This window comes from Aminobacter sp. SR38 (assembly GCF_014843375.1).
GTDB classification, from domain to species: domain Bacteria; phylum Pseudomonadota; class Alphaproteobacteria; order Rhizobiales; family Rhizobiaceae; genus Aminobacter; species Aminobacter ciceronei.
Genome location: NZ_CP062113.1, coordinates 287,182 through 344,852 on the forward strand (window position 1 = coordinate 287,182; position 57,671 = coordinate 344,852).

The following is a 57,671-nucleotide window of genomic DNA, read 5'->3' on the forward strand; positions in this document are numbered from 1 at the left end:
CGCTGTCGCGGCCTGTGGGCTGGCCGGCGGCCACGACCTGCCCGGCACCGTGATGCCGCACATCCTGCGCAGCGTGACGCTGATCGGTGTCGATTCCGTATTCGCGCCGCAGGCGAAGCGGGAGCGCGCCTGGCGCACGCTGGCCGACCATCTCGACCGCACCAAGCTTGCGGCAATGACCGAGACCCACAAGATGAGCGAACTGCCTGACCTCGCCAAACGCATCGTCGCCGGCCTGGTCCGCGGCCGCGTCGTCATCGAAATCGCCTGAGGGGAGGGGAGACCATGAGCACTGACGTCGTTATCTGGGAGAAGGACGCCGAGGATGCGTTCGTCACCCTGACGCTCAACCGCCCCGACAAGATGAACGCCATGAACCAGGAGCTCGGCGACGCGCTCGAGGCGGCGATCGCCCGGGCGGTCAAGGATCCCGAGATCCGCGCCGTCATCATCACCGGCGCCGGGCGCGCCTTCACCGCCGGCTTCGACCTCGGCGGCGAGGACTTCGAGATGGATGCGGAAGCCTGGCGCGAGGACATCGGCGCCAACATGCGCCGCATGAAGCTCATTCGCGAGGCGCCGATCCCGATCATTGCCGCCGTCAACGGCTATTGTCTAGCCGGCGGGCTGGAGCTGATGATGTGCTGCGACATGACGGTCGCCGCCGAGGACGCAATGCTGGGTGAGCCCGAAGTTCGCCATGTCTCGGCGCCACCGACGCTGATGCTGCCCTGGACGGTGCCGATGATCCATGCCCGCCACCTGATGTACACAGGCGACCTGATCGACGGCCGCGAGGCCGCGCGCATCCATCTGGTCAACAAGGTCGTCCCGCGTGACCAATTGAGGGTGGAAGCCGAAAAGCTGGCGCGCAAATGTGCGCGCATGCCGGGTGCCGCGATCAAGTTCGCCAAGGCAGCGCTCAACCACCAGCAGCAGACGGCCGGTCTCGAGAGCTCCTGGACTTACAATCGCGAAACCACCGCGATCCTGCATGCCTCGGAAGAGGGTCGCTACTGGATGCGGCTGCTCAAGGAGCATTCACTGAAGGAATTCCTCGACATCCGCGAAAAGCCGTTCCGCGATCTGGACTAGGCTTTCAAGGCGTCAGGCGCCCACGGGTGCCTGACCGCCACCTGCCTGAAGCGCCTCGAACAGGTCGGCGTGGTTGCGCAGATAGCGCGACTGGACGATTTGGCCTTTGTCCGACTGCTCGCCCTTGCTGCGATCGGCCGGCGCAGTTGCGAGATCGAAACGGGCTATCGCGGTCGAACCTGAGGGATTGGCGGCGTTCCAGGCGGCAATGCGCGCGCTGAGTTCGTTGGGACGAGCGTTGCCCGCCGGCGAGGGAAACACCAGCGCCACGAGGCGGTCACGGTTCTCGCCCGAAATGACGATGTCGTCGGCAAGCGGCGCGCATTGCGCCAGAAGGCCGGCGCGCAGCGGCCCGGTGCGCACCTTGACCCCACTCGACAGCTTGAAATCCTCGGCGAGACGGCCATCGAAGCCGAACACGGCAACGCCATCCGTGCGCTGCCGCAGCACCGCCGCATCACCGGTACGGTAGAAACCGTGCTCGTCCATCGGCAGTTCGACCTTTCGGCCCTCGATCAGATAGCAAGGTGCGATGTTGGGACCAGAGACGCGCAGCTCACTGCGGCCGTCGATGTCGACAAGCGCCACGCTGTGGCCGGGCAGGGGGTGGCCAAGCTCACCCGGACGCTCGAGCGGCGCCGGCGACAGCGTGATCGTCGAAGCCGCTTCGGTAGCGCCATAACCTGAGAGAATCTGGAAATCGCCATGGCTGTCGCGAAAGGCGGCGAGGCGGCGCCACAGTTCGGCATCGATACCTGCACCGGCAAAGAAGATGGCGCGCAGATTCCGCGTCAGGGCAAGAGCGCCGGCATCGTCGTTTTCCAGCCGGTCGAGCAGGAGCCTCAGTCCGAGCGGAACGGCGATGTGCATGGTGGGGCCGACATCGGCCATCAGCTTTGCCGTTGCCTCAATCGTCGCGGGACCGGGTGCGGCATCGACATGCATCGCGCCGCCGTTCCAGATCACTTTGAAGATGTTGTCGAGCCCGCCGAAGACGTGATGCCACGGCAGCCAGTCGACGAGCACCGGTGGCGTCTCGGCGACGAATGGCCACATCGCTGCAATGGCGGCCTGGTTGGACGAGATCATGCCACGCGTGATCGGCACGCCCTTTGGCGTACCCGTGCTGCCGGAGGTGAAGAAGATCGCCGCCCAGTCGTCGAGCGAAGCGGGCTCGTCCCCCGCGGGCGCAGCTGTTTCAGTGCCATGATGTGCGAGGTCGTCGAGCGAAATAGCGTCCATGCCCTGGATGGCCGGATGACCAGATGGCGCCGCGATCAGCCGGGGGCCGGCGTTTTCAAGAAAGGATCTGGTTGCCTGGGTTTCGACGCCGTCGCGGAAAGGGAAGGGGGGCAGGGCCGCATGGACGAAGCCGCCGGACAGGCAAGCGAGCTTGAGCACGAGTGCGTCAATGCCGGCCGGAGCCAATGTCGCCACGCAATCGCCCTTGCGCAGGCCGTAGCGGCCCGTCAGCACCTGTCGCATGGCACGGGCGCGTGCAAGTGCCTCGCCATAGCAGATCGATCGTCTGGTGCCTTCCCGTGGCTCGGACAACAACACCTTGTCAGGCTGCTCCTTCGCCCATCTGGCAAGCCGTACCAGAATATCAGACAGTTCGTCGGGCAGGGGGATCGAACTGCGGTAGACACGGCGCCCGTCGGCAAGCTGCTGTTCGACCAGCTTCTGCCCCGGCGCCACGAGCTGTCCCATCAGGCTTCCTGCCGCTGGGCGCCGTCACCCTGGCGCGCCGACAGCGCCTTTTCGTAGACACTGGACTGATAGGCAATGAGCTCCTCGAAGGCCGCCGTGGCAGCCGAGGTGTCGCGGGCGCGCAGCGCTTCCAGGATATCGGCGTGCAGCGAGACGACGCGGCCGCGTTCGCGGAAGCGGAAGGAGATCATGTTGGTTGCCGGGATCAGCGAGTCGTTGACGACCAGCATGATGAAGCGCAGCTCGTTGTTGCCGGTGGCCTGGGCAATGGCGTGGTGGAAGGCGACGTCGAGCCGGCAAAACTCCTCGTCGGAAATGTCGTCGCGCTCGAACGCCTCCAGCGTCGCCTCGATCGTTTCGAGATCTTCCGTAGTGGCGCGTTCGGCGGCGAGCTGGACGCAGGTGCGGCCGAGCAACAACCGCGCCTCGACGATCTCGTTGAGCCCGAATACGCCGAGCCCGACGAACCATGTGGTCATCTCCTGCAGCATCTGGCTGGCGGCGGTGAGCGAAGGCGCATTGACGAAGACGCCGCCATTGGGGCCGCGCTTCGAGCGCACCAGCTTCTTCGCCGCAAGTATCTTGAGCGCCTCGCGCACCGTCGGCTGCGAGACGCCGAAGCGCTGCGCGATCTCGGCTTCGGACGGCAGCCGCGCCTCGACGCTGAGCGTGCCCTGCACGATCTCCTGCTGCAGCGACGTCGCGATCTGATGTGCCAGGCTCTTGGTCGCCTGGACTGCCTGCTTGGCGTCCTCCATGCCCTTATGCTCTCCCTCGTTGGCCGCTTCTTATTATTTCAATATTACAATATCTAAATTGTTGACCGCCTGATCCAAAAATGCAAGCCTTCGATCCAACAGGGCTGCGCTTTCGACCCGCGACGCAAGCCACCATAAGAACTTCAGTGGGAACATGGGAGATAATTTCCGATGAAGCTGACCAGGCGTGAATTCGCCGTCGGTATGACGACGGCTATTGCCTCGATGACCCTGCCACGGCTTGCCGCGGCGCAATCGCCACTGGTCGTTCCGACCTATGGCGGGCTATGGGCCAAATTCTGGGAAGAGAAGCTCTTGCCCGGCCTCACGGCCGCAACAGGCATCCAGCCGCAGCTCGACGTCGGGCTCGGCAAGGATTTCGTCGCCAAGATCCGCGCCGGCGGCGGCCGGTCGCCCTATAGCATCTTCATGGGCAACGAAAACATCGCCGCCGTGCTGCGTGCCGAGGGCTTCTTCGAGCCTTTCGACCTCGCCAAGGTGCCGAATGCGGCAAAGACCTTCCCGCAATTCGTCAACAAGGACGCCAAAGGAATCCGCGCCATCGTCTCACCGATCGGACTCGCTTACCGCACCGACCTGGTGAAGACGGCGCCCACCTCCTGGCACGACCTCTGGGACAATCCCGAGTTCAAGGGCAAGACCGGGCTCTACCAAATCGGCAACACCGGTGCGGTCCTCTTCCTACGCCTGGTCGCCGAATTGTTCGGCAGCGGCCCGGACGATTTCGACACCGCATTTGCCAAGATCAAGGAACTGCTGCCCTTCACGCAGGCTTCATGGAGCGGCGAGGTGGCAACGGCACTGATCCGCGGCGACGCCATCATCGCGCCGGTCGACTGGACCGAGATCATGACGCTGCAGGACAAGGGGGCACCGGTGGCCATCGTCGCCCCCAAGGAAGGGGTGCTCGCCTTCGAGCAGTCGTTCAACCTGGTCGCGACCGGGGCCGAGAAGGACGCCGCGCACGCCTATCTGAACTACATCCTCGACGCCAAGGTCCAGCAGGACATGGCCAAGGCCTTCTACACCTCTCCGAGCAACAGCGAGTCTTCCGTCGACGACGCGATGAAGGCGCGCACGCCGATCGTCGGCCCGCGCATGGCCGAGATCAAGAGCTACGACTGGGACAGCTACGTCGACAAGGCGGCAGACATTGCCGACCGCTGGAACCGGGAGATGGCGTAAAGCCACCCCGCCATCGCATCGACGTAATGGCCGGGAGGGATGCCCCCACCTCCCGGCCGAGAACCCCGCGAGGACGCCGGATGACCGCACTGACCATCGACCGTATCAACAAGCGGTATGGAAACCTGCACATCCTGAAGGACATATCGATCCCGATCGCCCAGGGCGAGTTTGTCTCGCTGCTCGGCCCCAGCGGCTGCGGCAAGACAACGACGCTGCGCTGCATCGCCGGCTTCGAGCGGCCCGACGATGGCCGCATCCTGTTTGGCAACCGCGACGTGACACGCGCCTTGCCGGAGCAGCGCGACATCGGCATGGTGTTCCAGTCCTACGCGCTTTTTCCGCACATGACGGTGGCCGAGAATCTGAGCTTCGGGCTCGAGGTGCGCAAGGTCTCCTTGCCCGACCGCCAGCGGCGCATCGCCGACGTGCTCGCAATGGTGCGCCTCGAAGGCTACGACAAGCGCTATCCGCGCGAGCTTTCCGGCGGCCAGCAGCAGCGCGTGGCGCTTGCCCGCGCGCTGGTCATCGAGCCGTCGGTGCTTTTGCTCGACGAGCCGCTGGCCAATCTCGACGCCACCTTGCGCGACGAGATGCGCTTCTTCATTCGTGACCTGCAGCAGCGCGTCGGCATCACCAGCATCTATGTCACCCACGACCAGGCCGAGGCGATGGTGATGTCGGACAAGATCGTCGTGATGAGCGCCGGCGCGATCTCGCAGTTCGGCTCGCCGCGCGACATCTATGAGCGGCCGGCGTCGCAATCGGTTGCCGGCTTCATCGGCCGGTCGAACACCATAGCGGGCAAGATCGCCGAAGCGCTTGGCCCGGACAGCTACAAGGTCGACACGCCATGCGGCAGCATCGGCACGACGGGCCCGGCGGGGCTCGCCAAGGGGGCTGAGGTCAAGATCATGATCCGGCCGGAAAACATCGACACCCGCAGGCAAGGGACAGGGGAGACGGGTGACAATGACAACGTGCTCGCCGGATCGGTGATCAACTCGGTCTATCAGGGCAGTGCCAACCAGCTGGCCGTCAGGCTCACCAGCGGCGACCGCATGATCGTCGACGTCAATGGCCGCAACCCGCTCGACATTGGCGAGCAGGTCGCCTTGCGTTTTGCCGCACGCGACAGCTGGGTCCTCGCATCATGAGCGCGGTCGAGGCGGCACCTCGCCTGGACAGCCGGGGCAACCGTGGCAGTGCTGCCTGGATGGTGGTGCCGGCGCTGGTGCTGCTGATCGGTTTCTTCGCGCTGCCATACCTGACGATCATCACCATGAGCCTGCGCGAGGCATCGACCCGCGCCGTCTATGGCGACGGCTTCACGCTGGCGCATTACACGACGGCGCTCGGTGATTTCTACATCTGGGGCATCCTCGGACGCACCTTGCTGATCGGCGCAACCGTCACCGTCATTTCGCTGCTGCTGGGCTATCCCGTCGCCTATCATCTCGCCAAGTCGCGCTCGCGCTGGACCAGCCTGCTCTACATCTTCGTGCTGTCGCCGCTGCTGGTCGGGCTGGTCGTCAGGACCTTTGCCTGGATGATCATCCTGTCCAACAACGGCGTCGCCAACCAGGCGCTCAAGGCGACCGGCCTGCTCGACTTCCCGCTGCAGCTGATGAACAATTCGCTCGGCGTCACCATCGCGCTGACGCATGTGTTCCTGCCCTTCATCATCCTGCCTTTGCTCGGCAATTTGCAGGCGATCAGTCCCGACCTTGCCATGGCGTCGCGCTCGCTCGGCGCCTCGCGCATGCGCACCTTCTGGAAGGTGACGTTGCCGCTCAGCATGCCCGGCATCCAGGCCGGCACGATCCTGGTGTTCGTGCTGTCGATCAGCGCCTATGTCACGCCCGCCATGCTCGGCGGTACCGGCGGCCGCACCATGTCGGTGCTGGTGGTGCAATATCTTGTCGACAACTTCCGCTGGCCGGCGGGTGCGGCACTGGCCATCATCATGGCGGCGGTGGCGGTCATCTTCGTCGGGCTCTATCTCAGGCTCACGGCGCGCGCGATGCGGAGACTGCCATGACAGGTTCGTCGAACGGCGTCGAAAAGACCATCTGGGACCGCCTGTTCACCGCGCTGGTCACGGCGATCTACATCTTCCTGATGTTCCCGATCGTTCTGGTCGTGCTGTTGTCGTTCAATTCGGGCGAGTTCCTGGCGTTCCCGCTCGAGGGCTTTTCGCTGCGCTGGTTCGAGGCGCTGTTTTCCAACAAGCGCTTCCTCGATGCCACGCTCTACTCGATCCAGATCGCCGCGACATCGACGGTCGTCAATGGCGTGATCGGCACACTGGCGGCGATCTACGTTGCCCGCCACGCAACGATGGCCCGCGACTACATCCGCTTGATCATGACCGCACCGCTGCTGGTGCCGGAGATTCTGACGGCGATCGCGCTGCTGTTCTATTTCTACGAAATCCGGATCGGCACCGACTATTCGATCGGCATCCAGATCGGCCACATCGTCGTCACCTTCCCCTATGTCTTCCTCAACGTGTCGTCGGCGCTGTTCAACTTCGACCGTTCGCAGGAAGAGGCGGCGCGCAGCCTCGGTGCCGGCGGCTGGATGACCTTCCGGCGCGTGACGCTGCCGGCGATCAAGCCTGGCATCATCACCGGCTGCCTGTTTGCCTTCGTCATCTCCTTCGACATCTTCAACATTTCGCTTTTGCTGAAGTCGCTCGGCAAGAACACGCTGCCGCTCGAACTGTTCGACTACCTGCGCTTCAACTTCGATCCGACCGCAGCGGCCATCGCCTCGCTCAGCATCTTCATGACCTTTGCCGCGATCCTGATCATCGACCGCACGGTCGGGCTGCGTTCGCTTCGGTTCTGATCGTGGCGGGTGAAGCACGAAGCGATATCGAGGGCCCGTTCTGCCGCCGCGATTTCTGTGACAGGGCCGGTGCTGCTCGCTTGACAATTCAGCGGCCATAAAAATACATTTCAATATCAGAATTGGTTCTGACGTGAACGCCGACGGCAAGAAGCACGCTCCATCGAGGGGAGGGCGGTCACGGGGACGAAGCCAGGGGCAGCCGCCGCCGGCCATCTCAGCATCATGAGGAGGAACAAAGTGCATCATTTTTCGCTTCTGCGCGGCGCAACGTTGGCCGCAACGGCTGCAACCGCCCTGGTGACTTTTGCCGGCGCGCTGACTGCCGCCGAACTGCCGAAATCGGCCGAGGTAAAGGACACCGGCAAGCTGATCATTGCCAACACCCTCGAATACGCGCCGTTCGAATTCATCGACGAAAACGGCAAGCAGGTCGGCATCAACATCGAGCTGGCCCAGGAAACCGCCAAGCTGCTCGGCGCCGAGCTTGAAGTCACCCGCATTCCCTTCCCCTCGATGGTGCCGGGCCTCGCCGCCGGCCGCTTCAAGGTCGCGTGGGAAACCTTCGCCGCCACCGACGAGCGCCTGAAGCAGGTCGACTTCGTGATGTTCATCAAGTCAGGCATCGTTGCGTCTACGACCGCCGACAAAGCCTCGCAGTTCCAGGGCGAGAACAATCTCTGCGGCAAGCGGATCGGCGTCATCGGCGGCGCGGTGTCGGACTTCATCGCCGACCGCCTGAGCGCCGAGTGCAAGGAAAAAGGCCTGCCGGAGATTGCCAAGAGCATCTTCCCGGAGGGTAAGGACATCATCCAGGCCGCGCTCTCCGATCGTATCGATGCCCGCCTCGACGACGCCACCGCATCGGGCTATTTCGAGGTGACCAGCAAGGGGCAGATGGTGGTCGTTCCGGGTCTCTACGACGTCGCACCGCTCGGCATCGCCATCCCCAAGGGTGACAAGGAAACGGCCGACATGCTGGCCGCCGGCGTCAACGAGCTGATCAAGAACGGCACCTACAAGACGATCATGGCCAAGTACGGCATGACCAGCGCCATGATCGACGAAGCCTATATCGTCGACAGCGCCGACAAGATCCGCAAGTAATACGAAAGGCCGGCGAGGGACATGGAACCTTCGCCGGCCATCAGCACTGCTGGGAGGGCGGCTGAATGGACCGGGCCGAAACGCAAACGCCGCCGCCGGAGGCGCTGACAGTCGTGCCGCTGCGCCACTATGGCCTGTGGGTCGGCACAGCGATCACGCTGGCTATCCTCGGACTGATCCTCAAGGCGCTGGCCACCAATCCCGCCTTCGACTGGCCGACAGTCGGAAAGTACCTGTTCCACCCCTCGATCATGCGCGGCCTCGGCCAGACTCTGGTGCTGACCGTCACCATCATGGTGCTGGCGATCGTCATCGGCACCATCGTCGCCATCATGCGGCTGTCGCCGAGCCGTATCCTGAACGCCTTTGCCAGCGCCTACATCTGGTTCTTCCGCGGCGCACCGGCGCTGATCCAGCTGATCTTCTGGTTCAACCTGGCACTGGTGGTGCGCGAGTTCTCGCTGACGCTGCCCTTCATCGGCACGCTGTTCACGGTCAAGACCAACGATTTCATGACACCTTTCGTGGCGGCCGTCATCGCGCTGTCGCTGCATGAAGCCGGCTACATGGCCGAGATCGTGCGCGCCGGCATCAACTCGGTGGCTTCAGGCCAGACCGAGGCTGCCGGCAGTCTCGGCATGAACCACCGGCTGATCCTGCGCCGCATCACGCTGCCCCAGGCAATGCGCTTCATCGTGCCGCCGACCGGCAACGAAACGATCAACCTTCTGAAGACGACATCGCTGGTCACCATCATCGCCGTCAACGATTTGCTCTATGCCGCGCAGAGCATCTATGCGCGCACCTTCGAGACCATCCCGCTGCTGATCGTCGTGGCTTTCTGGTATCTGTTCGTCGTCACCATCCTGTCGATCTGCCAGCACTACATCGAGCAATATTACGGCAGAAGCGACCTGCAGCAGGGCGCGTCCTTCGGCGACACGCTGAAACGCGCCTTCAGGTTCGGACGGGTGGCACAGCCAGCATGACATCGAAAGCAGAAAACCAGGCCCGCTTCGGCGTTCCCGACAATTCGATGGTGTTCGCACGCGGCGTGCGCAAGTCCTTCGGCGCAGTCGAAGTGCTGAAAGGCATCGACCTCAACGTGCCGACCGGCTCTGTCGCCTGTGTCATCGGACCGTCGGGTTCGGGCAAGAGCACCTTCCTGCGCTGCATCAACCATCTCGAAGAGGTCAGCGGCGGCGTGCTCCTGGTCGACGGCGAATTCGTCGGCTACGACCTGCGCCACGGCAAGCTCTACGAGGTCAACAACAAGCTTTTGTGCCAACGCCGTGCCGACATCGGCATGGTATTCCAGTCCTTCAACCTGTTCTCGCACATGACCGCACTGGAGAATTTGATCGAAGCGCCGATCATGGTGAAGGGCATGTCCAAGGCCGAAGCCAAGGACAAGGCCCATGCGCTGCTCGAGCGCGTCGGGCTATCGGCCAAGGCAGACGCCTATCCGCGCCAGCTTTCCGGCGGACAGCAGCAGCGCGTCGCGATCGCGCGAGCATTGGCGATGAACCCAAAGGTGTTGCTGTTCGACGAGCCGACCTCGGCGCTCGATCCGGAGCTCGTCGGCGAGGTGCTGGTGGTCATGCGCGACCTGGCCGAGAGCGGCATGACCATGGTCGTCGTCACCCACGAGATCGGCTTCGCCCGCGAGGTCGGCGACCAGCTGATCTTCATGGATCGCGGCGTTGTCGAGGAGCGCGGCGAACCGCGCGAAATGATCGCCAACCCGCAATCGCCGCGCACGCGCGAGTTCCTGTCCCACGTGCTGTAAGGCGACGGGCTGACCAAATAGGTGGCGGTGCTGATACGCTTGGCGCATGGCGCCCGATGCTGACAAGAAGCGGCTCAGAAGGCCGCCTTTTTTTGTTTTCGTGGCACAGCCGGCTAAAAGACTGCCAAGTATTTAAGCAGCGAAATGATACCGATAATGATCACAATTATCTGCGCAATCTGCCGCATCTTGGCGTCGATCGGCAGGCGCTGAACCAGATAAAGCACAAGTATGATCACCAGGAACGTGATCAGGATACCGATGAGCACGGATGAAGCCATGTGGTTCTCCTATGGGAACTGGTTGGAATGGGGCCGGCTGGTGGCGCTGTGATCGTTCAATACCAGCGGCCACCCTGATCGTTTGAGCCTTTCGCGATCGCAAAGCCGATTATGAACCCGACCAAACCTGCCAAACCAATCACGGCACCGGTCGTTGCCGGATTCTCGCGGGCGACCTCGGAGACAGATTGGGCCTGCGAGCGAAGCTGCCGGGCCGCTCGCGACGTCCGCGTCGACGCCCCCTCAATTGCACCGTGCGCCGTGTCGCGTGCTTCCGCGACAAGGTCCAGGCTGCGTTCGGTAAGGGATCTGTTGATTTTGGCGATCTCCTTGCGCAGTTCGGAGATCTGCTTTTCGACCGACTTTTGGATGCCGTCGATACCAGGAGCTTCGGTTTTGGGGGTGTCAGCCATGATTTTTCCTTCTGCAACCAGATGGCAACGGTGCAGACAGGAATTTGTTCCGTGGCCGGTCGACCACAACGGGTCGCGCCGACGCCCCTCCAAAAGAGAGCCGTGCAACGGCTCTCCCAGCTTCGTCGTGAAAAATCAGACGCCCGTGACGAGCCGCCGCAGCGAAGCCTGGTAGACGAGCGAGGTCCAGCTGTTGCTCGACGCGAGGTGGCAATAGACCAGCCCGAGCGCGCCCGATCTGCGCAAATCGAGAAAGGCTTCATCGGAGAGCTTGTTGAATGCCGGCTCGTCGATGACCTGGAAATCGGTGACGTTGAGCACTTCACCGCCTTCGAGCGTGACCGTGCTCTGGCGCGGCGCAAACAGGCCGTGCGCGTCGATCTTTTCCACCATCGCGCGGGTGGCATTGAAATCGATCTGGAACTGGTTGCAGAAGGCGAGCGCCTGCTTGCTTGCCTCGCTGGCTTCCGCCGCATTGAAGAACGGCGCGACCTTGCCGGCGCTGGAGGATGCCTCGGTGACGCGCTCGCTGGCGCGGTCGACGCACAGGGTCAGCCGGCCGGTGCCGGTTCCGGAGTCGTCGGCGAGGATGAAGGGGTAGCGGCGGACATAGGCCGGGATGTAATGCGGCTCGAACCACTTGCCGCTGGCCTCGACGAAGAGGTTCTCGTTCTGGCGCAGCCCGGTGATGATGACGGGCGCCTTGGTGGCCCCGATAAAGACGATCGGATAGGAACGCATCGCCGCCGGCATTTCGGATGCCACCACCGGGATGGCATGCGCCTCGCGGGCGAAGGAAAAATCACTGCGCGCCGTCAGGCCGAGCGAGCCATGCCGTGCCGGGTTGAGCGCCTCGGGCCTGGAATAGAACAGCGGCAGGCCGGCGGCCGCGGCCTCTTCCACCGCTTTGGCTTCGGTCGTCGATTCAGTCATGGTCGAGTCCTTCCGGCGGCTCGGATCGCGTGGCGACTGCGCGATCGTCTTGATATGTGCTTCATTGAGTTGGCAATGTCGTGAAACTGTACTGCGACTATGGACAGGACACTGGCAAGCAGCAAGATTGGGTGCTTCTCGGATTGTACACTAGTGGGCGGAACAGATGATTTCGGCTTCGGATTTTGAAAGCTCTGTCGGGCAGACCTTCACCGTCGACGCCGGCGGCACGCAGTTGCGGCTCGAATTGCATGCGGTGCGCCCACTGTCCTCGAGCGCGCGCCCGGGCGGAGGCTTTTCGCTGCAGTTCAAGGGGCCGCGCAATGCTGCCCTGCAGCAGGCAACGTACCGCTTTGTCGGCGCCGATTTCGCCGACGACATCTTCATCGTGCCAGTGTCGGCCGACGCGACTGCCGTGTTCTACGAGGCCGTGTTCAACTGAACGCGTCATGACGGCTGCGAGCCGGGCGGAAACGCCGCCATCAGGTCGTAGACGCCCTTGTCTTCGACGACGGTGAAGCCCAGCCTGAGATAGAGCCGCTTCGCCGGATTGTTCTTTTCGACGTGGATCGAGGCGCGCTTGCCCGCCGCGAAAGCCTCGTCGAGCGCGTCGCCCAGCACGGCGGTGCCGTAGCCCTGGCCGCAGGCCTCGGGCACGAAAGCGACATCGACGATACGATGCTCATCCTGCCAGCGCGCGACATAGAGCCTGCCGATGGGACGGCCCGCGTGATCGATGACGAGCCGCTCGGCACCGGGATAATGCTTGATGTAGTGGTAGTGTTGAGCGGCAAACTGCTGTGCCAGGAACGATTGTTTCTGGCCCTCCGACCATCCCGTCGGCTCGAGCTCCTGCCATCGCGACGAGGCATACAGCGCCGACAGGAACGGCAGGTCCTGATCGCCAGCCGGCCGGAAACTCAGCCTGGCCTGGCGAGAACGACGCCAGGACGACAGACTTCCCGCCGAGACGGTCTCGGCCTTACCCCTCAGAATTGCAGTCATCAGACCGGCGGCGTCAGGTCACGCACCACCGAGAAGCGGCGGATGCCGCCGTCGGCCAGTTGATCCCAGTCGAGGTCCCATTCCGTGCTGTCAAACGCTGTCTGGCGCTTGGCCCACAGGCCGCCTCCGGCCGGAGATCTCGTCGCATGGCTGAACAGCATCAGCCGGCCATCCGCGTTGTAGTCGAGCTTGAATTCGACATTGCTGTCGGAACTGGAAAAATCGCGCCAGCCGGTCCAGTTCTGCGTGCGCGCGCTGTTCTGCGCATTGAACTGATGGACGAAACTGCGGTCGCTGCCGACAAGGACTATGTCGTTGTCGCCCTGGATGCCGCTGGCGAGCGTGTAGATGGGCGTGCGCGAGAAGCCCGGTGTCGCCCATGGCGTCCACGTATCCGATCCCGCCGGCTGCTGCCTGGTGTGGACCACCTGGCCATTGCTGGTCAGGCCGAAGAAATTGAGTCCGCCGCCGGGCCCCAGCACCGGTGACATTCCCACAAACGTGCCTGTCGTCGGCGTGTTCATCATCACCCAGGGCGTCCACTGGCCGACAGCGGTCGTGCGCGCCACCGATTGCTGGCAGCGGTAGAGATTGAGGCCCGAATTGATGCCGAAAAGGACGATGCGGCCATCGCCCTGACGCTTGGCTGATATGGCAACGACGCTGCCCGGTATCTGCTGCCAGTCGCTCCACGGCTTGTCAGGTGGTGCCAGCTCCTGGACGGTTATGGTGATCGGCTTGTCGGTGCCGGGCGGCGTGACGGTGACCGTCTTCTCCACGACCTTGGGCGGGTTCTCCCGTATCCACCAGATCTGGCCATTGGCGGTGACGACAAAGATCTCAATCAGACCGTCGGCATCCCGTGCCATCGACATGCTCTGATAGCCCGTTGCGCCCGGCACCGCGCCGATGTTGACCGGCGGGTTCCATTTTTCGATCGGCCCAACCTGGTTGGCGTCTTCGGTGATGAAGACGAGTTGCGGGCCGCCGGACGGCTGTGCCACCACTGCGACCCGGCCATCGCGCGTCAAGCCTGTCGCCATGATGGCGTAGGTGCCCGGCGCGACAGGCGACCAAGCCTTGGCCCAGGGGCCATTGGGACCGTTCTGCGCCTTCTGCACGAGCTCACTGTTGCCATCGATGGCGATGACCATCAGCCGTGACAGCTCGAAAAACTTCACGCCAGGCGGCAGGTGGCGCAAGGCCGGTCCACTCGACCGTTTCGCGCGCACGGCCAAGGCTTTGACGGGCGTTGTTGCTTTCGCCGTCGAGGCAGACGCCTTGGCAAGGGCCGTTTTCTTCGTGGCCGAAGCAAGCGCGGCTTTCGCCTTCGATGCGGGCGCCGACTTGGCCGCCGCCTTCTTCGCTACCGGCGTCGACGTTGCCTTTGCGGTTGGTGCCTTGGCTGCAACAGGCTTCTTGGCGGTTGCGTTCTTGCCGGCGCTATCACGCGCCGTCGACTTTGGAGCTGCTTTCTTGGCCATGATGTTGGTCCTGCGTGGCTCGAAATTCATTAGCCTCTGGGCGGGAAGACGCCCTGCAGCGCGATACAGAAATAGCAGGTGAGATAGGGCTGCAGATTGTTGTGTGCTGCGTCGCCACCGGCGGGTGCGAGAGCATTGGCATTCATGCTTGTCAGATTGGCTGAGACATTGGTCTGGTAAAGCTTGCCGCCAACCGAGGTGGCCACGGTAATGTCTGCCGTCAGCGAACCTTGCGTGCCATCCTCGTTTGTCGCCATCAAAGTATGCGAATGCGTCGGGATCTCGGATTCGAGCAGGGTCACCGTCTCTTCCCCGCCTGTTTCGCCGAGATCGTGCAGCGACAGCCCCGGTCCCTGGCCGGGGTGCATCGGCGTTCGTCCCTGCAGATCGGGCAGGGCGAAATTGGACTTGCCATTGCCGCCATAGGTCGTGCCAAGCAGCGAGAACAGGGCGGTGTTCTGCGACAGCGGCAACAACTGGCCGTCGCACCACGCCCACCCCCTGGGCGCGAAGTTGAAGGGAAAAATACGGATTTCGGCGACGAAGGGGTCGGCCATTGCTTCCTCTCAGGTCGGCGACGGGAAAATTCCAAAAAGCGAGATGATGAAATTGATGCAGAGATAGGGCTGGAAGTTGGTGTGCGGCTGGCTGCCGCCGACCGACCCCACCGCGGCTTGCGCCATAGCTACAGTCACCGTCTCCGGAGCGTAGGGTGTGATCACAGTCGAGCTGGCCAGGACGTTACCCTCGGGTGCCGGCTGAGCGCCATTGACTGTCGAGCCGAGCAAGGGATGGGAGTGCGCGGGTATCTGGCCGATGGTCAGCGTGATCTCCTCGGCGCCGCCGGTCTCGGCCAGGATAAATCCATTGCCCTGGTGCAGCGGCACCCGGCCGCGCAGATCGGGCAGCGCGAACGTGCTCTCACCGTCGCCGCCATAGGTCGTACCGATGAGGTTGAACAGCGTCTCGTTCTCGGAGATCGGCAGCAGCTGACCTTCGCAGAACATCCATCCCGCCGGCGCGAAATTGCCGGCAAACATGCGAACCTCGCCAACATAGGGCTGTGCCATGGCTTTGCCTCCTCAGGTCGGCGAAGGGAAGATGCCCTGGAGGGCGATACAGAAGCTGAGCGTCAGGAACGGCTGCATGTTGAGATGCGCCTGGCTGCCGCCGACGTTGCTGATGCTGCCGGCTTTCAAAGCCACCAAACTCTGCGCGCTCGCCGAGTAGGTGTTGCCCGGGTCCTTGGCAAACACCGTGCCGTTGGTGTTCTGCGGCCGCGGATTGACGGCGTCACCTTGCGAACTGGACCCGCTGAGAACATGGGTGTGAGTGGGTATTTCGGAAATCGACAGCGTATGCGCCGGCTCACCACCACGTTCACCCAGCGTATGGTTGGAGCCGACATGGATCGGCAGCCGACCGCGATAGTCCGGCAGGGCAAAATTCACCCGGCCATCGCCGCCGAACGTCGTGCCCAGAAGAGAAAACAATCCCTGGTTCTGGTTTATGGGAAGAAGTTGTCCATTGCACAATGCCCAGCCTCTGGGCGCAAACGCAAAGGACATGATGCGAATTTCCGATAGAAATGGTTCCGCCATGATCGCCCCTCAACCCATTTCAACCTAGAATCAAGAATTAGAACTGTCTACTGAAACAACTATCCTATCAACTACTGAAATTATATTTCAAGACAGCTTAGGCACTATTCACCCAATCCGGACCATCCGAGCAAGAGATGAATGCCGGTCAAGGCAGCGGTGGTGGCGCCGCCCCGAAGGTGATTGTCCCTCCAATGCTAAGATCCGCCAGGGTAAGCCCGTTCAGCGTTGCGAGATCAGCCGCGCTGAGCTGAACCAGATTGAACGTTCCACCAGCCAGCTGGCGAAGCCGGATCTCGGTCCCGTCGCCGGCTTGGCCAGCGACATTGGCAAACGTGTTGCCATGAATGGTCGCGTTCATGATGCCCGGGGCCGTGCTGTTGTTCTGCTGGATGGTGATGCCGCGACTGTTGTCTACATCGGAAATAATGTTGTTCCGGACCGTGACGTTCTGGGTGCGGGTAAACGCCTGGGTAGCGATGCCCTGGTTGACATTGATCGCCGCGAAATTGGCAAGTTCGCGCACTGTGTTATTTTCGATCAATACCGTAACCGCATTTGCAGTTGTGGTACTGCCCTCGTTCTGGACACGAATACCGAAGCCGAGATCGGCACCCGATCCTGTGACACCTGCCGTGCCGATGATGTTGTTGCGGAAGGTTCCGGTGACCGCTCCTGTGCTCGACGCACCAACAAAAAGATTGAGACCATGTGCACGATTGCCGGTGGCGGTGACGCCATTGATGTCGAAATCGAGATTGCCGCCATTTGCCGACGACACGCTCACGGCGACGTTGTTGTTGGTGAACGTGCCACCATTGACGTTGACCGTCATCAGTCCGCTGCTGCCGGAATGATCGGCATGAATAGCAGTCGCGGTAATGGTGACAGGGGGGATAGCGGCATTCCAATTGCCCGTGAAAGTGCCGCCATTGGTATTGAGCGTCATGTTGGCGCTGCCAACCGCCAGGAAGTTGACCAGGTTGCCATGCGGAGAGACACCGTTGCCGTTGATAGGCAACCCGTCGCTGGATATCGTGTTGTTGGTCAGGCGGAAATCGCTAAGTGTGCCCGCGGTATTCGTGATCTGTACTTCAAACTCATTGTTGTTGCTGATCAGCGAGTCGATAATCCCGGTAGCGTTCGCGCCACCAAATGCGGTGCCGGTCAACTCGTAGACATTGATGCCGGATTCGTCGGTCCCAGCGTCGTTGCCGTTGCCGCTGATGTTGAACCGCTCGATCAGCAGCCCGTTGATCGTGGAACCACCGATGCCGCTGCCAAGGTTGTTGGTGATGTTCATCCGGGCGAGCCGCACCTGCGCGGTATTGTTCAGGCTGATGCCGTCTCCGCTCGAATTCTGGACGATACCGCCTGAGCCGTTGTTGCTGCCGCCGCCGTCGCCGGTCACCGTCAAGCCGCCAAGAGCACCCGTGGTGTTGAGCACGATGCCGTTGGCGGCACCGTTGGACGAAATGCTGCGGAAGGTCAGGTCATTTGCGCCGATGGTCGTGCTGGTGACGGTGAGCGCCGTGCCGGTCGTCGAGGCGATCGTGTTGTTCGAGCCCTGGACGCTGATCGTGCCGCCGCCCGTGGCGCTGAAACCGGCGCCTGACGTCGTGGAGATGGCCAACCCGCCACCGGTGAAATTGATGGTCGTGCCGGTGTTGCTGGCGAGGCTGACTGCCGTGTTTGCGCCCGTCGTCAGGGTCTTGGTCGAACCTGAGAAGTTGATCGTGCCACCGCTGTTGCCGGTGACCGAGATGCCATTGGCCACACCGCCCGTCGCGCTAAGGCTGCCGGACAGGGTCAGCGTGCCGCCGGTGCGGCCGGCGATGCTGACGACGTTGCCGGCCGTCGTCTTGGCGATGGTGCCGGCATAGTCGACATTGGCAGATCCGCCGCCGACGAGGAACGCCACTCCCCCAGCTCCGGACAGCGTGCCCGTGCCCAGATTGACCGTGCCGGTGACGTTGGTCAGGCCGACATTGTTGGTGCCGCCGGTCGAGGTGACCGTGGTAAAGGTGGCGGTGGCGGCGACGCCGCTGAGCGACACGGCCTGCGCCGAGGTGGCGGTGATCGTGCCGGTGGTGACATTGACCGTGCCGCCATTGCTGACCGAGAAGCCGGTCGTGCCGCTGGAGACGACGTCGAGGTTGGCGAAGGTCACCGTGGAGGCCTGGCCATTGTTGTTGATGGCAACGGCAGTGCCGGTCATGGCGGTCGTGGTGCCGAGGTCGACGGTTCCGGTGAAGCTCACCGCGCTTGCCGCCGTGGCGCCCGAGACGCTGATGCCGCTTGCCGCGCCATTTGCCACGACCGAGCCAGCGAAGCTGAAGCTGCCGCCGGTGCGGTTGGCGATCGTCACCGCCGTGCCCGAGCTGTTGGCGATGGAGCTTGCGGCATCGAAGCTGATCGCGGCATTGCCGCCGGTTATGGCAAGGGCGTTGGCGCCGCCGATGTCGACGTCGGTGGCGGTGATCGTGCCGGCCGGGCCGGAGACGCCGCCGAAGGAGATGCCGCCGGTACCAGCGCCGGTGATCGAGATGTTGCCGAGCGTCGTCGTGCCGCTGGCGTTGCGGATGTCGAGCGCGATGCCTGTCGCGCCGCTACTTGTCACATTTGTGATGGTGGTGTTCGAGGCGTTGAGGATCGCGTCGGACCCGTTGTCCGAGAACACGACGTTGTTGATCGTCGTGCTGGACGAAGGCGTGATCTCGATACCAGCGGTCAGGAAGTTCCTGATCGTCATGTTCGAGATCGTGGTGCCGGAAGCACCAGCGCCGTTGTCCTTGATGCCGCGGAAGGCTCCCGACGGGCTGCCGTCGAGGATGAAGCCGTCGATGAAGTTGCCGCTGGCGCCCAGCGTTATGACATTGCTGCCGGCGCTGCTGGTCAGCGTCGCGGCACCGCTGCCGACCGCCGCGATGGAGATCGTGTTGCTGGCGAGCTGGATCGTGCTCGGCACCGTCATCGCGAGGTTGATCGCGCCATTGCCGAAGCCGCGCACCTGCGTGCCGGCAGCCAAGTTGAGCGTGTTGTCGGCGTTGGTGCCGGCAGCCGTGATGACGCTACCGTTGTTGATCAGGACGATGATGTCGTTAACGCCCGCGACCGCCTCGGCCTCTGCCAGCGTCATCGGGTTGGCGCCGTCGATGCCCGACCCGTTGCCGCCGCCGATGGCGCCGTCCGAATCCACGAAATAGACCTTGCCGATGCCGAAGCCGAGGCCAGGGCTCGCCTGGAAGTCGACGTCCTGGAAGTTGTAGCTGCCGGCGACCGGCGCGCTGCTGGCGTCGATCGCCACATTGGCGCCGATCGTCGACAGCTTGTCGGTGGCAGACTCGCCGTCGCCATAGGTGAAGGCAAGGTTGGTCGAGCTGTTGAGGTAGATACCGGTATTGACGCCTGCAATGCTCGAGCTGTTGCCGCCGACGACGGCATCGCCGAGCCGCACGGTCTGGCCGCCTATGGCACCGCGCAGGTCGACGCCGATCGAGGTGCCCGCCGCGCCCGAATTGGTCACGTCGAAGTCGTTGGCCGTGACAGCGGCGTTGATGGTGGCGCCATTGAGGTCGAAGGCAACCGCCGAGCCGTTCAGGCCGATGTCCAGGTCGTTGAAGGAGACCGCAGCCCCCAGCGTGCCGGAGATGTCGACACCACGGACGGTGATGCCCTGGAGGTTGACGGTGCCCAGCGCGATGGCGCCACCGCCGCTCGAACCTACATTGTTCAGCACAATGCCCGTGGCCGCGCCGTTCGCCGAAACCGTCGCAAAATTCAGGCCTGCCGCGCCGACGGTGGCGCCGTCGAGGCGCAGAGCCGTGCCAGTCGTCGTGGTGATCGTGTTTGCGTTGACGCCGGTGCCGACACTGATGGTGCCGCCGCCGCTGGCGCTGAAGCCGCTGCCGCTGGTGGCACTGATCGCCAGCCCGCCATTGCTGAAATTGATCGTCGCGCCGGTGTTGTTGGTCAGGTTGACGGCGTTCGCGATGCCAGAGGTCAGGGTCTTCGTCGCGCCCGAGAAGTCGATGGTACCGCCGGTGTTGGCATTTACGACGATGCCAGCCGCATTCAGATTGCCCGACAGCGTAACCGTGCCCGACGTGACGCCCTGGACATTGGCCGCCAGACCGCTCGTCGAGGCGATCGCCGAATTGATGTCGACGGCAACTGCACCGGCGCCGCCGGTGACGGCAACGCCCGTGCCGGAGCCGGTGTTAACAGTGTTGCCGGCGCCGGAGACGGTGACGCTCGCGGTGCCGCCGGTGCCGTTGACACTGATGCCGGTGCCCGTCGTGGTGTCGATGTCGAGGCCGCCATTGATGAAGCTGACCGCCGTCGGCGAGAACACACGCACGGCGTTGAAGGTGCCAGTGTTGAGGGTCTTCTGCGTGCCGGAGAAGACGACGCTGCCGCCGCTGCCGCCATTGACCTCGACGCCGCGCAGCGCCTGGGTGATGTTGCCTGAGAGGGTGACGGTTCCACCCGAACGACCGGTGATCGACGCACCGAGACCGACGCTGGAGATAGAGGCGGCGCTGCTGATCGTGCCGTTGCCGCCGACCGCCAGGAACGCGGTGCCGGTCGAGGTCGTGGTGGCCAAGCTGCTCGACGCATGCTGGATCGAGAAGGCGAGGTTGCCTGTCGTGTCGCTGAGATCGACAGCGTTCAGGCCGGTCGTCACGTTCAACGGGCCGATGAAATCGACGGTCAGACTGGCGCCCGTGTTCCTGATGTAGACACCGTTGTCGTCGTTGCCGCCGGTGATGGTGGTGGTTCCGGCGAAGGTGTAAGTGCCCGTGCTGGCCCCACCGATGCTGATGCCGAAGGCGGTTCCGACCGTGGCGGCATCCGGTGACAGGGTCACCGTCCCGCCGAAGCGGACGGCGCCGGAGCCGGCATTGATGTCAATGCCGCCACCGCTGAGATAGCCGCTGGCGCTGACATTGTTGAACTCGGCCGCGCCGGCAGCACCGTTGCTGAAGTTGGCGCCGTTGATGACCAGCGCACGCCCATTCGTCGTGGCGATGTTTCTGGTCGCAGCACCCGACAGCACGACATTGCCGTAGGCGGCATTGAAGCCGACCCCAGCATTGTTCTGGATGTCGAGACCACCGGCGAAAGTCAGCGTATCGGTACTGCCGGCGGAGCGCTGCCACTTGACGCCGCCCTGGCCGGCATTGGTGATCCCGACGGTCCCGGCGAAGGTCACCGAAACGCCGTTGGTGACGTTGTCGAGCTGGATCGCGTTGACTGTGGTATTGGCGATGGTGACCGGACCGTTGAACTGGATCGTCGGCGAGGCGATCAGGTTAAGCAGCTTGATGCCATTCTGGCCGCCGGTCACATTGATCGAACCGAACTGTGCCGAGCCCGCAGCACCATTGGTGAGCGCAACATTCGAGACGTCCAGTGCCGGACCATTGACATTGAACGCGTTGCTGGCGCTGGCGAAGAACAGCTCGCCGCCAGTGGCTGCCGCGCTGTTGGCGGAGATGCCGCCGACACCGTTCGTGCCGGTGAGGCTGGTGGCGCCGGAGAAGCCAATCTTGTTGGTGCTGTTGACCAGCAGATACGCGCCGTTGAAGAAGCTGCCGGCCGTTCCGCCGCCCGCGATGTCGACCGTCGCCGTGCCGAAATCAAGCGTGCTTCCGGAACCGTCGAGAGCGTTGGCGTAGATGCCGAGTGCGACATTGCCGCCAAAGAGCACGTTCGATGCCTGCTGGACGGCAATGTTCGTCGTGTCGAACTTCAGATTGCCGGAGATCGTATCGTCCAGCAAAAGACCAAAGCCGCCAACACGGTTGGCCGCAGTGCCGGCGACGAAGGCACCGCCATCGACCTGGTCGATGCCGGCGGTCGCCGCGTTGGCGTCAAAGACCACGCCCCCAAGAATGAAGCCGCCGACTTCGCCATTGTTGCCCAGCAGCGTGACGTCGGAGAAGGCACTGACCTTCAGGACTCCCGCCCCCACCGCACCATCGACGACGCCGATGTTGCCGCCGGTCGCCGACAGGATCAGGTCCGACAGCGCGATCTCGCCATTGGCAACACCGTCGGTCAGCGACAGCGCGCCACCACCGCCACCAGCGATCATGGCGCGGCTGAGCATCAACTTGGTGATGTCGCTGCCCTGGATGCCGATGCCTGAGGCACCGGTGGTGGCGATAATGACGTTGTCGATGCTCGCCGTGCCGGTGAAGCTGATCGTGTTGCCGTTGGCGGTGGTCAACGTCGGCAGCACGGTGTCGATGCCGCTGGGTGCATCGATGATCGTCGACGAGCTGATGCCGCTGAAGCTGAAGGCATTGCCAAGGCCACCGCCGACGGCGCCGAGCGGCGCCGTGTCGATGGATTCGCCTGCCTTAAGTCCGATCAACACCTGGCCATCGGCCAGGTTGAAGGTGTTGTTGCCGGCACCGACCTGCTGCGCCAGCATCATGTCGATGAAGTCGCTGGTGCCGTTTACCGACGTGTCGATGAAGACGATGACGTCGGCGCCCGAGGCTTCCGCGCCCTCGATAGATCCCGGATTTGCTGCCGTGCCGTTGCCGGTGCCGTTCTGGTCGACGTAATAGACCGTCGGCCCTTGCGCCTCCGAGATATCGCCGACGAAACCGCCATTGGCGCCGTCGACGTCCTTGAAATTGTAAGTTCCGGCGACGGGGAAGGCGCCAGTCGAGGCCATGATGTCGACGGCCTTCACCGTCGACAGCTTGTCGACTGTCCCCTCGCCATCGCCATAAATGAAGTTGACGGCCGTCGTGCTGGTGAATTGAAAGCCGATCGCCGGTCCGTTCCCGCTGCCGCCGATGGTGGCAGCGGTCGTGTTGCCGGGCGCGCCCGCGTCGCCGAGCTGGATGGTACCCGTGCCGGTGGTGTTGGACAAATCCACTGCCGTCGTGCCGAGCGAACTGTCGCTGGTCAGGTCGAAGTCAGTGGCGGTGAAGGTCCCGTTCATCACCGCATTGGCGAAGCTGATGCCGGTAGCACCATTGCCGGACATGGCGATGCCGAGGCTGGCGAAGGACACCGTACCCGCATTGGTCCCGGACACGCTGACACCGGTCTGGCCCAGCCCTACATTGGTCACACTGGTAGCGCCGAATGCAACGGTGCCGGTGTTGTTGCCGAGACCGATGCCGGTCGCGGCGTCACTGACCGTGACGGAACCGAAAGTGGCGCTGCCGGCGACATTGGTCACCAGCAAGCCGGTCCCGGTTGTGTTGGAAATCGACAGCGGCGCGCTGGCGTTGAAGGTCGCGCCGGCGCCGAGCCCGGCAATCGTCACCGTTCCGCCGCCGCTCGCGGTCAGCGCCGAACCGGTGAAGCTGATCGTGCCGCCGGTCGGCGCAGTCGTCGCGCCGATGGTCAACAGGTTGCCGAAGCTGGTCGAGGTGACAGGACCGGTGAACGCAACCGAGCCGCCTGTGATGCCGTCGATCTTGACGGCATTGCCCCCCAGGACGGCCGAGCTCGAGATCGATGCTCCGATGGTGATCACAGCGCTGCCGCCCGAAACGACGACGCCGTCGCCGGAGCCGCCATTGGTGATGGTACCGCCGATCGAGATCGTACCGGTGTTGTTGGTCAGGCTGACGTCGGCGCCGGCGACATTGGACGTGACCAGGTTGTTGACGTTGATGGTGGCGGCACTGCCCTGGACGGCGAAGCCCGGACCCGTTCCGCCAACCATTGCGATGGTGGTCGTACCACCAAAGGTATAGGTGCCGCTCTGAACATTTGTCAGCCGGATGGCATCGCCCATGGCACGGCTGATGTTGACGGTACCGAAGGTGACGTTGCCGCCGCTGGTGTTCTCGATGAGGATGCCGGTCGGCACTGTGCCACCGGAGCCGTCGACGGTCACGCTGGCGAAACTGATTCCGCCAGTGCCAATCGTCAGGCCGGTGCCGCCGAGCTGGATGCCGCGTTCCGTCACGCCGGCGCCGGTGCTGATGGTGTTGCCGGCCGCCGTCACCGACACCGTGCCGCCATCGATGGCCCTGAAACCGAAGCCGCCATCCGTGGTCAGGCTGAGGGCACCAGTGAAATTGATCGTGCCGCCGGCATTGCTGGTGAGGTCGATGGCATTGGCCACGCCGGTACTGGCGGTGATTGCACCTCCGAATGTCGCGCTGCCTCCGGTCATGGAGCTGACGCGCACAGCGCTTGCCGCGCTGCTGTGGTTGATGGTGCCGTCATAGGTCAGGTCGGGCGTCGAGCTATCGATGTTGAACGCCATGCCCGCACTGTTGGCAATCGAGCTCGCCGCGTCGAAGCTCATCGTGCCGGTGGAGCCGCCGGCGATGTTGATGCCGGTGAATGCGCCCGAAATGTCGAGATTGGCGAAGGTCGCCGTGCCGCTGTAATTGTTGAACGACAGCGCGGTGCCACTGACGCTGCCGATCGTATTGGCGCCGGTGACGGTAACGGTGGCAGCCGTGTTGGCCAGCAGGATGCCGGTCTGGGCGGACTGGATGGCAAGATTCTGCACGCCGATCGCGCCGGCAGCACCGGTCAGGTCGAGTCCGGTAACAGCGCTGGCGATCGTGACGCCGGCAACATTGAGGCCCGAGATGCTCGTCCCGTCGATGGCAGCACCCGAGCCGCCATTGCTGACAGTGAGGTTCTGGACGAGGTTGCCATTGGCGAGGTTGATGGCGCTGCCGGCAGCGTTGTTGAGAACCGCGCCACCATGGCCGAAGGGATCCACCTGGGTCGCGCCGGTGACGACATTGGCGCCGGTGACGTTGGCAGGCGGCGCTCCCAGGTCGACCGTCGCGCCATTGGCAAAGGACACCACCGACTGGCCGTTGGCAAGCGTGAAGCCATCGGCGTCAGTGTTGATGAGATCGAGTGCCGAAGACTTGACGAAGACAAAGATCGTGTTGGCGTCAGTGGTCAGGTCGTCGGCGGCGGCGGCGTTGATGAGGTCGTTGACGCTCGAACCGGTGCCCGAACCGGTGTTGGACGATCCGACGAAAATCAGATTGGCCGTGTCGAACAGTTGCGGACCGACCAGAGCGGTCGTGCCAAAGGCATAGGTGCCACTGCCGGCCAGAAGCCCGCGCATATCGAGCGAGGCGACAGAGCCGGTGATCGAGCCGCCGCCAAACGAGAAAGTGATGTTCGCAGTCGCGCCGATCGCCCCATTGGGGCCCATCTGGACACCGGTGCCGACGCCCGAAATAACGCCGCTGCCGATCGTGACGGTGCCGCCCGAGGTGCCGGAGAGGTCGATACCCGTCGAGGTGCCGCCGGTTCCGGCAATGTCGAGCGTCGTTGCCGTGAAGGTCGAGCTGCTGCCCGACAGGTCGAGCCCTGTTCCGGTAGCCGAGACGCCGGTAACGTCGATGTTCTGGAAACTGATCGTTCCGTTGACGCCCTGGACGTCGATGCCATTGGCGCTTGGCTGGCTGATCGCCACGTCGGCGAAGCTGACTGCGCCCGAGTTGCCGTCGAGCAGGATGCCGCTTCCGCCGGCATTGCTGATCGTGACTGCGCCCGCGAAGCCGACCGTCGCCGAGCTGCTGACGATCGAGATACCGTGGCTGGTGGTGTTGGAAATCGTCGTCGTGCCGGAAACGGCGAAGCTTCCGGAAACGCCGTTGAGGTTGATGCCGGTCGCGCCACCGGTCTGGCTCAGGCTGCTCAGCGTGACATCGAGGCCGAGGCCTGTGGCGTCGAAACCGGAAGATGCGTTGCCGGAGATGGTTCCGCCGTCGATCGTCAGCAGACCCGCCGACGAGCCGGTGGCAACGACGCCGCTGGAGCCGTTGCCCGTCGCGTTGAGCGTGTCGAAACTGTAGCTGCCGGAGCCACTGCCGATCAGCAGTCCACTACCCGTATTGCCGGTAAGCGTGGTCGTGCCGGTAAAGGCGTAGGTGCCACCACCCTGGAGCGAGAGACCGGCACCGCCATTGCCCGACGACGTCAGGTTGGAACCCGTGACACTGCTGGCACCCGCGAGCAGTACACCATTGAGGCCGGCACCCGAAATCGTCAGCCCCGTCAGTGCGACGTTGGTGACGTTGTTGCCATAGATGCCGTTGCCGCCGCCTGCATTGGACAAGTTGAAGTCGAGCAGCGACGTGTTGTTGGCCAATGTGACCGTGTCGCCGCCACCGGTGTTTGTCAGCATCGCGGCGCCGCCGGCGTCCGATATGGTGGTGCTGTGCTGGACGTTGGCGCCGGTCACGTTGATCGGCACGCCGCCGAGCGAGAACTGTCGTCCGTTGCCGAAGGAAGCAAGCGTCTGGCCGGCACTGAGCGAGAAGCCGTCGGCGTCGTTGATGTCCGTGCCACGATTGACCAGCACGAAGATCGCCGTGCCGTCGGTGTTGGCATCGGCGGTGGCGATCGAGGCCAGGTCCAGCAGCGACGAGCCTGTGCCCGAACCGGTGGCCGAGGCGCCGACGAAGATCAGATTCTGGGCGTCGAAGAGCTGCGGCCCTACGAAGGTCGTCGATCCAAAGGCATAGCTACCGAGCGTCTGGTTGAGGCCGCGCGCGTCGAGCGACGCAGTGACGCCCGAGATCGAGCCGCCGCCGAATGTGAACTGGGCATTTGCAGAATTGACCAGCGAGCCGGAGATGCCGAGGCGGACGCCGGTGCCGACATTGGCAATGACGCCGCCATTGGTGATGACGATCGTCGAGCCGCCGACGGTCTGGGCCAGATCGATGCCGATCGATCCGGCGCCGGTACCTGTGATGTCGACCGACTGGGCGGTGAAATTCGTCTTGCTGCCGGAGAAATCGAGACCGGTGCCGAGGCCCAGACCCGAAATGACGATGTTGCCGGTAACGACAGTGGCATTGACGCCGGCAAAGGAGATGCCGTCGCCTCCCGGATTGGTGATGCTGATGTCGCCGAAACGGATCGACGCCGGCGAATTGACGATGTCGATCGCCGGGCCAGACGTGTTCGAGATCGTCGTCTGGCCGGTGACGGTGAAGCTGCCGGCGAGGTTGTCGAGCACCACGCCCGACGTGCCGCCGATATGGCTGATCGAATTCAGGGTCACATGGGCCGTGATCGGGTCGATGAAGACGGCGATGCCGCCATTGCCCGAAACGGTGCCGCCTGTGGTTGTGAAGCTGCCCGCAACGGAGGTGCCGGCGACGTAGATGCCGGCGTCCGCATTGTCCTGCGCATTCAGGATGGCGAAGCTGTAGGTGCCCTGGCCTGATATATCCAGGCCATCGTCGCCATTGTCCTGCAGCAGCGTGGTGCCGGTGAAATTGTAGGTGCCGTTGCCTACGATGTGCAGGCCATCGAGGCCATTGCCGGTCGAGGTGAAGTTGGAACCCTTGATGCCGGTCGACGTGCCGGTGAAGTTGGCGCCATGGCCGCCGGCGCCGCTCACGGTCACGCTGGTCAGGGTGGCGCCGTTGACGTTGTTGCCGAAGATGCCGTCGGCACCGCCTGTGATGGTGATGCCCCGGAGCGTGTTGCCGTTGCCGAGCGTAATGACGTTGTTGCCGGCGTTTGTGCCGGCAATAGTGCCGTTGCTGCCGCCGAGATTGTAGGAACCGGTGCCGCCGCCGAACAGCTGGGCGGTGACGCTCTCACCACCGCCGATGACCGTCTGGCCGTTGGCCAGTGTCACGCCCGCCGTCAGCAGGTTGCCGCTGCCGCCAAGCACGACGACAAAACCGTTGGCGCCCGCATCAGTGACGGCGTCATCCAGGGTCGTCGGATCGCCTAACGTACCGAGGCCGAGCGTGTTGGCGCCGTCGGCGAAGAAGAATTTGCCGAACGCCGTGCCCGTGGCGGCGTTTATCGCCACCCGCGTCGACGAGCCGACGAGCTTTTCGCCACCCTCGATACGGACACCGATGTCACCGCGGACGCGCTCGTTGACCCGCTTGCGCAAGCCTTCGCTGACCGCATGGACCGGCTCCGGTCCCTCGGCGTCACCCTGGGCCTCGCCCCCCGGATTGAACGGGATCGTCAGCCTGACGCTGCCGGCGAACTGCGTATCGTCGCGATTGTCGTTGCGCACCTCGCCGGCGAAGGCGAGGGACGCGCCGCTGCCGAAGACGTCGCCGATCTGATATTCGAAGCCGGCCTTGCCGCCGGTGATGCTATCGTCATCGCCGTCGGGGTCGCCGAAATGGTAGGCGCCGATGGAGAGCCGAAGCGCATGGTTCTCGGGCAGCTCGACCGGCACCTGCGCGCCGATCTCACCCTCGATGCCCCATGCGGCATAATTGCGCCGGTCGATGACCGATATCTGCTCGAGCAGTTGGTTGCCGACCATCGACAGACTGGAGCTGGTCGATTGTTCTGCCCGGTCTCCGCTGATCGGCAGGAAGACGTTCACATGCGCGTCGAAATTGGTCGTGATCGCTTCGAGACCCAGCGTGGCGCCGGTGAACTGGTGTCCGTCCTGTCGCTGGGTGTTGATGTAGGCATAGCCGCCAAGCATCAGGTCCGGATTGACGATCCGGCGGATGCCGATGCCGAAGTCCTGGCCAAAACCGTCCTCGAAGTCGTGCTTGGCCCTGACATCGAGGAACAGGACCGATTCGGCTGTCTGCTTGAGCGGAACGAAACCTTCGAGCGCCGCGGTGGCGCCGTCATTGTTGGCGCCGATGATGGCGCGCACTTGCGGCTGCCACAGCCCGCCTTCCTCGGCAAAGGCCGCCATGCCCGACAAGGCCAACGCGATCGTTGAAAGGGCGGACGTCCGCAACAAGCCCCGAGCGCTGCGCGACAGCCTATACTCGACCGAAACTTGCGTCGCGGTCGCGGGTGATACATTAGATACTGCTTGTCTTGCGTTTCCGGGCAGGAACAAACGCGAATGCATAGATCATCCATCCAAGGGGGGCGTTCTTGGTTGCTGCGATTGATCTGCCAATGCCCGGCACTTGCAAGAGGAGTCTTTGCTACCAACGCGTGTACACACACAAAAAACAAAGATGTTGCCGTCAAGCAACACCTAATATGCTTGTTTGCGCATAAGTTTCGCGCAGTTCACCAAGTCGATTTCCCAGAAAAGGCAAGCAATATGCGCTCCACGTTCACGCGAACAACAAAGCCAGGTCGCATCATCAACATGATGGCCGCCGCAATCGGACTGTTGTTTGCCGGCAGCGCGTTTGCGCAGGAAGCCAATCCAGTCGAAGCCAAGCCGGCCGACGCCAACCCCTGGGCGGTCAACTGCGCCAGCGGTGCGACGATCAACGAACTACAATGCCAGGTGTCGCAGAACCTGACCGAGTCGAAGACAGGTCAACGCGTGTTGACGGTCACTATTCGCAAGGAAAACGACAAAGGCGGCCTGGCCATGCTGCTTGCGCTGCCGCACGGCCTGTTCCTGCCCTCCGGCGCGTCCTACCAGATCGACCAGGGTGAGAAGGTGACCGTCGCGATTCAGACGAGCGACCAGAACGGCGCCTATGCCGCGGCACCGCTGACGCCGGAATTGATCACGGCAATGAAGGCAGGCACCAATCTGAACGTCGGCATGGAATCGGTCACGCGCAAGGCGGTGGCGATCCCGGTGTCGCTGGCGGGCTTCACCGCCGCGATCGACAAGCTGCAGGCCATCAAGTAGCGCGAGCAAGGACGGGGCGGTTCACCCCGCCCTGTCTTTCAACCAGGCCTGCGATCACTCCTGATCGTCATTTGTCTGCGCGTGGTCACGGCGACCGGCCATGATCTCGCGCTTGCCGACATGGTTCGGCGCGCCGACGAGGCCTTCCTTTTCCATGCGCTCGACCAAAGATGCGGCACGGTTGTAGCCGATGCCGAGGCGGCGCTGGATATAGGAAGTCGAGCACTTCTTGTCGCGCTGCACCACCTTCACCGCCTCGTCATACATTGCATCGCCGTCCTCGGCAGCGACCGAGCCCTTGTCGAAGACCGGGCTGTCATCGACGTCCGGCACCTCGTCCTCCTCGTCGGCGGTGACGGTCTCGAGATACTCGGGACGTCCCTGTGCCTTGAGGTGATTGACGACATGCTCGACCTCGGCGTCCGAGACGAACGGGCCGTGGACGCGGGCGATGCGGCCGCCTCCGGCCATGTGCAACATATCGCCCTGGCCGAGCAGTTGTTCGGCGCCTTGCTCACCAAGGATGGTGCGGCTGTCGATCTTGGACGTCACCTGGAACGAGATGCGGGTCGGGAAGTTGGCCTTGATGGTGCCGGTGATGACGTCGACCGAGGGTCGCTGGGTTGCCATGATCAGATGTATGCCGGCGGCACGTGCCATCTGCGCCAGGCGCTGGATCGCACCTTCGATCTCCTTGCCGGCGACCATCATCAGGTCGGCCATCTCGTCGACGATGACGACGATATAGGGCATCGGGGCAAGGTCGATTTCCTGCTCCTCGAACAGCGGCACGCCGGTGCCCTTCTCGAAGCCGGTCTGCACCTGCATCACCACCGTTTCGCCCTTGTCGCGGGCGATCGCGGCACGCTCGTTGTAGCCGTCGATGTTACGCACGCCGAGCCGCGCCATCTTGCGGTAGCGGTCCTCCATCTCGCGCACCGCCCATTTCAGCGCGGTGACCGCCTTCTTCGGGTCAGTGACGACAGGCGTCAGAAGATGCGGGATGCCGTCATAGATCGATAGTTCCAGCATCTTCGGATCGACCATGATCAGGCGGCACTCTTCCGGCTTCAGCCGGTAGAGCAGCGACAGGATCATGGTGTTGATGGCGACCGACTTGCCCGAGCCGGTGGTGCCGGCGACGAGCAGATGGGGCATCTTGGCGAGTTCGGCGATGACCGGCTCGCCACCGATCGTCTTGCCCAGGCAGAGCGCCAGCTTGCACGCAGTGTTGCGAAAGCCGTCCGACTCGATCAGCTCGCGGAAATAGACCGTCTCGCGCGTCTCATTGGGCAGTTCGATGCCGATGACGTTGCGGCCGGGAATGACCGCGACACGGGCCGAGATCGCCGACATCGAGCGGGCGATATCATCGGCGAGACCGATGACTCGGGAGGATTTGACGCCCGGCGCCGGCTCGAATTCATAGAGCGTCACAACAGGGCCCGGGCGAACATGGATGATCTCGCCACGCACGCCAAAGTCCTCGAGAACGCTTTCCAGCAGGTCGGCGTTCTGCTCCAGCCGCTCCTGCGACATGTAGAAGCCCTGGCCTGCCGGCGGCAGCTGCAACAACTCCTCTGAGGGCAATTCGTAGGCATCGCCGGTGGTCGCCGGCACGATCTTGCCCATCAGAGGCAATGGCGACACCGCGCGAAGGGGAGCCGTCGGCTCGGCGATGGTGACTGGTTCTGGCGTGGCAGCGACGACCGACGCGAGCTCAGCGCGTTCGGCAATCGTGGGAGCTTCGATCTTCACCTCATTGGAGTTGGCAGGTGCTGCAGGCGCTGTGTTGACCTGTTGGGTCGGAATGCACTCGATGACCCTGAACAGCGCCGTGATTTCGGCTGCGGCAATCTCGGCCTGCCTGGCGACAACAGGTACCGGCGCAACTCGCACCGGCACCGGCGCGGGGCGGGCGGTAGCAACCGCGGCTACCGGTGACGGACCGTCCGATGTGCTCGGCGCCATCAGCTCGAAAAATGCGTGATCGGAAAGATAGGACCACCGAGCCTTCTTGGGCTGGGCCGCCGCATATTCACCGGCGCCGGCCAGCTTGGCTGCGGCTTGCACTGGCGGGTTGGCGGAGTTCACTGCTGCAACGGGCTGTCGTACGGGCGAGGGCGCCTGTGGAACCGGCGCGGCAATCCTGCTTGCGATTTGCGCCTGCAAGGCCTCGATGACCTGGGCCCCCGTCGTCACGGTCGCCGGTCTTGCCGGAACTGCGACAGGTGCGACAACTGCCGCGCGCTCGGCCGTCAGCGGCTGGAGGCCGGCGGCGTTCGCCTGGGCTTCATTGTGGGCGGCCTCCGCCGCTTCATATGCCTGGCGCTTGGCGGCATCGTAATCCGGCGTGCGGGTGAAGCGCACATTGGGCGCGAGGAAGAAATAATCCTGCCAGCCGGGGCCATCGGCCGGCGAAGCCACATGCGTTCCGTCTGCCTTGCTTTCCGGGCGATTCTGGCCGTCATTGTGCGAGACTTGGTTCGAAAAATTCACTCGAGGCAAACGCGTGCTTCCCATGCTCAAGACTCGCTGATGAAACGTCCCCCGAGCAATAGGAAGCCAGTGGTTAACAGTTCCTTCCAGCTTCCTGCTTTGTGATCTGGAAGCGGCAATTCGCGACCACAGCATCACGCCATGCTGTGATTGTTAGATGAGTGTACGGCAATCACTGACACCAATGGATGGTTGTGGAGTTCGCACGCCGAGTGTTTGCAAGCCCTTGTTCCGCTGTGCTAACTTTACGTCATGCGGTAAGGAGATGCGGACTTGTACCGCTTTTGGAATTGGTTTGCGTATCCAAAGTCTGGGGGCAAGAGAGGCGGAGGGCCTGCGTCCTCGAACCTATCAACGGCCCGCGATGCCCGCCTTTCAGGTTTCCTCGCCAACACCACCGATCTCGTATCGTTTTATGACCACGAATTCCGGCTGACCGACTGCTCGGCCCGACTGAAAAGCATTCGCGGAAACGCCATGACCCCGGGCGCGGTGGCGTGGGAGATCTATCCGAACTTTGGCGAAAACGAGCTTCGCGCGGCAATGCAGCTCGCCGCGCGCGATGGCTCGTCGACGCGAATCAAGCTCAAGGCGCTGTCGGGCCAGCCGGCGGGAGTGGTTTTCTGTTTCGGAATGGCCGACGGCGTCGGCATCATCGAGACAGCGGAAACCGGTCATGACGGCCGCGCTGCCACCGAGGAAGCCGATCGCGTCAAACTTCTGCAGCATCAGGCGACACATGATGCGCTGACCGGATTGCAGAACCGCCGCCGCTTCAGCGAGCGCCTGGACGAGGTTCTGGCGGAAAGCGGCGATTCCCGGGACAAGTCGGCGCTGCTGCAGATTGATCTCGACGACTTCAAGTCGGTCAACGACACGCTTGGCCATGGCACTGGCGACACCTTGCTGCAGCTGGCGGCAAATCGAATCCGCGGCGCGCTCCAGGACGGCGATGCGGCCTACAGATATGCCGGCGACGAGTTCGCGGTGATCCAGGCCAACAAGCAGCAGCCCATGGCGGCCGAACGGCTGGCTCAGGCGATCGTCGATTCCTTCAAGGCGCCCTTCGTCATCAACGACATCCCGCTGTTTGTCGGCGCGAGTGTCGGTATCGCCTTCGGCCCGCAGCACGGCGCCGAGAGCGAGGAGCTCATGAAGGCGGCCGACATCGCCCTCTACGCCGCCAAGCGCGACGGCCGTGGCTGTGCCCGCACTTTCAATCGCTCGATGATGCTGCTTCTGGAGCAACGGGAGAACCTTAGGCGAAGCCTGCGTATGGCCCTGGAACGGCAGGAACTCTATCTCGAATATCAGCCGCTCATCCGCCCGCCATCGACGGTAGTCGGGTTCGAGGCGCTGCTGCGATGGCACCATCCCGAGGTTGGCCTCATCCCGCCCAACGTCTTCATTCCGATCGCCGAGGCCGATGGCCTGATGGACGACATCGGCCGTTGGGTGCTCGAGAAGGCCTGCCGCCAGGCAATGACCTGGCCATCGTCCATGAACGTCGCGGTCAACCTGTCGCCGGCGCAGTTCCTGAGTGGCTCGCTCACGGACACCGTGGCGCACATCATCGACAAGGTCGGCATCCGCGCCGACCGCATCGAGCTCGAAATCACCGAAACGGTGCTGCTGGAGCAGACAGTCGACAACCTCGACACGCTGAACACGCTGAACGTCCTGGGGATCCGGATTTCCCTCGACGACTTCGGCACGCACTACTCGTCGCTGAGCTATCTCAAGAATTTCCCGTTCGACACGCTGAAGATCGACCAGTATTTCATCAAGGACCTGGTAGCCGACCGCAAGAGCCAGGCCATCGTCCGGTCCGTCATGAGCCTGGCACACGGCCTGGGTATCAGCGTCACCGCGGAAGGGGTCGAAACGGCCGGCCAGGCAAACTGGCTGATCGAAGAGGGCTGCGATTGCTTGCAGGGCAACTTCCTGGGGCGGCCGATGGGGGCGGACGCGACGGGTGAGTTTGCGGACCGCCCGCCGGCGGAACAGAAGGCGCCGCAAGAACAAGACCGATCATGACGACAGGCAACACCCTGCAAGCTTGCCTCGACGGGGCAAGCGAAGAAGGCCATACATACGCATAGTGTGACGGCGCACCGACTTCGGGCCGGACACCGCAGATAAGCCGAGCAACCCTGTTGCACGGCCAGAACGGTAAGAGGGTGACATGCCTACGAAAGATGCGAATGCGGAACCAAGTTTTCGCACGATGATCCAGGTCGACATGGAGATCGCATCTTTCCTTTCGAATTGGGCGCATTGCGACTACATTTCGAGTTACCTTGCGCGTACTATCAGCCATAACAGACCAGACTCCGTTCTTTTCTCCAATCTCTTTTCGTCCGCACTGAATGAATTGCTGGAGGTCACTTTCAGGACGCGTCATTCTGGGGGAGCACTCGAGTGCAGGCTGTCTCGCTTGGGCGAGACCGACCGAATCGAGTTGACGTTTGCCTGCAGCCGGGAAGAGCACACCTTCCTGGAGGCTGCCATTGCGCGGGTCCAGGGTGCCGACCGGCAGGCACGTTACCTGAGTTCGCTTTCAGGCGATGTCGCGCCTAGCCGCGACATGATGCTTCTCGAACTGACCGTCAACTACAACGCCACGCTTCGGCTTGAAGAGGTTGATGGCGATACGGTCACAATCGTTGTCGACCTCCCGCTCGGGGGCCTGGCAAATTGACTGCGCACCCTGCCCCTTCCAGTATTTCAGGGCGCTTCAAGGCGCATTTCGACCTGAACAACCAGGAATTCTCGCTTGCCGGGTCGGTACGCCCGCAAACGATTGACGAGCTGGCGCCCAGCCTGGGCCTGCTGAAAGAATCCATCGAAAGCGTCCGCGGCGTGCTTTACATCAACGTCAGACGCCTCGCGCAGATGAACAACACTGCGTTCCATGCCTTTTCACGCGTCATCATCGACGCCTGCCGGGTCAGGCCGGACCTGAGATTTGTCGTCATTACCTCCAGCGTCGTCGGCTGGACGACGCGCAAATTCGGCCGTCTCAGCAAGATCGAGCCGGGTATCACCGTCGAGGAATATGACAGCGAGTTCTACCCCGGCCAGAGCTTCCTGGAAGAGGGTGGGTTCATTCCCATCCTGCGGACCCAGACCAAGATGACCTGGCGTCACGAACGCTCTATCTTGCCGCGTCACGGCATGCGGCCGGGCATCGTCATGGCCGACATCTGCTGCGGCATCGGTGATTTCGCGGTGCTGGTGCAGAAGGAGTTCGAACCGTCGCGGATCGTCGCCCTCGATCACTCCAAGTCGAGCCTGGCCTACGCCCGCAACGTCGCCAGCGAGTTCGACATCACCGGCATCGAATACACCTATGGCGATGCCTCCGAGATGCTGCTCGATGACGACCAGTTCGATCTCGTCACCTGCCGGCACTCGCTGCAGATCTTCAATCGTCCGGCGCAAATCCTCAAGGAGCTGTTCCGGATCTGCAAGCCGGGTGGCCGGGTCTACATCACCAATGAGAAGAACTCGCACTGCCTGGGCGAACCACGCGGCGAAAGCATCCGCTGGACCTACAACGAGGTAGCCAAACTGTTCGAACATTTCGACATGGACGTCGAGCTCGGGCCCAAGAGCCGGCGCTATCTGGCCGATGCTGGCTTCGACGACATCCGCGTCGAACAGTTCATGGTCACCAATCTCGACGGCGATCCGAAGGACTTTGCCGACATGATCGCGGCATGGGAAGACGTCTATGCCGGCGACATGGCCGTCAAGCGCGGCGATTCCAGCGAGTTCATCAAGCAGTTCAGGCAAGGGTTCAAGGACCACATCTCGGCCGCCCTCCACCCGAAGGGGTATGCCGGTTGGCCAATCTGGGCTGCCTCAGGGCAGAAGCCACTATGAGCACGGACATGCAGGACACCCCTCGTTTCGGACTGCATTCCTTCCGCGCGAAGTTCGTGCTGGTGGTGGGCGGAGCAGTGCTGTTCGACCTGCTGATGAGCGGTGGCCTGGCGCTGTGGAACGTGCAGCGGCTGTCCCAGGACGCGACCTCCGAGGTCGGCGCCGGCCTGACGACGGCAAACCAGGAGTATATCCGCTCCTATGCCGAGTCGACGGCGTCGCGGGTCGACCTGTTGCTCGACCGGGTCCATGCCGACGTCAAGACGCTTGCCGGCGTCATACAAGGGCAGATCGACGACCCTGACCGGCAGAAGCAGGTCGGCGCCACGCTGGCAAACCAGGCCGCAGCCTCGGTGAATGTGGTCTATGACACCAAGGGACAGTGGGCGCAGAACCTGCCAGGCGCACCTTCGGTGGTCAGCGTCTGGGGTTACCTGCTTGGCCCCGACCACAAGCCGCTGCCGGCGGTCCAGGATGAGATTGAAAACAGCGCGGTGCTCGACCTCGTCGCGCCGAGCCTGCTGACCAGCGGTTCGTCAAAGCTGCAGATGTATTACATTGGCCCAAAGGAGCGCCCGATCTTCAGGACGGCGCCTTATACGGACCAGGCCCAGACCTTCGATCGCCTCTATCCCGGCCACAACAATTCGGAATTCTGGGAGTTCTTTTTCCCCGGCATCTATGGCTCGTGGCAGAAATGGGCGCTCGATCCGGCGTCGCGTTTCATCCCTGACAACGACATCACCCAGACCGCGCCCTATACCGACGCGATCACCGGCAAGCTGATCGTCAGCTTTTTCCATCCGCTGTGGACGCGCGACCGCACGGGCGTGGCAGGTGCCGCCGGCGCCGATATCACCCTCGACCAGCTCGCCGAGATCGTAGAGAACGTCAAGATCGCCGAAACGGGTTTCGGCTTCCTCACGATGCCGAACGGCAATGTGGTCGCCATCAACGCGAAGAGCGAAGCGACGATCGGGCTGGTTTCCTCAAATGAAAAGGGCACGGACGGGGTTACCGGCCTCGAGCGCTCTCTGCGTGCCAGCACCCAACCAGCGATCGCAACCCTCGACCTCGACAGCAGCAATGACGGTGCGATTCAGCATGTCCTCTTGCAGAAGGACGGGGAGGACGTCCCTTACATCGTTGTCCTGAAGGGGCTGAAGCCGACAAACCTATGGACCACCGGGCCTATCGAAAAACAGGCGATGTCGGTCGGCATCGTCGTGCCCGAGCGCGAGATCTATGCTGCGCTGTTTGCAGCGCAGGACAGCATTTCGAAGGCGACCAACCGGATTCTGCTTTATCAGCTCCTGGCCATCATCGTTTCACTGATGATCGTGTTTGCCGCAGTGTTTGGCTTGTCCAAGCGCATCACGGCAGGCCTCAGCGCGCTTGCAGCTGGCGCCAGGAGGCTGCAGGCAAAGGATTATTCCGTCCGCGTCAACATCCCGTCGAAGGATGAGGTGGGCGAGGTCGGTGTGGCCTTCAACCGCATGGCCGAGCAGATCAGCTTCCACACAGAGAACCTCGAGCAGCTGGTTGACGCGCGCACCAGGGATCTCGAAGACGCCAATGTCGAAATCTCGACGCTCAACGAAAAGCTGCGCAGCGAAAATGTGCGGCTCGGCGCCGAACTCGACGTCGCGCGCCAGATCCAGATGATGGTGCTGCCCAAGCCACGCGAACTGGCGCTGATCCCGGGCATCGAGATCGCGGCCTATATGCGGCCGGCAGACGAGGTCGGCGGCGACTATTACGACGTCCTACAGGATGGGCACCGCCTGAAGATCGGCATTGGCGACGTCACTGGACACGGCCTCGAGAGTGGCGTGCTGATGCTGATGGTGCAGTCGGTGGCACGCGCGCTGCAGGAGACCGGCGAGGACAATCCTCGCCAGTTCCTCGACCGCTTGAACCGCGCCATCTTCAAGAACCTGGAGCGCACCAACTCCGACAAGCACCTGTCACTGGCCTTCCTCGACTATGAAGACGAGCGCCTGGTTCTGTCGGGTCAGCATGAAGAGGTGCTTGTCGTCCGCGACGGCGGCAAGGTCGAACGGATCGACACGCTCGACCTGGGCTTGCCGGTTGGCCTCGAACGGGACATCTCGCCGTTTGTCGCCACTCGCAACATCCCGTTCAGCAGCGGCGACGTCATCATTCTTCACACCGACGGCGTGACCGAGGCTGAAGGAACGGGCGGCAAACTGTTCGGCCTCGACCGGCTCAGCGAAAGTGCACGATCACGCTACGGTAGCAGCGCGGAAGAGATCAAGAGCGGAATTGTCGACGACCTGATGGCGTATATCGGCACACGGAAGATACACGACGACATTACACTCGTCGTCATGAGGCACAGGTGAGCACATGACAACTATGTATGGACCGGCCGACATTGCGATGGGCATGCGGGACAACATCAGCCGCGTCAGGTTGTTTGACGGGCCGCTGGACCTGAAATGGCACCACTGCGCAACGACTTCGGACTTCATCGCTGATCTTTTCGCGCTGCCCTTCCACGCGTCGCGAAACGACTACAAGGAAGTGCGCCACAGCATCGGATATCTGGTCAACGAGCTGATCGAGAATGCCGTGAAGTTTCGCGAGCCGGGCGAGATCATCGTCGAAGCATCGATGGACTCAAACAATTTCAAGGTGAAGGTTTCCAACGTCGTGGCAGACAAGACCGCGATAACGTTTCAGAAGCTTCTCTCCCAGATTACCATAGGAGATCCGGGAGACCTTTTGATCCAGCAGATCGAGGCGAATGCAGCTGATCCCGATGCTACCGGCTCGGGGCTTGGATTGCTGACGCTGATGAGCGACTATGGCGCCCGACTGGCATGGATTTTCAGCCCGGTTGAGTCCAGCAACCGAGTGCACGTCGAGACCTATGCCACGATCCCGATCTCGCAGGCTCACTAGGAAAGAATGAAGGCGCACATGGAAGTAAGAACCGATGACTATCGCGTCTGGACCGAAAACAGCGATGTCTATTTCGACGGCTCCATGCGGCTTGCCGGCTCCGAAGCCTATGCGCCGGTGCTGGCTGTCATGACCGCCATTCTGGCTGAAAAGCCTGAGACGATGACACTCAACTTGACCGACCTCGAGTTTCTCAACTCATCCGGCATCAACCTTTTGGCCAAGTTCACCATCGAGGTGCGCAAACACCCAGATGTGCAACTCGTCGTGCGCGGCAGCTCCGAGATCCCATGGCAGTCGAAGTCGCTGCCGAACCTGAAGAAGCTGCATCCGGCGCTGGTCCTGCAGATCGATTGAACGAACACCATCCAGCCTCCGCAACGCCGGACAGCAGAAAAAGCCGCGGCATCGATGCCGCGGCTTTTTCGTTTCGACTGACGTCATCCGATCAGTTGACCGCTGCAATATTGCCCAGACGAATGAACAGGGTTTCGCCCGAAGAGTCGTCGACGCCGTCATTGTCGGTGACGACAAAGGCCTCACCCGACGTATCGATGGCAAAACCTTCGACCTTGTCGACGACGTAGCCGTTGGTCGCGGCCTTGAGATCCGGCACCAGGTCGCGCACCAGCGTCTTCGCCACCACCGGCAGCTCACCGCCGAGCTTGGCCGGCTTGAAGCCATCGAGCGCGACCGAATAGAGACGCTTGTTGACAGCTTCCTGGCCGATCAGATTGTCGCGTTCGACGATGAACAGCTTGCCGTCATGGGCGGTGATTTCCGACAGGCCGACCCAGCCCTTCTCGGTCTTGTCGAGGGGATAGCGGACCGCCGACCATTCCTTGTCCTTGGGCTTGTAGGCCAGGAGCTTGACCTGGCCCTTGGGGTCGTCTGCCCATTCGCGCTGGATCGCCATGACCAGGGTCAGGTCGTCGCCTTCGCCAAGCGTGGTGATGCCTTCGAGGCCGAAGCGGGTCTCGTGCGCCAGCAGCTCGGCCGGGAACGCTATCTCTTCCTTGATCTCACCCTTGGCGTTGACGTTGAAGATGGCGTGCGGGGTCAGCTTGTCGGTACGGCCTTCGGAAGCGAGCCAGAAGCCGCCCTTGCCATCCGGTGCCAGGCCTTCGAGATCAAGCTTCTGCGCCGGCTTGCCGTCACGCGTGACGACGGTCGTTGCGGTGATCAGGGCAGGGGTCTTGGTCGTGTCGACTGTGAAGATCGCCGGCGCCGAGCGGTAGACCGAATCCGACACCGCATAGAGCTTGCCGGCTTCCTTTGGATCGGCGGCGAGGCCGGAGAGAGCGCCCCAGCCGAGCGGGGTGCCGTCCTCCTTGAGAGCGGCCACGATTTGCGGATAATTGGCGGCGCCTTCGCCGAGCTCATAAACCATGACATGCGAACGGACGAGGCCGTCCTCGACGAGATCAGTCTCGTTGGCGGTGACCAGCAGGTTGCGCTGCGGGATGGCGACGAGGCCCTCGGGGCCGACACCCGAGGGCAGGAGTTGGACGAATTCCGGCGTCTCGCCGGTGTCCTTGTAGACGCCGACCAGCGACGCCCGCTCGGCGGCAACGAAGATGTACTTCTCACCGCCGAACTGAGCGAACTCCAGGCCTTCCGGCTCGATACCCTTCTTGTTGCGGCCGTCGGGATAGTGGCCGGCAGCAGCTGCCTGGTATTCGAAGGATGGACCGGACTCGTAGAGCACTTCGCCTGACTTGGAGAAGATGGTGAAGCCGCGCGCACCGCCCTTGTAGTCGCCTTCATTGGCAACGACGAGACGATCATTGTCGAGCCACTTCACCGCATCGGGTTCGCGCACAGCGTTCTCGACCTTGCCGGTGAAGCTGAGCGCCCCATCCTTCTTGGTATCGACGTTTTCGAACGTCACTTCGCCTGCCGAAAAATGCGAGACGACCTTGCCCGAGGCTGCATCCACGATGGCGATGTGGTTGTTTTCCTGCAGCGTGACGGCGATCTCTCCAGCTTCGTTGAAGGCGACGAATTCCGGCTCCGGATCTTCCGGCGCAACCGCTGCGATACCGGTCAGGTCGACCGTCCTGATCGACGCACAGGCGGCGGTACCGTCCTTCAACGAGACGATCTTCAGATTGCCGGCCGGCAGCTGCGGCAGCGCACCTTCGTTCAGCTCTTCGTCGCGCTCGTTTTCGATCGCAATGGCGAGGAACTTGCCATCCTTGCTCAGCGCCACCGAGTCCGGCTGGCCGCCAAGATCGCAGGAGGCGTCGATTGCCTTGGAGGCGAGGTCGATAACGGTCAGGTTGCCCGAAGGCTCCTGCTTGGTCTTCGATGTGTTGACGCCGGCGAAGACCTTGCCGCCCAGGACCGTGACGGAAGTCGGCTCGCCTTCGATCTTGACGATACCGGCAGCCTTCGGCGCCTTGGCGTCGGTGATGTCGATGAAGCCGACCGCGCCGAGCGGGCTGTCGGAATAGACCAGCGTCATGCCGTCTTCGGTCGCGGCGATGATCTCCGACGAGGTCAGGGTCGCGGCGTCGACGCCAGCCGGCAGATTGGTTGCGACCGGGAAGGTGGCGATCCGGTTGAACGCCTGGTCGGCATAAGCGGGGATGGCTGCGGACGCCGCCAGCGCGGACGTCAAAAGCAGGAGCTTGCGTGACATGGGAAACCTCTTTGCCTGAACGGAATTGCGGTCCTCGTTTGGGGCAATGAGATTTCAGCGCGATGACAACAGCATGATGGTTTCATGACAGGTGCGACGAGCGCCGAACGATGGGGAGGGGGTATTGCATTGCCGCGAAAGACCTCCCGGGCGACGAGCGCCGCCCGGGAGTCTTTGCAGGTCAGGATGGGGTCGACCACTGGCCGCCCTTGTAGAGGCGGGTGGCGGTGTTGGTCGAGGTGAGGTCGATCTCGGTGGACATGGAGCGAGCCGAACTGAACATCGTCGAGGTGGCGATGTCCTGCTGGAACCACACCATCACGGTGTCGATCGGGGTCAGCGTCACCGAGCCCTGAACCATGCCGCTGGGCGCCACGTAGAGCGGCGTCGTCTGCTGGACGCCGTTCAGCGTCGAGATCTGGCTCAGCGCCGGGTGGATCAGGCCGAACTGGTTCTGCATAGAGACACCGGTGACTGGACCGCCGGTCGCCGGCGGCTGCAGGATACCGTTCGTGTCGAGCAGGCATTGCTGGCCGAGGCCGAGCGCCCGCTGGTTGGTTGTCGCCGTGACCGTCACCGTGTCGGCGAAGACATTGGTGCCGAACAGCGAGAATTGAGGCGTCCACGAGAAGGCAGTGCTGTAGACATATTTGGTCAGCGACTGCCAGACGACGTTGTAGCTGCCGCCGTCGCTGCCGGAGGCGACCTTCTTGGCAAAGCACATGGCGTAGTTGTTGGTCTTGAGCGTGGCCAGGTCATCGAGATCGACAAGGATTGTCACTGCCTTGGACACCGCGTCCAGGGCCGCGTAGAAGCTCGCCAGGCTCTGCCGTGCGACATCCCGTTCGTAGGTCTCCACCTCGTCGGCCGCCGCCGCGCTGAAGGTCGCGTTCTTGCCGTTGACCGCAGTGCAATTGCACAGGTCGCCGGTCACCGACTGGCCTTGCCTGATGTCGTAGGTGTTTCCGCTGGTGACGGACCCTGACGACAAGGTAACCGTGAACGGCTCGTCGGTGCTGACGGTGCCGTCACCATTGGCGATCTTCGTCCATGTATTCCCGACCTTCTTGTAGATGTGTAGCTTCGCCATTTTGGCCTCCTGGAACTATGGTTGACAAAAATCAGACACAACAGAAATCGCCGCGAAGCGCGCTCCCACGAAACTCTTGGAACTCCAAGAATATTTCGTAGTATTTTAAGTAACCTTCCGCCACGCCGCTAAATATAATCTGTCGCAATTTCGGAGACCCGTCCTCCGGCTGGCGTCCCAAAAACATGTCTGTCTGTCCCAGCAAGCTCTGCTGGCTCTCCACCGCGAGGCGCCTGTGGGTAGGTCACCCAGCCATCAACTCTTTGAGCCAATGCTCCAGCTGATTACCGCCCGGTGCGGGAGAGGCGACCGCGAGCCATTCAGCATCGCCGCGCTTGCTGGCAGCGCGTGCAGCACGGGGCGAACTGCCGAAGGCGTCGTGGAAGATCCGGCTGAAATGAGCCTCATTCCTGAAGCCGAGATCGTAGGCGATGTCGCCGATACGCCTATGGCGAAGGGCCGGGCTGCAGATGTCGAGCAGCGCGCGGCGAAGGCGGCGGCGGCTGATGTAGTGCCTGACGCCGCCAGATGTCTCGAACAACCGATAGAGTTGGCTGCGCGAAATGAGGAACGCTGAGGCCACTTCTTCGGGCGCCAGTTCCGGCCGATGCAACCGCGCTTCGATGTAACCTCGGATGGACCGCATGAGACCGCCGTGAGACGTCGTCGTGGGCGCCGGATACGAGACGGCGCCGATGCCCAGGCATGTGTCGGCCAGGTTCGCCGTCACCCGAGCGAGCGCCACCGCCTCGTGGAGCCATAGCCGTGGCGCCGTCTGGCACAAGGTCATGATGTGCTGCCCAAGCAGACCGCCAACCGGGGTGTCCCGCAACAGAATGCGGCCATGCTGTCTGTCCAGTTCGCCGGTGGTCGGCGACAGGAGCGATCGCGGCAACACAAGGCTTACGCTTTCGCTGGCATAGGCGACGAAATCGAGCGGGCTTGCCAGGTCGACGATCCCGACATCGAGATGGTTCAGTCGCCTGTTCTCGCCGGCGCGCCTGAGATGGCCGCCGCCCTGGCTGCAGACATGGATGAAAAGATGATCCAAGTCATCGCGCAGGGTCCAGGCATCGGATCGCGAGTAGCGCACGGCATCGCTCTTTCCGTGCAGAACCAGCGCCAATCCTAGGTGGTAAACGGTCAGCGAGGCGAAAAAACCATGCTCTCGCCGATGAAACGGCCGCGTCACCCTGAACAGCGACGCCAGAAGCTGTTGCCAAGATTTAAAGCTATCAGAGTCCGTATCACCTGAGACTGAATAATTGAGAGTCTGTACTTTTGAGCCATTCGTACCGATCTGTTGCATCTCGGGAAAGATACTTGACACGACCACACCGCACCCCCATGCGACCTACGGAGGTGATCAATTATCAAACTATCCTCTATTCATGAAGTTGCTTTTACGATGCACATAAATTTAAGTATATATATACAATATATCTCGGCGAGCTCGGTCATGGCAGCAAGACCAGACGCAGGCCATGTCGCCTGGCGATATCGAGATCAGCCGCGGTCCAGGCATCAGCTCCACCGGATCAGGGACTGCGGACGCGGCGCCGCTCCACAACCGAAGCGCAACGCCAAGCTTCACGGCAGTGTAGGCGTGGGCACGCTGTTCTATGCCATCAGGGCCGGTCTTAACCGGGCGAACCTCCGCGCCCCGAAGCAGCTTGGCGAAGAGGGATCGACGTGCATTGGCCCAAGCATCAATGCCACTGGATCGGCAGAAATGGTTTGACAACAACCGACAAAAGCCTAGCCTCTAAAATATGGAATATATTCCATTACATTGGAAGTCTGGGAGGACTGGCATTATGACGATGAGACTGGCTGTTGTTTCTGCGTTGGCCGCGCTTTCAACTGCATCTGCGGCTTATGCGGAGCCAACCAAAGGTGGCATCATCAATGTCGCGACGGTTGGAGAGCCACCAACGCTCGACGCGATGGTTACGTCGACAGATCTCGTCGGCATGATCAGCCAGCACATCTTCGAGACGCTCTTTACCTTCGACAAGAACTGGAATGTCGCGCCGCTGCTGGCGGAGAGCTTGCCCGAGGTGAGCGACGATGGGACCGTGTACACCATCAAGCTGCGCCAGGGCGTCGTCTTCCACGACGACACCCAGTTCGACGCCGCAGACGTCGTCGCTTCCCTGGACCGCTGGATGAAGCTCGCAGGCCGGGGTAAGCAGATCGCTCCGACCGTCAAGCAGATCGAGGCTGTCGATCAGTCGACAATTCGTATCACCCTGACCAAGCCCTATTCAGCACTGCCGGCTCTGCTTGCATTCAACAATTCCGCCGCGATCATGCTGCCCAGCGAAAAGCAGACAGACCCGATGGTCGAGGTCATCGGCACCGGCCCCTATCAGCTCAAGGAGCGCAAGCCGGATCAATACATCCAGCTGACGCGCTTTGACAAATACAAGCCGCGCGCCGAGGAAGGCTCCGGTTATGCTGGTGCGAGGATCGCTTATCTCGACGAGATCAGGTTCGTTCCGGCACCGGACGCCTCCACCCGTCTCGAAGGGGCCATTGCGGGGCAATTTGCATATACGGACTCGCTGCCCGTCGAACAAATGGGCCGGCTCGCCGACAGCAAGTCAGAGGCGGTTCTGTTGCAGAACTCCGGTTGGCTGATGATGCGCATGAATGCCAAGCAAGGCGTTCTTGCTGACGTAAAGGTGAGAAAGGCCGTGCAGGCGGCCCTCAGCGAAAGCGATATGCTCGCTGCCGCCTTTGGCGACCCGAAATTCTTTGCTGTCGAGGGCGCAATGTATCCGGAGGGATACCAATGGCATAGCAACGTCGGTGTTGAGGGCAACTATGATGTCGGCGATGCCGATGCAGCAAAGAAGCTGCTCACCGACGCCGGGCTGACGACGCCGACGCCGCTGCGGATTCTGACCAGCCGCCAGTACGAGTTTCATTACAAGATGGCGCTGGTCGCTGCAGAATACCTGAAGCTCGCTGGTTTCGACGTGAAAATGGAGGTCGTCGATTGGGCGACACTGACCCAGCGCATCCTGAATCCTGAATTGTGGGACATCTTCATCACGCACAGCCCGTTCTTGGCTGAGCCGGCGCTGATCAATATCTTTTCTCCAACGGCGGTCGGCTGGTGGAGCACGCCAGAAATTGCGGATGCGATGACGGCGCTGACAGGCACCGCCGATCCGGCGAAGCGCGTTGCTGCTTTTGGCACCGTGCAGTCGCTGATCATGGAGCAAGCACCAATAATCAAGGTTGGAAATTTTAGCGCACTTTCGGCCAAGGCGCCCGGATTGAAGGGTTTCTGGCCGTCTCCTTGGGCCTCGTTCTGGAACGTGTCGCTGGAGAAGTAAGGGACCGCCTGTCCCCGTTCCTCACGGGGACAGGCTTCTTGTCGCGGAATATTAGCGGAACATCAAATGTCTGTTTCTCAGCGTTCGGGATCGCTCGGATCAACCGAAGTCGCATTGCTTGATGCATGTATCTCCGAGGCAGCATCGCCCGACGGCCCCGGCGTCGCCGTAGCTGTTCTGCACAAGGGCCGCCCTGTCTATCAACGGGCGAGGGGGCTTGCCAGCCTGGCCCATCGACTGCCGCTGACGGACCGCTCGGTTGTGCGAATAGCGTCCCAAAGCAAGCAGTTCACCGTGCTGATGATCCTCATGCTGGAGAGTGAGGGCAAGCTTTCGCTCGAAGACGACATACGAGATCACTTTCCATGGCTGCCCGATTGGGGCAGCCGGGTGACGCTTGGCCATCTGGCATCGAACACCAGCGGCATTCGCGACATCCTGGATTCGATGATCATGGCTGGTATTCCAATCACCGCGCCGTCCTCCAGGTCGGCGGCGAAGGCGATCGTCGCATGGCAACTGGGGCTCAATTTTGAACCCGAGATGGACCTCCTCTACAGCAATTCGAACTTTCTCCTGCTGTCCGAACTGATCGAGAAGGTAACGGGCAAGAGTTTCAACGAAGCACTTGAGCACTACATCACCGGTCCCCTCGGGATGACTGATACGCAACTGATGGTGAGAGATGACGAAATCCGTCCCCGTCTGGCGGATCATCACCGGCGAGGCCCACAGGGCCAGTGGCTCAAATCCGCATGGGGCATTGCAATCGGCGGGGAAGGCGGCCTGGTGTCGACCCTGGCGGACATGATCATCTGGCAGCAAAACCTGCGCGAGCCAAAGGTCGGCACAGCCGAGATGATCGAGCGCATGGGAAAGCCCTATGTAACGATCAACGGCGTCGCGTCGCCCTATGGACTAGGCCTCGTCAACACATGCCACAAGGGCGCTCCGCTCGTCGGCCATGGCGGCTGGATCGCCGGCTCGCGTTCGGAATCGTTCCGCAACACCTCGGAGGACATCTCCATCATCGTCTTGTCCAATCACGATGATTTTTCATCGTTTGGGCTCGCGCGCGACATGCTCGACATCGTGCTTGGCCGCAGCCCTGGCGGCCTGCTCTCGCCGGAAGGCATTGCATCCCTCGAGACCCGTTACGGGTTCTGGCGATCCGACGATGGCGGCCGCGTCTTTGGTCTCGAGGAGTCGGGCGGACTGCCGGCGATCGTCGGCAGCATGGGCGTCTCGGCACTGGAGGAACCGGAAGTGGGCCGATTCCATGCCCGTGGTTCGCTGCCGGCATTTGTCTTTTGGTTGGAAGCGGACGGATCCATACGAACCGAAACGTTCGGCCGTTCAAGGTGCTATCGACGGGTGGAAGCACCAAGGCAAATCGGGAGCGACCCGTCTGGCACGTACAGCAGCACAGAAAGCGGTTTGACCGCAAGCATCGACAATGTTGACGGCCGCTGGAGCATGCGTGTGACATCGCCTTTTGGCACGGCACGGCTTTCGCTCGATGCATGCGATGCGGACATGTATCTCGCTCGCCCGAGCGAAACCGACATCCACGACCAATGGCGTATCGCGCCCTGGGTGCTGCCGTGGCTCTACAGTGTTCGCATCAGGAGCGACGCGATCGTGCTCAACAGCGATCGCGGTCGTGACGTGGTGCTCACCAGGCTGCCCTAGACACGCGCCGGACGCCTCGCAATGGCAGGCGGCGTGGCCGAATGTCCGTCAGCGGCCACCACCCTGTGTGAGTTCTCGTCGAAGCGCGACTTCGCAGCGGCTCAGGTTAGCCTGACGTTCTCGGCGCCGTCATCATCTTTTGCCGGAACACTTCAGCGGGCGTCTTGAAGCCGAGGCATTTGCGCGGCGTCGTGTTGAGTTGGTGGCAGATGCCCTTCAGGTCGCTGTCGTTGACCGACAGTGGATCGAGATCTCGCGGCAGCCATTTTCGGGCCCTGCGATTGGTGTTTTCGACCGACCCTTTCTGCCACGGTGACTGTGGGTCGCAGAACCAGGTTTGCACGCCGAGCCCGGCCTGGAGATACGGCCAGTCGGTGAATTCGGTGCCGCGATCAAAGGTGATCGAACGCCGCGCGCCATGGGGAAGGGCGCTCAACGTATCGATCAGCCCGTCCATGATTGGCTTCGACTGCCGGTCGTTGTTGCGCAGGAACACCGTAAATCGGCTGACCCGTTCAACCAATGATGTGATGTTGGCCTTGCCGAACTTCTTGCGGAACTGCAGCAGGTCGCACTCCCAGTGGCCAAGCTGCTTGCGCTCCCGGACGATGTCCGGGCGGTGCAGAATGCTGAGTTCTGGGCTGAATCTTCGGCCGTGACGTCGCCGCACATGGCGTGGCCGGCGCCGCGCCCGACGCTCGGGCAGATAATGCCAAAGCTTCATCTCCTGGCCGTCGCTCGAATAGGCAAAGCGGTAGATCGTCTCGTGGCAGACCCGCGTCGGGCTTCTCTCGAGGTGCAGCCGGCCGGCGATCTGCTCTGGCGACCAGCCATGCTTGATCCGCTCGATGATCGCCGATCGCAGGCGCGGGAAACGCACCAGCTTGCGATATCGGCTACGGCGCTCCTTGGCCTTGCTGTCGGCAGCGACACAGAAGTAGCCGGTCAGATCCGGCATCTCCGCGTCCTCGAAGACATTCCTGCGCAGCTCACGGAAAATCGTCGAACGATGTCGGCCGAGTTTCTCGGCGATCACATCGACACTGACCCCGGCTTGACGCCAGCGGGCGATCTTGCGCCGCTCATCGAGATCAATCTGCGAGTAGGTGCGTTTCATCTGCGGTTCCTTGCGTGCGATAACCCATTGGTATCGCTGCAAAGTCGCACTTCAAGGTAGAACCCACCCTGGCAACAGCAATTGCCGCGTAATCTATCTTATGGAACTTGCCAGACGACATTGCGACAGGTAACTACTTGCGCCTCACTCGGGAAGCCCCGCCTTGCAGAAACCGTCGACGAAATGCGCAAGCGTGGCGGCGTCGCGGAACGGCTCAGTCGCGGCCCAGTGGCGGGTGGTGTAGTCGGGGTTGCCGACAAGAAACAGTTCGGCTTCCGCACGTGCCTCGTCGAGCCTGCCCAGTTGGGCCAAGCTTGCCGCCAGGAAACGGCGCGAGCTCGTGCGATAGGTCTCGTCCTTCAGCAGCGTCTCGGCGGCAGCCTCGTAGTCCCGGGCCGCATACTGCGCCTGGCCAAGCACCAGATAGTACCAGCTTGCCGGAAATGGGTTGAGCCGGAACGCCTTACGGATGTGAGCGAGGCCATCTTCGATCCGTCCTGCAAGGATCGCGATGTCGGAGAGTGCAGCCCAGGTGTCGGCTTCGTTCGGGTCGAGCTCGATCGCCCTGGCGAACTCCGCATCGGCCTCGGCGAAGCTTTTGTCGTAGGCCAGCAGATATGCCAGCACCCAGCAGCAGCCGGCGTCGCCGGGATCGAGCGCCACAGCCTTGCGCGCAAGGTTAAGCGCGATCTTGCGGGCGGCTTCCGCCGGTCCGCCGCTGTGCACCCATCCCATCCAATGGTTCATGGCGAGCCAGCGATGGGCCTCGGCGTAACCGGGATCGAGCGAGATCGCGCGCGACAACATCAGATGCGCTTCACGCGCCGCTTGCGGTGAATCGTCCATCAGCTTGCGTGCCCGGACGCACAGATCATAGGCCTCGAGGTTTTTGGGCCGGACGCGCGGTGGCGGGGTGCGCAACCGGCCAAGCAACGCCTCGACGATCTTGCCCGTGACCTCGTCCTGCACGGCAAAGATATCTTCCAGGCTGCGGTCGAAGCGCTCCGCCCAGAGATGATCGCCGCTCACCGCATCGACCAGTTGGACGTTGATGCGCACCCGCCCGGCAGCGCGCCGGGCACTGCCCTCGAGCAGGTAGCGCACACCCAGCTCGCTTGCGATCGTGCGCACATCCATCGCCCTCCCCTTGTAGGCAAAGGACGAGTTGCGCGCGATGACGAACAGGCCTGGAACCCTGGACAGGTCAGTGATCAGGTCTTCGGTCAGGCCGTCCGCGAAAGCCCCCTGCTCTGAACCGTCGCCGACATTGACGAAAGGCAACACGGCAATCGACGGCCTGTCGGGCAGCGGCAAGGGTTTTCGCCGGGCTTCGCCAAGCTGCTCGACCCTGCCCAGGAAGCGGTAGCCGACGCGCGGGACCGTGGAGATCCATTCGCCGCCGTCGGCCTTAGGACCGAGCATTTTCCTGAGCTGCGCGATCTGGACGGTGAGATTGCCCTCCTCGACCGTGGTACCGGGCCAGGCCGCATCCATCAACTCGGCCTTGCCGAGGATGGCGCGCGACCGCCCGACCAGCGCCGCAAGCAGCTTCATCCCGCGATGGCTGACGGCTACGGGATCGTCGTTCCGGAGCAGCGTTCCGGCATCCGGATCAAGCAAGAACGGACCAAAGGCGAAACGCACTCCCTTCATGCAGCGCATCTATAGCCGGTTTGGAAGTTTTTGGAACTATTTGGCGGGACTTAAGGACGACGCCGTTCGTCTTCTGCAGAAATCATCCTCATCCGGGTCGAAGCTCCAGCACCAGACGGAGGGTGGCATGAACGATATTTGCATGGACACATCTGCCTCCCCTCGGGAGAGATGGGCGGCCCTGCCAGGCACCATAGCCAACTGGCGCTGGCGGATACGCTTCCGCTGGGAACTCGAGCAGAAATTGAAATCCGATTCCCACTTGATCGACGATATCGGCCTGACGGCACCACAGGTCGAGGCTGAGATCGCCAAGCACTTCTGGCAGGCGTGAAGAAGACCGATGACACCTGACCGCCAATACCCCGCACGCCTGCAGACGAGCCGAGAGTGCCTTGCCCTGTTTCGAGGCCTGCATGACGACCGATAGCGCGACATCGGGGCGAGAGGTCCCATGGGAAGCGATGGCCGGTGTCATCGCCACCGTCACGGTGTTTGCGGTGGCACAGGGGCTGACCTATCCACTGCTCAGTTTCATCCTCGAACGCCAAGGAACAGAGCCGAGCCTGATCGGCCTGTCGGCGGCGATGACGCCGCTGGGCTTCATCGTCTCTTCGCCGGTCATACCCGCGCTGACGCAGCGTATCGGCGCGGGACGGCTTGCGATCCTGTGCTCGATGCTGGCGGCAACGACGCTGATGGCGATCGCCTTGATGCAGGACGTCTGGGCCTGGATGCCGCTGCGCTTCCTGCTCGGCTTCTTCGCCAATCCGCTTTACGTGATCAGCGAAACCTGGCTGCTGGCGATCACGCCGGCATCGCGCCGTGGGCGCATCATGGGCCTCTACTCGTCGATCGTCTCAGGCGGCTTCGCCATCGGCCCGCTATCCCTGGGCTTCGTCGGCACCGATGGCTGGCCGCCATTCATAGTCGGCATCGTGGCATTCCTTGTCTGCGGCACAATCGTGCTTTTTGTCATACAACGCATGCCAAAGATGGCGCATAACGGAGACGCAGCTTCGATCGGCGGCTTCGTCGCGCTTGCGCCGCTGTTGTTGTTTGCGGTTTTCGCCGCCGCAGCCTTCGAGCAGACATTGATCTCCCTGTTTGCGGTTTATGGCGCAGCACTTGGCAGCGCCGAGGGCAGGATCGCTTCGCTGATCACCTGCTTCATCGCAGGAAACGCCCTGCTGCAGATATTGCTCGGACGGCTGGCCGAGCAGTTTGGCGCGGCGCGGACCATGCTGCTCTGTGCGCTGGGGTCCCTGGCCGGCTGCCTGCTTTTGCCGCTGGTCTTCGACGCGTGGCTGACCTGGCCGATGCTGTTTCTATGGGGCGGCGCATCGTTCGGGATCTACACCATGGCGCTGATCCAGCTCGGCGAACGCTTCGCCGGCCAGGCCCTGATCGCCGGCAATGCAGGCTTCGCACTGGCCTGGGGCGTTGGCGGCATCGCGGGCTCGCCCGCGACCGGCCTCAGCATGCAACTGATCGGACATCAGGGCCTGCCATTGGCACTGGGCCTGATGAGCGGTGCGTTGGCGCTGTTTCTGCTGTTGGCGCGACGGAGACTGTGACCTCGGTTCGAACCACACTCGCCTCGATGTCGACCTATTGCGCCCTCAGAAAACCCTCGGCAAGGCGCGTCTCGCCAAACCAGTTGATGCGGTTGATGGTGATGTAGCCGGCGTCGATGGTGCTGTTCTCATCACCCTCGACTGTTGTTTTTTCACGGCCGCGGGGCACCACGAGCACGGTGCGGTCGCCATCCTGTTCGACGACCTCGGAGCGGCGGGCGATCTTGTCGCGACCGATGCTTGGCTGGCGGATATCGGCCGGCAGCGACGACGGCAGGTTGATGCTGAGCCAATGGCCCTCCAGCACCCAATCAGCCCGCCTGCGCCAGAGATCGGCAATCAGGCCACCGAGCCAGGCATCGTCGCCGGCACGGATTTCCGGCGACTTGACCTGCGAGAAGCCGATCGCCGGCACGCCCCAGAAGCTCGCCTCGCGGGCAATGCCAAGCGTACCGGAGTAGGCGAGATCCTCGGCGACGTTGCGGCCGTCATTGATGCCGCCGAGCACGAGGTCGGGCCTGCCGTCGCCGGCAAGCAGCCAGGTCATGGCGGTCACGACGCAGTCTGCCGGGCGACCCGAGCACGTGTACCAGCGCTCGGCGGTACGACGCATGGTGAGCGGCTCGGCCATGGTCAGCGAGGCCCCCGCGGCGGTGTGTTTGCGTTCAGGCGCCACGACCCAGACATCGTCGCTGATGGTCTCTGCAGCTGCCGCCAGGTGGGCAAGGCCCGGCGAAGCGATGCCGTCGTCGTTGCAGATCAGGATTCTCATGGCGGACCTCAGGCAGCGAGAGTGTAGCTGTCGCCGGTGCGCAGGCCTGTGCGCAGCGACGGCATGTGGGGCGCAAGCTCGGCGAGCATGCCCGGCAGGCAAGAATGGCCGAAAGCTGTCGGGCGTCCAGCGCCTTCCCAGATGGCCAGGCTTCCCGACAATGTCGGGTGCGTCGGCATGCGTATCCAGTTGGCGCGACCCGCAGCATGCAGCACCTCGCCCGGCGAACCGGCCGGCAGGTGGCCAGAGAGCAGGATGGGATAGCCGGCAGCGTCCGCCAGCGGCAGAAGCATCGCCGACGGCCCGGCCTTGCCCATGCCGTCGTCGGCGAGCAACGGGCAGGCCGGCAAGGCATCGCAGTCATGCCAGTCAATGGCTTTGGCCAGACGCTGCCGTAACTGGGGGACCATCGTCGGATGAAGAGCCGTCCTCGCCTCGATCTGGACGGCGAGCGATGCCCGCATGCTGGCATGGATGGCAAAGGGGCCATCGAGAATGGCCATCAGCTCCAGCGAGCGGCCGGAAAGCGGCGTCGGCAGCAGGCAGCCGCCGGACCGGGCCGCGACCCATTCGGCGATGGCTTGCGCACGTGCCGTACCGCTTACCGGATCGGCGCCATAGGACGCATCGAACACAAGAAGGTCGCAACGCGGCATCGAATCCATGACGAACACGCTGCTGTCAGGCACGACGTCGGCGGAATAGACGACCTTGCGGCTGCCGTCATCGACGGCGAACCAGACACCGCCGACGACATGGCCGGAGCGGCCCGTCGCTATCGTCAGCCCGCCGATGATCAGGCTGTCGCCGGGCTCAAAAAGTTCTATCCGTTCCTCGGGAAGCGGAAAGCGCTTGAAATCATCCGGCTCGGCATAGGCATCGAGCGTTGCGGAAGCTTCCTCCCGCGTCTCGGCCGTCATCAAGATACGGCCACGATAGCCTTGCGCCAGCAACCAGCTCAGCGCCCCGACATGGTCCTCGTGGGCGTGGGAAATCAGCACTGCATCAATGTCGCCGACATCACCAGGAAGCACCGGATAGTATTCCGCGCCGGAAGCGCCGACTTTGATGCCGGCGTCGAGCAGGATGCGTCGGTCGCCGCCTGTCACGGCGACACTGGTGCGTCCCTTCTCACCGAAACCACCGCAGAGGTCGATGCGCATGCTCATGCCGAGGCACCGCCCGGGATGAGCCAGCCGGAGGCGATGCGGACGCGCGCCTTGGCGCCGGCCTCGAAGGGATTGGGATCGGGTTGTTCGAAGTGCAGCACGACCGAAGGATCGGCATCGGGGGCGAATTCGATGCGTGCCACGCCGCCCTTGTAGACAGCGCGCCTGACCGTGCCGTCGATGCCCGGCTCGTCTGGGGCGGCCGCCGAGATTTCAGGCGCCCGGCAGCAAATTTTGGCTTCGGCGCGTCGCGTCTCGTCAGGACGGCAGCGGACCACGACCTCCTGGCCGAGCACATCGACCTTGACATGGCCGCCTTCGGCCGGAATCAGCACCTTGGTCGGGATAACGATGCCCTCTGATATGAATGACGCGACCATCTCGTTGGCCGGCTCACGATAGAGATCGCGAGGAGCCGCGAGCTGGGCCAGGCGGCCATTGTCCATGACGGCGATGCGGTCGGCCAGCGCCATGGCTTCGGCCTGGTCGTGGGTAATGTAGACGATCGTCGTGCCGGTACGCTTGTGGAAGGCGGCGAACTCGTCCTCCATGGCCGCGCGCAGGTGGACGTCGAGATTGGCCAGCGGCTCGTCGAACAGCACCAGCGACGGTGCCGCCACCAGGCAGCGGGCGAGCGCGACGCGCTGGCGCTGGCCACCCGATAGATTGGCGGGGCGGCGGTCGCCAAAACCCTTGAGGTCGACGAGCGCCATGGCATCCTCGACCCGGCGCTTGCGCGTTTCGGCATCGACCTTGGCGACCTTCAGCGAATAGCCGATGTTTTCGGCAACAGTCATGTGCGGCCACAAAGCGTAATTCTGGAAGACGATGCCGACCCGCCGCTTTTCCGGCGGAACACAGCCTTGCGCGGTCGAGACGATTTCGCGGCCGATGCGGATGTCGCCCGATGTGACGTTCTCGAAACCCGCGACGAGCCGCAGAAGCGTGGTCTTGCCGCAACCCGACGGCCCGAGAACAGCGAGGAACTCGCCGTCCCTGACGTCGATGGAGACATCCTTGACGGCGTCGAAATCACCGAAGGTCTTGGTAACGCCGTTGATGGTCAGTCCCGCCATGGGAGCACTCCGCTGGGTAGGTGGGCGGCAAGCAGATTTGCCAGCAGCATAAGGACGAAGGTAATCGCCACCGTGATCGCCGAAATCGCCGACGCGTAGTTGGAATCGCCGCCTTGCTCGAAAGAGAACATCAGCACACCGATAGTCTCGGAACCTGATGACCACAGCAGCGCCGAGACGGTCAGCTCGCTGAGTGCGGTCATGAAGATGAGCAGACCGCCGGCAAGGGCCGCCGGTGCGACGAGCGGGAAGATGATGGTGCGCATGCGGGTGAACAGGCTGGCACCTGCGACCCGCGCCGCCTCCTCGAGCGCACGGTCGATCTGGTGGTAGCCGGAGATCGTCGGCCTGAGCGCCAGGACCAGGAAGCGTGCGAGATAGGCGTAAAGGATGATCCAGACGGTGTTGTAGATCTGGATGCCGGTGAACGGAATCGGCTTGAGGAACATCAGCAAGGACGCAATCGCCAGCACCACGCCCGGCAGGGCATAGGGTAACTCGACTGCGAGGTTCAGATACTTGACCCACTTCTTGCCGCTCCAGGCAACGAGATAGGCGACCGGGATGGCGACCAGCACGGCGAAGGCGGCTGCGGAGAGAGACAGTGCGAAGCTGTTGAGGAAAGCGCGCCTGGCGGCGCCATATTCGAACAGCACGAAGCGATAATTGTCGAGCGTGGCGGTGGCAGCGGTGAGCGGGATACCATAGCCGGGCACCAGCGACGAAAGCAGCAGGCCGAACAGCGGCAGCACCAGGATCAGCACGATCAGGCACCACATCACGACCTGCACCGGCACCCGCCACTTGCCAAGCTCGTAGGGTTCGGCAGCAAGCGAAGTCGAGCTGATGCGGTAGTCGCGGCGCCGGCTCATCACTTCCTGGGCGAGGATGCCCGCCATGGCGATGAGACCGATCAACACCGACAGGAAGGCGGCGTCGCCGAGCGCGGCCGGGCCGCCGCCGGCGAGGCGCTGGTAGATCAGCGTCGGCAGCACCAGATAGTTTGCCGGGATGCCGAGGAAGGCGGGGATGCCGAAATTGCCGACGCAGGAGACGAAGGCAAGTGCAGCGGCGGCAACGACCGACGGCGTCATCAGCGGCAGCACGATGGTGCGCAGCACTGTGAACCAGCCGGCGCCGCTGGCGCGGGCAGCCTCGACCAGCTCGCGCGGCAGCTTGCGCAGACCGGCGCGCACGAGCAGGAAGACCAGCGGGCCATACTGCACGCCGAGCAGCAGGATAATGCCCTCCGGCGAATAGAGCGGATTGCGGCTGCCGAGCGGGGGCGCGATGCCGAGCATCTTGAGCAGCGGGCTGGCCGGGCCGAACAATTGCAGCCAGGCGAGTGCCGTCACCTGCGGGGCGATCATCAGCGGCATGACGTAGCAGAGCACGAAGGCGCTGCGTCCCCGCACGTCGGTGAGGGTGACGAGCAGCGCGACGGAGGTGCCCAGGATCACGGCGAGAGCTGTGCCGAAGAAGCCAACCACGAGCGTGTTGCCGGTGGCGACCCAGGTCGTCGCATTGGTCAGTCCGGCGCTGATCGCTGCGGTGGACAGCGTCCCGCCGGGAGCAAAGATCTCCTGGATCAGGCGCAGCATCGGCAGGATGGACAGCAGCACGATGAGTGCGGCAACCACCACCGTCATGGCCCATTCCTGGCCGCGACCTTGTTTCAGCCTGACAGACATTTTCGGGTTCCGGAAAGCAGGGCGGCAGTCGCTAACAAGGATGCCGCGCGATACTGGCACATCGGCCAGTTCAAATCTGGAGAAAGGACCCGGAAGGCCGATCGGCCTTCCGGGTCGGACGATCAGCCGCCGAACAGGCCGGAGAACTTCGCCTTGTCGGCTTCGATCTTCTCGACGATCGCCTTGACGTCGAAGTTCATGACCTTGACCTCGACGCCTTCGGGCAGCCAGGCGGGCCGGCCGACGGAAGGCTTGGCCGGGAGGTAGCCCTGCTCGAGTGCCAGCTTCTGGCCATCGTCGGACAGGATGAAGTCGACGAACTGCTTGGCGCCCGCGACGTTCTTTGCCGTCGAAAGAATGGCCACCGGCTCAGTGACGGCAGGTACGCCCTCGGACGGGAAAACGAACTCGACCGGCGAGCCCTTGGCCTTGGCATTCATCGCCATGAAGTCGACCAAGATGCCATAGGGCTTCTCGCCGCTGGCCACGGACTTCAGCACGGCACCGTTGCCGCGAACCGAGATCGTGTTGTTGGCCTTCAGCTTGTCGAAATAGTCCCAGCCATAGTCGGCATTGCCGGTAAAGCCGGAGAGCAGGTAGGCGGCGGCGCCGGAATAGAGCGGGCTCGGCATAACGAGGCCGTCGGCGTAAGCCGGCTTGGCAAGATCGGCCCAATGCTCGGGCTTCTCGGCAGCTGCGGTGTTGTAGGCAATGCCGGTC

43 protein-coding genes (2 of these 43 only partly in view) are annotated in these 57,671 nt (G+C 62.8%); 21 read left to right on the forward strand and 22 right to left on the reverse strand.

The features are described 5' to 3' along the window. Window positions 1-271 carry the final stretch of an MDR family oxidoreductase gene (locus IG197_RS29275; RefSeq protein WP_067968371.1) on the forward strand. It extends 722 nt beyond the left edge of the window, so only the last 271 of its 993 coding nucleotides appear in the window; the start codon falls outside the window, past its left edge; the stop codon is at window positions 269-271. Between the two features lie 14 nt (window positions 272-285). Next, a complete protein-coding gene (locus tag IG197_RS29280) occupies window positions 286-1,095 on the forward strand; it encodes an enoyl-CoA hydratase/isomerase family protein (RefSeq protein ID WP_192320056.1) in 810 nt (269 codons plus the stop codon). Between the two features lie 12 nt (window positions 1,096-1,107). Here the strand turns inward: IG197_RS29280 and IG197_RS29285 are convergent, their stop codons facing one another. Next, complete coding sequence (locus IG197_RS29285; RefSeq protein ID WP_192320058.1) at window positions 1,108-2,805, reverse strand: AMP-binding protein; 1,698 nt, start codon at window positions 2,803-2,805, stop codon at window positions 1,108-1,110. Further along, on the reverse strand, window positions 2,805-3,563 hold the full coding sequence (locus IG197_RS29290) for a FadR/GntR family transcriptional regulator (protein ID WP_192320060.1): 759 nt from the start codon (window positions 3,561-3,563) through the stop codon (window positions 2,805-2,807). Before IG197_RS29290 ends, IG197_RS29285 begins: the two co-directional genes overlap by 1 nt. Window positions 3,564-3,734: 171 nt before the next feature. On the opposite strand from IG197_RS29290, the gene IG197_RS29295 reads away from it, so the two are divergent. The 7 genes from IG197_RS29295 (at window position 3,735) to IG197_RS29325 (ending at window position 10,518) form a co-directional block, all read left to right on the forward strand. Continuing rightward, window positions 3,735-4,769, forward strand: a complete 1,035-nt coding sequence (locus IG197_RS29295) for an ABC transporter substrate-binding protein (RefSeq protein WP_083948853.1) — start codon at window positions 3,735-3,737, stop codon at window positions 4,767-4,769. Between the two features lie 80 nt (window positions 4,770-4,849). After that, window positions 4,850-5,926, forward strand: coding sequence for an ABC transporter ATP-binding protein (locus IG197_RS29300; protein ID WP_067968361.1), 1,077 nt, complete (start codon window positions 4,850-4,852; stop codon window positions 5,924-5,926). Then, a complete protein-coding gene (locus tag IG197_RS29305; RefSeq protein WP_192320062.1) occupies window positions 5,923-6,810 on the forward strand; it encodes an ABC transporter permease in 888 nt (295 codons plus the stop codon). The genes IG197_RS29300 and IG197_RS29305 overlap by 4 nt, the downstream gene beginning before the upstream one ends. Then, window positions 6,807-7,622 carry an ABC transporter permease gene (locus IG197_RS29310; RefSeq protein WP_192320064.1) on the forward strand — a complete coding sequence of 272 codons (816 nt, stop codon included), beginning with the start codon at window positions 6,807-6,809 and terminating at the stop codon, window positions 7,620-7,622. Before IG197_RS29305 ends, IG197_RS29310 begins: the two co-directional genes overlap by 4 nt. Before the next feature lie 225 nt (window positions 7,623-7,847). Continuing rightward, window positions 7,848-8,729 carry an ABC transporter substrate-binding protein gene (locus IG197_RS29315; protein WP_192320066.1) on the forward strand — a complete coding sequence of 294 codons (882 nt, stop codon included), beginning with the start codon at window positions 7,848-7,850 and terminating at the stop codon, window positions 8,727-8,729. 65 nt (window positions 8,730-8,794) lie between these two features. Next, a complete protein-coding gene (locus IG197_RS29320) occupies window positions 8,795-9,718 on the forward strand; it encodes an amino acid ABC transporter permease (RefSeq protein WP_067968357.1) in 924 nt (307 codons plus the stop codon). Further along, the gene (locus IG197_RS29325; protein WP_067968354.1) at window positions 9,715-10,518 is read left to right on the forward strand and encodes an amino acid ABC transporter ATP-binding protein; all 804 of its coding nucleotides are present in this window, start codon (window positions 9,715-9,717) and stop codon (window positions 10,516-10,518) included. Before IG197_RS29320 ends, IG197_RS29325 begins: the two co-directional genes overlap by 4 nt. A 113-nt stretch (window positions 10,519-10,631) precedes the next feature. On the opposite strand, the gene IG197_RS29330 is transcribed toward IG197_RS29325, so the two are convergent. The 3 genes from IG197_RS29330 to IG197_RS29340 form a co-directional block, all read right to left on the reverse strand. Next, window positions 10,632-10,799: a Thivi_2564 family membrane protein gene (locus IG197_RS29330; RefSeq protein WP_192320067.1), complete on the reverse strand. Its 168-nt coding sequence runs from the start codon at window positions 10,797-10,799 to the stop codon at window positions 10,632-10,634. A 56-nt stretch (window positions 10,800-10,855) separates the two neighbouring features. After that, complete coding sequence (locus tag IG197_RS29335; protein ID WP_192320069.1) at window positions 10,856-11,212, reverse strand: hypothetical protein; 357 nt, start codon at window positions 11,210-11,212, stop codon at window positions 10,856-10,858. A 135-nt stretch (window positions 11,213-11,347) separates the two neighbouring features. Further along, the gene (locus IG197_RS29340; protein WP_192320071.1) at window positions 11,348-12,145 is read right to left on the reverse strand and encodes a SapC family protein; all 798 of its coding nucleotides are present in this window, start codon (window positions 12,143-12,145) and stop codon (window positions 11,348-11,350) included. 166 nt (window positions 12,146-12,311) lie between these two features. Here IG197_RS29340 and IG197_RS29345 point away from each other — a divergent pair, with 166 nt between their 5' ends. Continuing rightward, entirely contained in the window at window positions 12,312-12,587 is a 276-nt protein-coding gene (locus IG197_RS29345) for a hypothetical protein (RefSeq protein ID WP_067968347.1), read from the forward strand. A gap of 5 nt (window positions 12,588-12,592) precedes the next feature. Here IG197_RS29345 and IG197_RS29350 read toward each other — a convergent pair whose 3' ends face one another. The 6 genes from IG197_RS29350 to IG197_RS29375 all read right to left on the reverse strand — a co-directional run bounded on the left by IG197_RS29350 (window position 12,593) and on the right by IG197_RS29375 (window position 28,896). Next, on the reverse strand, window positions 12,593-13,150 hold the full coding sequence (locus IG197_RS29350; protein WP_192320073.1) for a GNAT family N-acetyltransferase: 558 nt from the start codon (window positions 13,148-13,150) through the stop codon (window positions 12,593-12,595). Then, complete coding sequence (locus IG197_RS29355; RefSeq protein ID WP_192320074.1) at window positions 13,150-14,634, reverse strand: hypothetical protein; 1,485 nt, start codon at window positions 14,632-14,634, stop codon at window positions 13,150-13,152. The genes IG197_RS29350 and IG197_RS29355 overlap by 1 nt, the downstream gene beginning before the upstream one ends. A gap of 29 nt (window positions 14,635-14,663) precedes the next feature. Further along, a complete protein-coding gene (locus tag IG197_RS29360) occupies window positions 14,664-15,191 on the reverse strand; it encodes a phage tail protein (RefSeq protein ID WP_192320076.1) in 528 nt (175 codons plus the stop codon). 9 nt (window positions 15,192-15,200) lie between these two features. Then, entirely contained in the window at window positions 15,201-15,704 is a 504-nt protein-coding gene (locus IG197_RS29365) for a phage tail protein (protein WP_192320078.1), read from the reverse strand. A 12-nt stretch (window positions 15,705-15,716) separates the two neighbouring features. After that, window positions 15,717-16,235, reverse strand: coding sequence for a phage tail protein (locus IG197_RS29370; RefSeq protein WP_067968327.1), 519 nt, complete (start codon window positions 16,233-16,235; stop codon window positions 15,717-15,719). 148 nt (window positions 16,236-16,383) lie between these two features. Next, window positions 16,384-28,896 carry a hypothetical protein gene (locus IG197_RS29375; protein ID WP_246765437.1) on the reverse strand — a complete coding sequence of 4,171 codons (12,513 nt, stop codon included), beginning with the start codon at window positions 28,894-28,896 and terminating at the stop codon, window positions 16,384-16,386. A 192-nt stretch (window positions 28,897-29,088) separates the two neighbouring features. Here IG197_RS29375 and IG197_RS29380 point away from each other — a divergent pair, with 192 nt between their 5' ends. Next, entirely contained in the window at window positions 29,089-29,808 is a 720-nt protein-coding gene (locus tag IG197_RS29380; protein ID WP_246765438.1) for an invasion associated locus B family protein, read from the forward strand. Between the two features lie 54 nt (window positions 29,809-29,862). On the opposite strand, the gene IG197_RS29385 is transcribed toward IG197_RS29380, so the two are convergent. After that, on the reverse strand, window positions 29,863-32,331 hold the full coding sequence (locus IG197_RS29385) for a DNA translocase FtsK (protein WP_192320080.1): 2,469 nt from the start codon (window positions 32,329-32,331) through the stop codon (window positions 29,863-29,865). 453 nt (window positions 32,332-32,784) lie between these two features. Between IG197_RS29385 and IG197_RS29390 the strand changes: the two genes are divergently transcribed. The 6 genes from IG197_RS29390 to IG197_RS29415 all read left to right on the forward strand — a co-directional run bounded on the left by IG197_RS29390 (window position 32,785) and on the right by IG197_RS29415 (window position 39,480). Then, on the forward strand, window positions 32,785-34,344 hold the full coding sequence (locus IG197_RS29390) for a bifunctional diguanylate cyclase/phosphodiesterase (RefSeq protein ID WP_246765440.1): 1,560 nt from the start codon (window positions 32,785-32,787) through the stop codon (window positions 34,342-34,344). Window positions 34,345-34,492: 148 nt separating this feature from the next. Further along, a complete protein-coding gene (locus tag IG197_RS29395; protein WP_246670713.1) occupies window positions 34,493-35,008 on the forward strand; it encodes a ubiquinone biosynthesis methyltransferase UbiE in 516 nt (171 codons plus the stop codon). Next, complete coding sequence (locus IG197_RS29400; RefSeq protein ID WP_182574728.1) at window positions 35,005-36,195, forward strand: class I SAM-dependent methyltransferase; 1,191 nt, start codon at window positions 35,005-35,007, stop codon at window positions 36,193-36,195. The genes IG197_RS29395 and IG197_RS29400 overlap by 4 nt, the downstream gene beginning before the upstream one ends. 8 nt (window positions 36,196-36,203) lie before the next feature. Next, entirely contained in the window at window positions 36,204-38,561 is a 2,358-nt protein-coding gene (locus IG197_RS29405) for a SpoIIE family protein phosphatase (RefSeq protein ID WP_371746574.1), read from the forward strand. A 4-nt stretch (window positions 38,562-38,565) separates the two neighbouring features. Continuing rightward, window positions 38,566-39,123, forward strand: a complete 558-nt coding sequence (locus IG197_RS29410) for an ATP-binding protein (protein ID WP_067968307.1) — start codon at window positions 38,566-38,568, stop codon at window positions 39,121-39,123. Window positions 39,124-39,141: 18 nt separating this feature from the next. After that, the gene (locus tag IG197_RS29415) at window positions 39,142-39,480 is read left to right on the forward strand and encodes a hypothetical protein (protein WP_182574733.1); all 339 of its coding nucleotides are present in this window, start codon (window positions 39,142-39,144) and stop codon (window positions 39,478-39,480) included. 91 nt (window positions 39,481-39,571) lie between these two features. Here IG197_RS29415 and IG197_RS29420 read toward each other — a convergent pair whose 3' ends face one another. From IG197_RS29420 to IG197_RS29430, 3 genes are all read right to left on the reverse strand, one after another. Continuing rightward, window positions 39,572-41,767, reverse strand: a complete 2,196-nt coding sequence (locus IG197_RS29420; RefSeq protein WP_192320086.1) for an esterase-like activity of phytase family protein — start codon at window positions 41,765-41,767, stop codon at window positions 39,572-39,574. 181 nt (window positions 41,768-41,948) lie between these two features. Further along, the gene (locus tag IG197_RS29425) at window positions 41,949-42,857 is read right to left on the reverse strand and encodes a hypothetical protein (RefSeq protein ID WP_157097251.1); all 909 of its coding nucleotides are present in this window, start codon (window positions 42,855-42,857) and stop codon (window positions 41,949-41,951) included. A 244-nt stretch (window positions 42,858-43,101) separates the two neighbouring features. Beyond that, window positions 43,102-44,166, reverse strand: a complete 1,065-nt coding sequence (locus IG197_RS29430; protein WP_192320088.1) for a helix-turn-helix domain-containing protein — start codon at window positions 44,164-44,166, stop codon at window positions 43,102-43,104. Window positions 44,167-44,674: 508 nt separating this feature from the next. On the opposite strand from IG197_RS29430, the gene IG197_RS29435 reads away from it, so the two are divergent. Beyond that, on the forward strand, window positions 44,675-46,204 hold the full coding sequence (locus IG197_RS29435; protein WP_371746575.1) for an ABC transporter substrate-binding protein: 1,530 nt from the start codon (window positions 44,675-44,677) through the stop codon (window positions 46,202-46,204). 66 nt (window positions 46,205-46,270) lie between these two features. Beyond that, window positions 46,271-47,896 carry a serine hydrolase gene (locus IG197_RS29440; RefSeq protein WP_192320091.1) on the forward strand — a complete coding sequence of 542 codons (1,626 nt, stop codon included), beginning with the start codon at window positions 46,271-46,273 and terminating at the stop codon, window positions 47,894-47,896. A gap of 106 nt (window positions 47,897-48,002) precedes the next feature. On the opposite strand, the gene IG197_RS29445 is transcribed toward IG197_RS29440, so the two are convergent. Beyond that, entirely contained in the window at window positions 48,003-49,013 is a 1,011-nt protein-coding gene (locus tag IG197_RS29445; protein WP_192320093.1) for an IS30 family transposase, read from the reverse strand. 144 nt (window positions 49,014-49,157) lie between these two features. Further along, complete coding sequence (locus IG197_RS29450) at window positions 49,158-50,675, reverse strand: winged helix-turn-helix domain-containing tetratricopeptide repeat protein (protein ID WP_192320095.1); 1,518 nt, start codon at window positions 50,673-50,675, stop codon at window positions 49,158-49,160. Between IG197_RS29450 and IG197_RS36925 the strand changes: the two genes are divergently transcribed. Both IG197_RS36925 and IG197_RS29460 read left to right on the forward strand, forming a co-directional pair. Continuing rightward, on the forward strand, window positions 50,665-51,000 hold the full coding sequence (locus tag IG197_RS36925) for a DUF1127 domain-containing protein (RefSeq protein WP_371746576.1): 336 nt from the start codon (window positions 50,665-50,667) through the stop codon (window positions 50,998-51,000). The genes IG197_RS29450 and IG197_RS36925 overlap by 11 nt on opposite strands. An 82-nt stretch (window positions 51,001-51,082) precedes the next feature. Continuing rightward, window positions 51,083-52,243 carry an MFS transporter gene (locus IG197_RS29460; RefSeq protein WP_192320096.1) on the forward strand — a complete coding sequence of 387 codons (1,161 nt, stop codon included), beginning with the start codon at window positions 51,083-51,085 and terminating at the stop codon, window positions 52,241-52,243. A 34-nt stretch (window positions 52,244-52,277) separates the two neighbouring features. On the opposite strand, the gene IG197_RS29465 is transcribed toward IG197_RS29460, so the two are convergent. The 5 genes from IG197_RS29465 to IG197_RS29485 form a co-directional block, all read right to left on the reverse strand. Further along, the gene (locus tag IG197_RS29465; protein WP_192320097.1) at window positions 52,278-53,015 is read right to left on the reverse strand and encodes a 5'/3'-nucleotidase SurE; all 738 of its coding nucleotides are present in this window, start codon (window positions 53,013-53,015) and stop codon (window positions 52,278-52,280) included. 8 nt (window positions 53,016-53,023) lie between these two features. Beyond that, window positions 53,024-54,184 carry an MBL fold metallo-hydrolase gene (locus tag IG197_RS29470; protein WP_371746577.1) on the reverse strand — a complete coding sequence of 387 codons (1,161 nt, stop codon included), beginning with the start codon at window positions 54,182-54,184 and terminating at the stop codon, window positions 53,024-53,026. Beyond that, on the reverse strand, window positions 54,181-55,260 hold the full coding sequence (locus IG197_RS29475) for an ABC transporter ATP-binding protein (protein ID WP_192320098.1): 1,080 nt from the start codon (window positions 55,258-55,260) through the stop codon (window positions 54,181-54,183). Before IG197_RS29475 ends, IG197_RS29470 begins: the two co-directional genes overlap by 4 nt. Next, window positions 55,248-56,951 carry an iron ABC transporter permease gene (locus IG197_RS29480; RefSeq protein WP_192320100.1) on the reverse strand — a complete coding sequence of 568 codons (1,704 nt, stop codon included), beginning with the start codon at window positions 56,949-56,951 and terminating at the stop codon, window positions 55,248-55,250. The genes IG197_RS29475 and IG197_RS29480 overlap by 13 nt, the downstream gene beginning before the upstream one ends. A gap of 122 nt (window positions 56,952-57,073) precedes the next feature. Next, window positions 57,074-57,671, reverse strand: partial view of an ABC transporter substrate-binding protein gene (locus tag IG197_RS29485; protein WP_067968265.1) — the 3' portion only. Its footprint extends 389 nt past the window's final position; the window shows 598 of its 987 coding nt (coding positions 390-987); the start codon falls outside the window, past its right edge — the gene reads right to left on this strand; its stop codon occupies window positions 57,074-57,076.

Bases quoted from the DNA above. Each gene is read 5' to 3' on its own strand.
- IG197_RS29460 (WP_192320096.1), top strand. From the start codon at position 51,083: ATGACGACCGATAGCGCGACATCGGGGCGAGAGGTCCCATGGGAAGCG.
- IG197_RS29420 (WP_192320086.1), bottom strand. From the start codon at position 41,767: ATGTCACGCAAGCTCCTGCTTTTGACGTCCGCGCTGGCGGCGTCCGCA.
- IG197_RS29345 (WP_067968347.1), top strand. From the start codon at position 12,312: ATGATTTCGGCTTCGGATTTTGAAAGCTCTGTCGGGCAGACCTTCACC.
- IG197_RS29350 (WP_192320073.1), bottom strand. From the start codon at position 13,150: ATGACTGCAATTCTGAGGGGTAAGGCCGAGACCGTCTCGGCGGGAAGT.
- IG197_RS29415 (WP_182574733.1), top strand. From the start codon at position 39,142: ATGGAAGTAAGAACCGATGACTATCGCGTCTGGACCGAAAACAGCGAT.
- IG197_RS29320 (WP_067968357.1), top strand. From the start codon at position 8,795: ATGGACCGGGCCGAAACGCAAACGCCGCCGCCGGAGGCGCTGACAGTC.
- IG197_RS29365 (WP_192320078.1), bottom strand. From the start codon at position 15,704: ATGGCACAGCCCTATGTTGGCGAGGTTCGCATGTTTGCCGGCAATTTC.
- IG197_RS29310 (WP_192320064.1), top strand. From the start codon at position 6,807: ATGACAGGTTCGTCGAACGGCGTCGAAAAGACCATCTGGGACCGCCTG.
- IG197_RS29445 (WP_192320093.1), bottom strand. From the start codon at position 49,013: ATGAAACGCACCTACTCGCAGATTGATCTCGATGAGCGGCGCAAGATC.
- IG197_RS29340 (WP_192320071.1), bottom strand. From the start codon at position 12,145: ATGACTGAATCGACGACCGAAGCCAAAGCGGTGGAAGAGGCCGCGGCC.
- IG197_RS29390 (WP_246765440.1), top strand. From the start codon at position 32,785: ATGACCCCGGGCGCGGTGGCGTGGGAGATCTATCCGAACTTTGGCGAA.
- IG197_RS29325 (WP_067968354.1), top strand. From the start codon at position 9,715: ATGACATCGAAAGCAGAAAACCAGGCCCGCTTCGGCGTTCCCGACAAT.
- IG197_RS29475 (WP_192320098.1), bottom strand. From the start codon at position 55,260: ATGGCGGGACTGACCATCAACGGCGTTACCAAGACCTTCGGTGATTTC.
- IG197_RS29395 (WP_246670713.1), top strand. From the start codon at position 34,493: ATGCCTACGAAAGATGCGAATGCGGAACCAAGTTTTCGCACGATGATC.
- IG197_RS29305 (WP_192320062.1), top strand. From the start codon at position 5,923: ATGAGCGCGGTCGAGGCGGCACCTCGCCTGGACAGCCGGGGCAACCGT.
- IG197_RS29430 (WP_192320088.1), bottom strand. From the start codon at position 44,166: ATGCAACAGATCGGTACGAATGGCTCAAAAGTACAGACTCTCAATTAT.
- IG197_RS29425 (WP_157097251.1), bottom strand. From the start codon at position 42,857: ATGGCGAAGCTACACATCTACAAGAAGGTCGGGAATACATGGACGAAG.
- IG197_RS29280 (WP_192320056.1), top strand. From the start codon at position 286: ATGAGCACTGACGTCGTTATCTGGGAGAAGGACGCCGAGGATGCGTTC.
- IG197_RS29370 (WP_067968327.1), bottom strand. From the start codon at position 16,235: ATGGCGGAACCATTTCTATCGGAAATTCGCATCATGTCCTTTGCGTTT.
- IG197_RS29375 (WP_246765437.1), bottom strand. From the start codon at position 28,896: ATGGCGGCCTTTGCCGAGGAAGGCGGGCTGTGGCAGCCGCAAGTGCGC.
- IG197_RS29465 (WP_192320097.1), bottom strand. From the start codon at position 53,015: ATGAGAATCCTGATCTGCAACGACGACGGCATCGCTTCGCCGGGCCTT.
- IG197_RS36925 (WP_371746576.1), top strand. From the start codon at position 50,665: ATGCAGCGCATCTATAGCCGGTTTGGAAGTTTTTGGAACTATTTGGCG.
- IG197_RS29290 (WP_192320060.1), bottom strand. From the start codon at position 3,563: ATGGAGGACGCCAAGCAGGCAGTCCAGGCGACCAAGAGCCTGGCACAT.
- IG197_RS29435 (WP_371746575.1), top strand. From the start codon at position 44,675: ATGACGATGAGACTGGCTGTTGTTTCTGCGTTGGCCGCGCTTTCAACT.
- IG197_RS29295 (WP_083948853.1), top strand. From the start codon at position 3,735: ATGAAGCTGACCAGGCGTGAATTCGCCGTCGGTATGACGACGGCTATT.
- IG197_RS29450 (WP_192320095.1), bottom strand. From the start codon at position 50,675: ATGCGCTGCATGAAGGGAGTGCGTTTCGCCTTTGGTCCGTTCTTGCTT.
- IG197_RS29480 (WP_192320100.1), bottom strand. From the start codon at position 56,951: ATGTCTGTCAGGCTGAAACAAGGTCGCGGCCAGGAATGGGCCATGACG.
- IG197_RS29315 (WP_192320066.1), top strand. From the start codon at position 7,848: ATGAGGAGGAACAAAGTGCATCATTTTTCGCTTCTGCGCGGCGCAACG.
- IG197_RS29300 (WP_067968361.1), top strand. From the start codon at position 4,850: ATGACCGCACTGACCATCGACCGTATCAACAAGCGGTATGGAAACCTG.
- IG197_RS29410 (WP_067968307.1), top strand. From the start codon at position 38,566: ATGACAACTATGTATGGACCGGCCGACATTGCGATGGGCATGCGGGAC.
- IG197_RS29355 (WP_192320074.1), bottom strand. From the start codon at position 14,634: ATGGCCAAGAAAGCAGCTCCAAAGTCGACGGCGCGTGATAGCGCCGGC.
- IG197_RS29335 (WP_192320069.1), bottom strand. From the start codon at position 11,212: ATGGCTGACACCCCCAAAACCGAAGCTCCTGGTATCGACGGCATCCAA.
- IG197_RS29405 (WP_371746574.1), top strand. From the start codon at position 36,204: ATGCAGGACACCCCTCGTTTCGGACTGCATTCCTTCCGCGCGAAGTTC.
- IG197_RS29385 (WP_192320080.1), bottom strand. From the start codon at position 32,331: ATGGGAAGCACGCGTTTGCCTCGAGTGAATTTTTCGAACCAAGTCTCG.
- IG197_RS29285 (WP_192320058.1), bottom strand. From the start codon at position 2,805: ATGGGACAGCTCGTGGCGCCGGGGCAGAAGCTGGTCGAACAGCAGCTT.
- IG197_RS29330 (WP_192320067.1), bottom strand. From the start codon at position 10,799: ATGGCTTCATCCGTGCTCATCGGTATCCTGATCACGTTCCTGGTGATC.
- IG197_RS29440 (WP_192320091.1), top strand. From the start codon at position 46,271: ATGTCTGTTTCTCAGCGTTCGGGATCGCTCGGATCAACCGAAGTCGCA.
- IG197_RS29360 (WP_192320076.1), bottom strand. From the start codon at position 15,191: ATGGCCGACCCCTTCGTCGCCGAAATCCGTATTTTTCCCTTCAACTTC.
- IG197_RS29470 (WP_371746577.1), bottom strand. From the start codon at position 54,184: ATGAGCATGCGCATCGACCTCTGCGGTGGTTTCGGTGAGAAGGGACGC.